Raw genomic sequence first — 57,671 nt, forward strand, 5'->3', positions numbered from 1 at the left:
AGCTCCACCGTGGTGAACTCGGGGTTGTGCTTGGGGTCCATGCCCTCGTTGCGGAAGATGCGGCCGATCTCATACACCCGCTCCATGCCGCCCACCACCAGGCGCTTGAGGGGCAGCTCGGTGGCGATGCGCATGTACATGTCGATGTCCAGGGTGTTGTGATGGGTGATGAAGGGACGGGCCGTGGCGCCGCCGGAGATGGTGTTGAGCACGGGGGTCTCCACTTCCATATAGCCCCGGTTGTCCAGGAAGCTGCGCACATGCTGAATGAACTTGGAGCGGATGACAAAGGCCCGGCGCACCTCGGGATTCATGATGAGGTCCACATAGCGCTGACGGTACCGGGTCTCCCGGTCGGTCAGACCGTGGAACTTCTCCGGCAGGGGCAGCAGGGACTTGGAGAGCAGGGTGACCGAGTGGGCCTTCACGGAGATCTCGCCCCGCTTGGTGCGGAACACTTCGCCCTCCACGCCCACGATGTCGCCGATATCCACCTTCTTGAACTTGGCAAAGGCCTCCTCGCCCAGCTCGTCGATGCGGACATAGATCTGGATGCGGCCCTGTCCGTCCTGCAGGTCGCAGAACACGGCCTTGCCCATGCCGCGCTTGGACATGAGACGTCCGGCGATGGCCTTGATCTGGCCCTCCATCGCCTCAAAATTCTCCCGGATCTCGGTGCTGTGGGCAGTTACCGGAAAGCGGGTCTGCTGGAAGGGATCCTCGCCGGCGTCCTGGAGCTCCTTGAGCTTGGCGCGCCGAATCTGAAGCAGCTCAGACAGAGAGGGCTCCTCCTGCTGGGGATTCTTCTTCTCTTCACTCATGCGTCTGTTCTTCCTCTCTTTTATGCCTTCTGAATGTTCAGGATCTTATAGTACAGGGTGCCGGCGGGGGCCTCCACCTCCACCTCGTCGCCCACGGCCTTGCCCAGCAGCGCCTTGCCGAAGGGGGAGTCCTCGGAGATCAGGCCGTTCATGGGGTCGGCCTCCTGAGAGCCCACCACCTCATACTGGACCTCTTCCTCAAACTCCTTGTCCAGCACCGTGATGCGGCTGCCCAGCCGGACCATGGTGGTGTCGTCGCTGTGCTCGTCCTCAATGACGATGCAGTTGGCCAGGATGTTCTCCACCTCCGCAATGCGGGAGTAGAGCTTGCCCTGCTCGTTTTTCGCCTCGTCGTACTCGCTGTTCTCGGACAGGTCGCCGAAGGAGCGGGCCTCCTTGATCTGATCGGCCACTTCCTTCTCACGCACCGTCTTGAGATAATTGAGCTCCTCTTTCAGCTTTTCAAAGCGCTCGGGGCTCAGCTTATATTCTTTTGCCATTGCCGTGCACACCTTTCTTTTCGCCGGAAATATGAGAAATGAGCCGTCTCCGGCTCGCAATCCTCCAGACTATCATTTTGTGTTTATACATTATATGTAGTTTGTCCGGTCCTGTCAAGTCATTTGCGCCGCCGCACTGGAAGATATTTCTATGTCCTCCAGCGCAAGCCGCCCCTCTTCCCAGAGCAGCGCCGCAAAGGCGTGTACCTCCACTTCATCCGGTACCGGACGCATGGGATGGAGTTCCAGTCCGCCCAGGGAGAGCCCGGGGGCGCACAGCACCAGATCCTCCGGTCCGGTCTCCCCCTCCGGCGGCGTGAACCAGAGGCGCACCTGGGCGCCCCTTCCGTTCTCCAGCACCGGGATGCCGTACTCCCGCTCCAGCCACTGGGCCAGCTCCCGTCCCTCCTCGCCCGCCCGGATCACCAGGCGGCGGACCCGGGGGACCAGGGTGCAGGCCGCGTCAAAGAGGCTCCGGTCCACCCGGCTGCCCAGAAGGGTCACTGTGGCCCCGGTCTCCGGGACCCCGTGCTCCGCCAGGTAGGTCCCCGCCAGCCGGGCGGCCAGGGCCTGGCAGAGCCCGCCGGGGTCCACTGCCTGCAAGCCGCTCTCGTGCAAAAGGTCCCAGAGCGGGAAGCCCGGCGGCGTGAGGCAGCGGCGGCAGCCCGCTTTCCGCAGGAGCTGCGCGCCCCGCTTCACCCGCCGGTTCCGGGCCGCGGGGGAGAGCGCGGCGGGCGCAGGAATACCGGCACGGCATACCCGCAGTCCTTCCAGGCGCACCTCTTCCACCGTGCTTCTCCAGCCCCGCCGCTCTTCCAGGACCATCCAACCGATCATACCCTCACCTCAGAGGGAGGGTATGCAGCAGAATCTCATCTTATGCCGCGATCCCCAACAGCTCCAGAGCCGCCTGGAACTGCTCGTCTTCCGCCAGAGGCAGCACCCCGGCCGTGAACTCGGCCTGATCCTCCTCGGAAAGGGCAATCTCCCGGTCCAGGTGCAGTCCGGTTCCGATGAGGCTCACACCGTTGCCGGTAAAATACTCAGCGGTGGAGATCCCCAGAGCGCCCCCGTTGAGCAGGGGAAAGAGCTGCTGGGAGTATCCCTTTCCGCTGGTGGGGGTCCCAATCACCACGGCCGCCCCCTCCTCCTGGAGCTCGGCGGCAAAGATCTCCGCCGCGCTGTATGTATTCTCATTGACCAGCACCGCCATGGGGAGGTCCACACATGCCGCGTCCGATTCATAGATCTTTTCCGCGCCGGTGTGGCTGCGAGTCTGGAAGATGGGGCCCTCCGGCAGCAGGAAATCCAGCATGGGAATGAGCTCATCCAGATAGCCGCCTCCGTTGTCCCGCATATCAAAGACCAGCGCGGTGGCCCCCTGGCTCTGAAGGTCGGTGACGGCCTCCTTCACCCGGTCGGCGCTTCCCGCAAAGAAGTTGGAGAGCTTGACATAGCCCACGCCGTTCTCCAGGTACTCGTAGGAGACCGGGTCGGTCTGGATGCTCTTGCGCACCAGCTCCACCTCCCGACGGTTCCCATCTAAGCCCTGGACGGTGAGACGGACGGTGCTCCCCTCTTCTCCCGCGATGCGGTCGGGGGCCTCATACCGCGCCTCTCCGGCAATATCCTCGCCGTCCACCGCGGTGATGATCTCGCCCTCGACCAGCCCCGCCTCCTCGGCCGAGCCGCCCGGCACCACGGCGCGGATGGTCAGTCCCGCTTCGCTGGTGTAGTCCACGGTGACGCCGATGCCCACATAGACATTGGCCCGGCGCTCCTGCTCGGCCTGGTATGCCTCCTCGTCCAGATAATAGGACCAGCGGTCTCCCAGGCCCTCGATCATGCCGGACAGGGCCTGATCGGTCACCTCCTCCGTCTTCTCCCCCACGAACTGGGTCTTGACCAGCGTGATCCCCTGGAGCAGGGAGAGTCCATCCCGTCCCAGCACCAGCCATGCCGCGCATCCCAGCACGATCAGCGTCACCACCAGCGTGGCGGCAGCCGTACCGATGAGAGCGCCCACGCCAAAGCGTTTTTTCTGCTTTCTTTTTTCTTCCATAGCGGACCTCCTTGCCGGATGAAACAGAGGGGAGCGCGGATCCCGCGCTCCCCTCCTTCGTGCTCTATTCTATGACAGCTTACCAGTTATATGCGCGTACAAACGAGTTATACAGTCCCGGGAAGCACTTCTCCGGGTCGGTCCGGGTGTAGTTGACCCGGATCTCCAGATGCAGATGGTTTCCGGTGGAGGAACCCGTGGTTCCCACATAGCCGATGACCTGTCCCTGGCTCACCATCTGTCCCTCGGACACCGCCCGGCTGCTCATGTGGGCATAGAGAGTGGAGTTGCCGTTGCCGTGGTCGATGACCACATAGTTTCCGTAGGAACTGTGATAGGCCGACGTGACCACCTGTCCGCCCTTGCAGGCCTTGATGGCCGTGCCGCCGGGCGCCGGGATGTCAATGCCCGTGTGGCTCTGGGGCCGGTTGGTGATGGGATGGATCCGGTAGCCAAAGGCAGAAGTGAGCTTATAGTAGCCGGGCAGGGGCCACAGATAGTCGCCGCCCGGGTCCAGAACGATGTTGTTCTGCTTGCGCTCTTCCTCCAGCTTCTTCTGCTTTTCCACGATCTCCTGCTGGATCTCAGCGGCCGCCGCGCTCTCAGCCTCCAGCTGACGGTTGACCTCAGCGGCGTCGGCGTTGATCTGATCCAGCAGTGCCTGGGCCTCGGCCACCTTCTGCTTCTGCTCGGCCTTTTTGGCCTCCTGCTCCGCTTTCTTGGCCTCCTGCTCGGCGCGTGCCGTCTCCAGATCGGCCTTGAGGGTCTCGATCTGCTTACGGGTGGCCACCAGCTCGTCCATGACGGCCTGGTCATAGCTCATGATCTCATCGACCATGTTGATCCGGTCCAGCAGATCGGTAAAGTCCTCCGCCTGGAAGATGATGGACCAGTAGGAGACATTTCCGCCCTCCTCCATGGCCCGCACCCGCTGGCAGAAGAGCTCGTACTGGGCCTCTTCCCGGGCCACAGCCTCCACCCGCTCGGCTTCCTTCTGGGCGATCTCGCCGTCATAATAGGTGATCTGGTTCTGGATGTTGGTCAGCTCCGTGTTGATGGCCTCCAGCTGCTGCTGAAGGATGTTCCGCTTGGCCTGGGCATCCGCCTGATCGTTCTTAAGGTCGTTCAGCTCCTGCTTGAGCTCCTCCTGGCGGTCTTTGGAGGCCTGCTGCTCCTGCTTGAGCTTGTCGATCTCCGACTGGCTCACTGCGCCGGCCGTGCCGCTGACGATCATGCTGACCATGGGCAGAATCATCAGCGCCGCCATCAGCAGCGCAAGCCCTGCCACCACCACGCGGTGAACGCCCCACTTCTCCTTTTCCGGTTTCTTTCTTGTCTGCTTCGCCATAGACATATTACTCCTTGTATTAAACCTGAAGGAACTTACGGATCGCCATCAAGCTTCCTCCCACACCGATCACAAAACCGGTGCCCAGGAAGACGCCCAGCACCATCATGGCCATCTGCTCAAAGGGCAGAATGGTGATGAGCTGCATGGTGTCCGACGCATTGATGGCCTTTCCGATGAGGGTATACACGCCCCACTGGATGAGGTAGGCCAGCAGCGCGCCCACCAGTCCCAGGATCAATCCCTCAAACACAAAGGGCCAGCGCACAAATCCGTTGGTGGCGCCGCACATCTTCATGATGGCGATCTCCTCCCGGCGGTTGAAGGTGGCCAGCTTGATGGTGTTGGTGATGATGAAGAGAGAGACCAGCAGCAAAATGGCCACCAGGATCACCGCCACGCCGCTTGCCACGTTGCGCACCACGGTGAAGCCCTCCGCAACCTCATAGGCCGCGCTGGTCTCCGCCACGCCGGTAATCCCCTTCACCTGCTCCACCGTCTGTCGAAGCTGGTTGAGATCGTTCACATGGATCCGGAAGCGGTCCCGCAGCACCGTATCGGGCAGGCTCTCAAAGAGTTCGGTCTCCTCCTGCTTGGCGGCAAATTCCTCTTTGGCCTGCCCCCGGCTCATAAATTCTGCCGACGCCACATTGGGTATCGCCAGAATCTGTTCCTCCAGGGCACGGGCCTGTTCCTCGGTGTAGGTCTCGTCGATGTAGGCCAGAAACTCATTCTGTTTCTCGAAGTCCCCCAGCATATTGTCCAGGTTGACCGCCACCAGAGAGAAGGAACCCATGATCAGCAGACAGCAGATGATCATACACACCGCCGCAAAGGACATCAGTCCATGGGTAAAGATGCTCTGAAAGCCCTCTACAAAAAAGTAACCAATATTAAATCGTCTCATTGTCGTAATACCCGCCCATTCCGTCGCTGATGATCCGTCCGTTTTCGATGGCGATCACCCGCTTGGCAAAGCGGTTGACCAGCTCCTTCTCATGGGTGACCACCAGCACGGTGGTGCCAAGCTCATTGATCTTCTCCAGCAGCATCATGATCTCCAGTGAGCGCTGGGGGTCCAGGTTTCCCGTGGGCTCGTCCGCGATGATCATGCTGGGATTGTTGACCAGTGCCCGGGCGATGGCCACGCGCTGCTGTTCGCCGCCCGAGAGCTCATCCGGCCGCCGGTCGGCTTTGGTGTCCAGTCCCACCAGCTCCAGCACGTAGGCGATGCGCTTCTTGATCTCCCGGGGGGAGGCGCCCACGGCCCGCATGGCAAAGACCAGATTGTCGTAGATGCTCTTCTTCTCGATCAGGCGGAAGTCCTGAAAGATGACACCCAGAGTCCGGCGCATATAGGGCACCTGTCTGGGCCGGATGGTGTTCAGGTTATAGCCGTTGACCATGAGACGTCCATCGGTGGGGGCCACCTCCGCCGTGATCAGCTTGATGATGGTGGACTTTCCCGAACCGGAGGGCCCGACCAGAAAGACAAATTCCCCGTCGTCAATGCGCATGGAAATGCCCTTCAATGCCTTGGTCCCATTGTCATAGGCCTTATAGATATCGATAAAACGAATCATAACTACCTCTTTTATGTAAAGGAACTGTATAAGAAGAATGCAGAATACAGAGTGCTCCTGTGTTTCTGTATTCTGCATCGTTCCATATCCGGCTCTGCCGGTATTGCCGCGGATCCCGGGCGCTGTCACGCCGCAGCGGTCCGCAGACTTCTCATGCTCAGTTGTCGATGCCGCGGGAGATGAGGTACTTCTTGACCATCAGGGCCACCTTGAAGGTGATGGCGTCGTCGAACTCCCGCAGGTCCAGACCGGTGAGCTTCTTGATCTTCTCCAGGCGGTAGACCAGGGTATTCCGGTGGACGAAGAGCTTCCGGGCGGTCTCGGACACGTTCAGGTTGTTCTCAAAGAACTTGTTGATGGTAAAGAGGGTCTCCTGATCCAGCGCGTCAATGGGATTCTTCTTAAAGACCTCCTGCAGGAACATCTCACACAGGGTGGTGGGCAGCTGATAAATCAGGCGGCCGATACCCAGGTTCTCGTAGTTGATGATGGACTTCTCAGTGTCAAAGACCTTGCCCACCTCGATGGCCACCTGGGCCTCCTTGTAGGCGCGGGCCAGATCCCGGATGTGCCCCACGATGGTGCCGATACCGATGACCACCTTGATGTTGAGCTCCTCGGTGATGGCCTCTTCCACCTGCTTGGCGATCTTGTAGAGGTCCTTGCCCTCGGTCCCCTCGTTGAGCTGCTTGATGAGGGCCACGTCGGTCTCGCTGATGGAGAGCACAAAGTCGGTCTGCTTGTCGGGGAAGAGATTCTGCACCACGTCGATGGCGGCCACATCATTGCTCTCCACCTGACGGATCAGGAACACGGCCCGGGGCAGCTCGGAGACAAAATGAAGCTCCTTGGCCCGGACATAGATATCGCCCAGAAGAATGTTGTCCGAAATAATATTCTTGATAAAAGTCGCCTTGTCGTGCTTTTCCTCATAATAGGTCTTGGCGCCATTGAGGGCCACCACCGCCATGGAGCACACCAGCTTTGCCTCGGCGTCATCTCCACGGACAAAGGCGGCATAGTCAAACTGGGAGCCCCAGCCGGTCAGGGTCTTGAAGGTGCGGCCCTCATAGGCCACGGCGTTGCCCTCACCACTGTTGACCGCCTCTACCACACCAGGCCAACGCTCGCCAATGCAGGTAAGCTCGTTGCAGGCGACCACCGTTCCCTCGGAGTCGATCACGCCGATGGCCCGGTCCGTGCTGTCCTTCATTTGGAGAACGACGCTTTGAAAAATCCTGCTAGACATTTACAATGCCCCCCTAAACTTTGTACTTGCGTTGGGAACCCTTCTCAAAAATTCACACGCATTTCTACCATTTCACTCATATGGAACTATTATAGCGGCTTTTTTTTCTCTTTTCAATAGGTTGTGTAAAGTTTTTTGTGGAAAATGCCGAACTACAGCGTTTCCTTTCTGCCCGCGCGGGGCCCATGCTCCCGCAGTGCCTGTACTTCCTCCGCTGACAGAGGGCGCCATTGTCCCTTCTCCAGCGACGGGTCCAGCATCAGAGGCCCCATGGTCAGGCGCTTGAGATAGACCACCGGCTTCCCCCGATCCTCCAGCATTCGCTTGATCTGGTGGTACTTTCCCTCCCGCAGGGTGACGATCCCCTCATCCGGGCGCTCCAGGCGCTCCAGACCGGCGGGCAGGCATTCCAGTCCATCCTCCAGCTTCATCCCGGCGGCAAAGGCTGCGCAATCCTCCTGGTTCAGCGCCCCGTCAACCCGCACAAAGTAGGTCTTGTCCACATGCTTGCGCGGGGAGAGCAAATCGTGGGCCAGCGCCCCGTCATTGGTCAGCAGCAGCAGTCCCTCCGTATCCCGGTCCAGCCGCCCGGCCGGAAAGAGCCCGATCCGCTTCAGGTGGGGCGGCAGCAGATCCAGCACGGTCTTCTGCCGTGGGTCCTCGGTGGCAGAGACCACCCCTCCCGGCTTGTGCAGCATGAGATAGGTATACTTCTCCCCGGAGACCGGGAGGCCGTCCACCTCCAGCACCAGCCCCTCCCGGTCGTATTTTTCCTCCGCAGAGCACGCCTTGCTTCCATTCACCGTCACCCGGCCGGCGCGCACCAGCTCTTTGACCTCCCGCCGGGACCAGCGTCCCGTGCCAGAGAGGATCTTATCCAGTCGTTCCATGTTCCTTGCTCCGTTTCTTCCATCGCCTTCCGGCGCGAGATCCAATCGGTGCTATTGTATCATATTTTTTTCCGGGTGCACATATCCATAGAGACAAAGAATGGAAAGGAGCGTTGCGCTGTGTTTATTTGGACGACTCGGCTCAGCCGGGGGCGCATCGTCGCCGGCGTTGCGGCCGCCGTGCTGATCTGCGGCTGTGTGCTGACAGGTGTGGCGGCTTTGCAGACGCAGGATGCGGAGGCCTCCGCCACGGTCAGCGGCAAGGGGATCAAAACCAACGAGGATCGGATCGCCTATCTGGCCTCCTATGGCTGGGAGGTCTCCCCCGAGCCCATCTCGGTGGAGGAACTGCAGATCCCGGACGAATTTGACGACACATACACCCAATATCTGGATCTTCAGGCACAACAGGGCTTTGACCTGACCAAATACCGCGGAAAGCGGGTCAAACGCTATACGTATGCCGTCACCAACTATCCAACGGGAGAGAGCGGTGTTCAGGCCGGTCTGCTCCTCTATCGAAACACCGTGATCGGCGGGGACGTATTGTCCAACGCACTGGGCGGCTTTATCCACGGCCTGACCATGCCTACCTGAAAATTCCATAAAAAATGTTCCAGGAACGAGTTCCTGGAACATTTTTCTATTCCACTGCAAGGGTCTTCATGCTCAAAAAGAGGAATTTGACGTACATTCCCATGGCCGTCAGCAGCAGCACATTGGCCAGGATGGTCACAAAGCGCATGACGCCGGCCGGTGTGGGCAGCAGGCTCAGCACATAGCTGAAGACCGCCACAGCGGTTACGATGATATAGAGCAGCGCCGCCTGCTCTCCCTGCGCCGCCAGGCCGTCCGCTCTCCGCTCCATCAGCTGTCCGCACGTAGCCCGGCAGCAGAAGCGGACCACCAGACAGACCAGGATCTGTGCGATGCAGCTGAGGAGGAGCACCAGTACCGGAAGGATCTCAAGGGTGATCATCACTCCCAGAATAGAGGCCGCGATCGAACCGGCAAAGACCACAACCACATTGGCAATGGAAAAGTGGAAGGCCAGCTGATAGGACCCGTCAACACTGCGCAGGGTGTACAGCCCCGCCAGTGTCATCGCCATGCATCCCAGGCTCAAAAATCCGGAGAAGAACAGCTGGGTCAATCCCACCAGATTGGCCAGGCCCAGCAGGAGCTGAAGCCCTTCCGCCGCCAGCAGCAGCTGCAATCCCTGGTTCAGGGCGCGATTTTTTGTCATGTGATTATGAACTCCTTTCCGATCCGCTCTTCCCCTCCAGCACGTGGAGGTTGAGATGCGGATAGGTCAAATCAATCCCCGCGCGGTCAAAGGCCGCACGTACCTGCTCCAGCAGGTCAAAATAGAGAGACCAGTAATCCTCCGTCCGGCACCAGACCCGCACCGTATATTCCACCGAGCTGTCCCGGAAGGCCGACAGGCGCACAAAGGGCTCCGGATCGGAGAGCGCCATCGGATGGGCATCGATCACACCCCGAATGGCCCCGATCACCGCCTCCGTGGTGTCATCATAGGAGGTATTGAAGGTAAGATCCACCCGGCGGTTCTCCTGGGCGTTATAGTTGACGATCTTGGCCGCCGAGATCTCACTGTTGGGCACAAAAATGATCTTGTTATCCACCGTCACCAGCTTGGTGTGGGACATGCTGATCTCCGCCACCGTTCCGCTGACGCTGTTGGTCTCGATGTAGTCCCCCACTTTAAAGGGCTTGGACAGCAGGACCTGGATCCCTCCCGCCAGATTGGACAAGCTCCCCTGTACGGCCAGGGAAATGGCTAGGCCTACCACGCTCAACACCGCCACCAGAGAGGTCACGTCGATGTTCAGGGCGCTGGCCACAATCAGCGCAAACAGGAACCAGAGCAGGATGTTCACACTGGTCCGCAAAAAGGTATGCAGGCTCTTTTCGATCTTCCCGCGCTCCAAAATCCGATTCAGAAAATGCTGGATCACCTTGATCACGGCAAGACAGCATACGATCAGGAGTGCTAATGAGATCAGTCTTGCAGGGGTCAGTCCGGTAAAATCCTTCAGGATGGGCGCCAGTCCGGTGGAATCAACCACTTCATTGATCACATCGGTTACAGAACTTCCCGCGGTATCCAAAATCTCATCCACCGGTCCAGCGGTTGCACTGGGCGATGGAATGGGTGTAGCAGACATCTGATTCGACTCCTTTCCAAAGACTCATAATCTGATTTCCAGGAAACACAGTGTATCATAATTTGATGGAAAGGGCAAGTTTCTGTCAAAGTCTGTCCACCCAGCCGTTCAGTAAAAAAAAGAGCGGCGGTCCCTAAGGACCGCCGCTCTGAAAGAGCTTAAATTACTCCTCGATGTCGATGACGACGCCGGAACCAACGGTACGGCCGCCCTCGCGGATAGCGAAGCGCAGGCCCTTCTCGATGGCGATGGGGGTGATCAGCTCGACCTTCATGTCGACGTTATCGCCGGGCATGCACATCTCGGTGCCCTCGGGCAGGGTGATGACGCCGGTCACGTCGGTGGTACGGAAGTAGAACTGAGGACGATAGTTGTTGAAGAAGGGGGTGTGACGGCCGCCCTCGTCCTTGCTCAGGACGTACACCTGGCCCACGAACTTGGTGTGGGGGTGAATGGAGCCGGGCTTGCACAGAACCTGACCGCGCTCGACGTCGGTCTTGGCAATGCCGCGCAGCAGGGTGCCGATGTTGTCGCCAGCCTCAGCGTAGTCCAGCAGCTTGCGGAACATCTCGATGCCGGTAACGGTGGTCTTCTTCTTCTCGTCGGACAGACCCACGATCTCGACTTCCTCGCCCATCTTGATCTGGCCACGCTCAACACGGCCAGTGGCCACGGTGCCGCGGCCGGTGATGGTGAAGACGTCCTCGACGGGCATCAGGAAGGGCAGGTCAGCCTTGCGGTCAGGAGTGGGGATGTAGCTGTCGACAGCGTCCATCAGCTCCTTGATGCAGGCGTAGTCGGGATCGTCCACGCCGCCCTCGCAGGTCAGAGCGTTCAGAGCGGAACCCTTGATGACGGGGATGTCATCGCCGGGGAACTCATAGCTGGACAGGGTCTCGCGGACCTCCATCTCAACCAGCTCCAGCAGCTCCTCGTCGTCGACCTGGTCGCACTTGTTCAGGAACACGACCATGGCGGGCACGCCGACCTGACGGGCCAGCAGGATGTGCTCCTTGGTCTGAGCCATGGGGCCGTCGGTAGCAGCGATAACCAGGATAGCGCCGTCCATCTGGGCAGCACCGGTGATCATGTTCTTGATATAGTCGGCGTGGCCCGGGCAGTCAACGTGAGCATAGTGACGCTTGTCGGTCTCGTACTCAACGTGAGCGGTGTTGATGGTGATGCCGCGCTCGCGCTCCTCGGGAGCCTTATCGATGCTGGAGTAGTCCTCGTACTGAGCCTGACCCTTCAGAGCCAGGTACTTGGTGATGGCGGCGGTCAGGGTGGTCTTGCCGTGGTCAACGTGGCCGATGGTGCCGATGTTGACATGGGGCTTAGTGCGCTCAAACTTCTGCTTAGCCATGTTTGATATCCTCCTTAAATTCAAATCAAATACATTGAAAAAGATGGGATGATGATGCTATTTTATCCTAGGAATGGATAAAATGCAACCTCATTTTTAGACCTGCTTACTCAGCGTCCTTGCGGCCGCGCTCAGCAATGATCTTCTCAGCAATGCTCTTGGGAATCTCCACATAGCTGTGAGGCTCCATGGAGTACTGGCCGCGGCCCTGAGTGGAAGAACGCAGGTCCGTAGCATAGCCGAACATGCTGGCCAGAGGCACCAGGGCATCCACCTGGGTGGCGCCGGGACGGCTCTCCTGACCCTGGATCATGCCGCGGCGGCTGGTCAGGTCGCCGATCACGTTGCCCAGATACTCGTCGGGCACGATGACGGAAACCTTCATCACAGGCTCCAGCAGCACGGCGTCAGCCTTGCGGCAGGCCTCCTTGAAGGCCATGGAACCGGCGATCTTAAACGCCATTTCAGAGGAGTCGACCTCGTGGTAGGAGCCGAAGGTCAGGTGGACCTTCACGTCCACGACGGGGTAACCGGCCAGGATACCCGCCTGCATGGCGCCCTGGATACCGGCGTCGACCGCGGGGATATACTCCTTGGGGATGACGCCGCCGGTGATCTCGTTGAGGAACTCGTAACCCTTGCCGGGCTCGTTGGGCTCGATCTTGATGCGGACGTGACCGTACTGGCCCTTACCGCCGGACTGACGGGCATACTTGGTATCCTGCTCGACAGACTTCTTGATGGTCTCCTTGTAGGCAACCTGGGGCGCGCCCACGTTGGCCTCGACCTTGAACTCGCGGAGCAGACGGTCGACGATGATCTCCAGGTGGAGCTCGCCCATGCCGGCGATGATGGTCTGACCGGTCTCCTCATCGGTGTAGGTCTTAAAGGTGGGGTCCTCTTCGGCCAGCTTCACCAGCGCCAGGCCCATCTTCTCCTGACCAGCCTTGGTCTTGGGCTCGATGGCGACGCGGATAACGGGCTCGGGGAACTCCATGGACTCCAGAATGATGGGAGCCTTCTCATCGCAGAGGGTATCACCGGTGGTGGTGTTCTTCAGACCCACGGCGGCGGCAATGTCGCCGGAGTACACGACCTCGATGTCCTCGCGGTGGTTGGCGTGCATCTGCAGGATGCGGCCGATGCGCTCCTTCTGCTTCTTGGTGGAGTTGAGCACGGAAGAACCGGTGCTCAGAGTACCGGAGTACACACGGAAGAAGGACAGACGGCCCACGTAGGGGTCAGTCATGATCTTGAAGGCCAGCGCGGAGAAGGGGGCGGAGTCGTCGGCGGGACGCTCGTCCTCTTCCTCGGTGTCGGGATCCACGCCCTTGATGGCGGGGATGTCCAGGGGGGAGGGCATGAAGTCGACGATGGCGTCGAGCAGCTTCTGCACACCCTTGTTCTTGTAAGAAGTACCACAGGTCACGGGAACCAGCAGGTTCTCGATGGTGCCGTGGCGCAGGGCAGCGCGGATCTTCTCCACGGGGATGGGCTGCTCCTCCAGGGCCAGCTCCATGATCTCGTCGTCGATGTCAGCGACAGCGTCGATGAGCTTGGTGCGGTACTCCTGAGCCAGCTCCATCATGTCAGCGGGGATCTCCTCCACGCGCATATCCTTGCCCAGATCATCGTAGTAGATGTCGGCGTTCATCTCCACCAGGTCGATGATGCCCTTGAAGGTATCCTCGGAGCCAATGGGGAGCTGAATGGGCACGGCGTTGCACTTGAGGCGGTCGTGGATCATGTTCAGCACGTTGTAGAAGTCAGCGCCCATGATGTCCATCTTATTGACGTAGATCATGCGGGGGACCTTGTAGTGGTCGGCCTGACGCCACACAGTCTCAGACTGGGGCTCAACGCCGCCCTTGGCGCACATAACGGTCACAGAGCCGTCCAGCACGCGCAGGGAGCGCTCCACCTCGACGGTGAAGTCCACGTGACCCGGGGTATCAATGATGTTGATACGGGTCTGGGGGAACTGATCCTTGGAACCCTTCCAGTAGCAGGTGGTAGCAGCGGAGGTGATGGTGATGCCGCGCTCCTGCTCCTGAGCCATCCAGTCCATGGTGGCGGTACCATCATGGGTCTCACCGATCTTGTAGTTAACACCGGTGTAGAACAGGATGCGCTCGGTGGTAGTGGTCTTACCGGCATCGATGTGAGCCATGATGCCGATGTTGCGGGTATTTTCCAGGGTAACCTTTCTAGCCATATGCTGTTACCCTCCTTACCAGCGGTAGTGAGCGAAGGCCTTGTTGGACTCGGCCATCTTGTGGGTGTCCTCGCGCTTCTTGACAGCGGAACCCAGGTTGTTGGCGGCGTCCATGATCTCGCCAGCCAGACGCTCCTTCATGGTCTTCTCGCTGCGGGCGCGGGAGTAATTGGTCAGCCAGCGCAGACCAAGGGTCTGACGGCGCTCGGGACGAACCTCGATGGGCACCTGATAGGTGGCGCCGCCGACACGACGGGCCTTGACCTCCAGGGACGGCATGATGTTCTCCAGAGCGGCAGTGAAGACCTCCAGAGGATCCTTCTCGGTCTTCTCCTTGATGATATCGAAAGCGCTGTAGACCACCTTCTGGGCCACGCCCTTCTTGCCATCCAGCATGATGCTGTTGACGAGCTTGGTCACCAGGACGGAGTTATAAAGCGGATCAGGCAGAACCTCCCGCTTGGGTACATTACCTCTTCTGGGCACTTTGCTTCCCTCCTTCATAGTATGATTTCATAGGTACTCGAACCGCTCATGCGGCCCGTGTAAAGACAAGTGCCTGCTTGTCCAGTGCCTGTCCGAGGTCTACCCTATATGGTAAACGCTCGGCAAGGCGATTTGCCTTGCGCATAAGCGCACAATGCAATTCAAATGTGGCGCATTCCGCGCCGGTGTGCATGCATCCCTGCGGAAGATTACTTCTTCGCGCCGCCCTTGCCGGCCTTGGGACGCTTGGCGCCGTACTTGGAACGGGCCTGCATACGACCATTGACGCCCTGGGTATCCAGAGTGCCGCGGATGATGTGGTAACGAACGCCGGGCAGGTCCTTAACACGGCCGCCGCGGATCATGACCACGGAGTGCTCCTGCAGGTTGTGGCCGACACCGGGAATGTAGGCGGTGACCTCGTAGCCGTTGGTCAGACGCACACGAGCGATCTTACGCAGAGCGGAGTTAGGCTTCTTAGGAGTAGCCGTACGGACCGCGGTGCAGACACCTCGCTTCTGGGGAGAGGGCAGATCGGTCTCACGATTCTTCAGGGTGTTCAGGCCGTACTGCATGGCGGGAGAGTTGGACTTGTAGGTCGCAGCCTGACGTCCCTTGCGCACGAGCTGATTAAAAGTAGGCATGAGTAGTTCCTCCTTTCTTAATGGGTTGATTGTATTATTTTAACCGAATCTCCGAAGATGATTCCGTTAAAACCCAGTTAATAGTGCGGCCACGGCGGAACCCACCGCAATGCCGCAGGCCGTGCCCAGTTCCTTCATATGGGGCACGCGCTCCACAGGTACACCGCGCTCCCGGCAGAGGGTCTCTACCGGTTCAATGACACGGGGATCGGCGTCTTCTGCCAGAAAAACTCTGGCCGCTCTGCCGTCGCCCAGCGCGCGCTTGGTCTGCTTCACACCCACGACCTTGGGGCCTGTTTTCAGTTGAGTCAGCACCATGCACGCCTCCTGTCGTTGCACTTGGAAACACCGCATAACGGGGTATTTCCTGTCTGCGGCAGGTACACCTGCGCGATTTTGAATTATAGCATAGGAAACCCCATCCGTCAAGCAAAAAAGCTCTGTTTTTTTCTCCTTTTTCCACGCTTTTCCCCGTCAAATCGCCGGATGGAGTGTTCTTTCTCTCTTTGGGCGACCCATACGTCTTTTCAAGACGGACAAAAGGCCCCGGAGCATGGCTCCGGAGCCTTTTGATAAACGGTCAGATCAATGGACTGTGTGATCAGTCTTCCGCGCCCTCATCCATGGTGATGGAGAGGATCTCCTCCTCCATGGGGGCGATGCCGACGATCTCATCGGCCTGCTCGGGGGCGCTCTCCTCGTGGCTGTGCTCATGCTCGCAGCCGCAGGTGCACTCGTCCTCGATCTTGTCATACTTGCGGTAGACCGACAGACCGGAGCCGGCCGGGATGAGCTTACCGATGATGACGTTCTCCTTCAGGCCCAGCAGGTGGTCCACCTTGCCCTTGATGGCGGCCTCGGTGAGGACCTTGGTGGTCTCCTGGAAGGAGGCGGCGGACAGGAAGGACTCGGTGGCCAGAGAGGCCTTGGTGATACCCATCAGCAGGCGGGTGGCGGTGGGGAGGCGCAGCTCCATGCCGTCGTTGGTCTCGCCGGCGTCGATGCGCTTCTGGACCGCCTCCTTGGCGTCCTCAAACTCGATGAGCTCCACGGTGGAGCCGGAGAGCAGGTTGGAATCGCCGGCGTCCTCGACCCGCACCTTGCGCATCATCTGACGGCAGATGACCTCGATGTGCTTGTCGTTGATGTCAACGCCCTGCTGACGGTAGGGCTTCTGGACCTCGCGGATCAGGTAGTCGTACACCGCGTGGACACCCCGGATGCGGATGACGTCCTGGGGATAGAGGGCGCCCTCGGTAAGTGCGAAGCCCTTCTCCACGGTCTCGCCGTCCTTCACGCGGATGCCCGCGCTGTAGGGCAGCGGATAGGTGACCACCTCGCCGTCGGGGGCGGTGATGCTCAGGTTGCACATGGAATTGCGCTTGGTCTCCTCGATGGACACCCGGCCGCCGATCTCGGCCAGCTGGGCCATCTTCTTGGGCCGACGGGACTCGAAGAGTTCCTCGACGCGGGGAAGACCCTGGGTGATATCGCCGCCGGCGACGCCGCCGGTGTGGAAGGTACGCATGGTCAGCTGGGTACCGGGCTCACCGATGGACTGAGCGGCGATGATGCCGACGGCCTCGCCCTCGCCCACCGGCTCGCCGATGGCCAGGTTGATGCCGTAGCACTTGGAACATACTCCGCTGCGGGCGCGGCAGGTCAGCACGGAGCGGATCTTCACGGCGTGGATACCGTGCTCCTCCAGCATGGCGGCGTCGTCGGGCACCATCATGCGGTCCTTGGAGATGAGGACTTCGCCGGTCTTGGGATCGCAGATGTCCTCCACGGGATAGCGGCCCTTGAGGCGCTCGCCGAAGGTCTCGATGACCTGGCCGTTCTCGCTGATCTCGGAGACCATGATGCCGTCGTCGGTACCACAGTCGTGCTCGCGGATGATCACTTCCTGGGACACGTCCACCAGACGGCGGGTCAGGTAACCCGAGTCGGCGGTACGCAGAGCGGTATCGGCCATACCCTTACGGGCGCCTCGAGCGGAGATGAAGTACTCCAGCACGGACAGACCTTCACGGAAGTTGGACTTGATGGGGATCTCGATGGTACGGCCGGAGGTATCGGCCATCAGGCCGCGCATACCGGCCAGCTGACGGATCTGAGCGGAGCTACCACGGGCGCCGGAGTCGGCCATCATCCAGATGGGGTTGTAGCGGTCCAGGCCCTCCATCAGGGCGTTAGACACGTCGGCAGTAGTCTTCTCCCAGGCGGACACCACCAGGCGGTAGCGCTCCTCGTTGGTCAGGAAGCCGCGCTTGTACTGACGCTCGATCTTGACGATCTCCTTCTCGGTATCGGCGATCATGCCGTACTTCTTCTCGGGGATGGTCATGTCGTAGATGGAGACGGTCAGGGAGCCGCGGGTGGAGAACTTGTAGCCCTTGGCCTTGATGGTATCCAGCACGCCGGCGGAAACGGTGAAGCCGTGCTTGGTGATGCACTTGTCGATGATCTTGCCCAGCTGCTTCTTGCCGGTGATGAAGTTGATCTCGGGCTCGAACATGGTCTCGGGGTTGGTGCGGTCCACAAAGCCCAGATCCTGGGGGATGCCCTCGTTGAAGATCAGGCGGCCCACGGTGGTGCGCACCATCTTGTGCTGCTCCACGCCGTCGACCTCCATGCTGCGGCGGACCATGATGGGCACGTGCAGCTCCAGCTCGCCCTCGTCATAGGCCAGGCGGGCCTCATTGTCGCTGCCGTACACCGGCAGGCACTCCCGGGGGAGCTCCCCGTCGGGGGTATTGGCGGCGATGTCGGCCACGGTGGGGATGTCGTCCAGAGAGCCGGGATTCTTCACCCACACCATGTCGGCCACGGTGATCTTCCCCTCGGCCAGGGCGGCGCGGACAGCCGCGCAGTCCTCATAGACCTCCTCGGGGTCGTGGGCGGGATAGCGCTCAAAGGTCAGGTAGTAGGAACCCAGCACCATGTCCTGGGTGGGCACGGTGACGGGGCCGCCGTCCTGGGGCCGCAGCAGGTTGTTGGCCGAGAGCATGAGCACCCGGGCCTCGGTCTGGGCCTCGGCGGACAGGGGGACGTGAACAGCCATCTGGTCGCCGTCGAAGTCGGCGTTAAAGGCGGTACACACCAGGGGGTGGAGCTTGATGGCGCGGCCCTCGACCAGCACGGGCTCAAAGGCCTGGATGCCCAGTCGGTGCAGCGTGGGGGCGCGGTTGAGCATGACGGGATGCTCCTTGATGACAAACTCCAGGGCGTCCCACACCTCGGCCTTGCCCTTGTCCACCATCTTCTTGGCGGACTTGATGTTGTTGGCCACGCCGTCCTCCACCAGCTTCTTCATGACGAAGGGACGGAAGAGCTCAATGGCCATCTCCTTGGGCAGGCCGCACTGATAGATCTTCATCTCGGGGCCGACCACGATAACGGAACGGCCGGAGTAGTCCACGCGCTTGCCCAGCAGGTTCTGGCGGAAGCGGCCCTGCTTACCCTTGAGCATGTCGCTCAGGGACTTGAGGGCGCGGTTGTTGGCGCCGGTGACGGCACGGCCGCGGCGGCCGTTGTCGATGAGGGCGTCCACCGCCTCCTGGAGCATCCGCTTCTCGTTGCGCACGATGATGTCGGGCGCGTTGAGCTGGATGAGGCGCTTGAGGCGGTTGTTGCGGTTGATGACCCGGCGATACAGGTCGTTCAGGTCAGAGGTGGCGAAGCGGCCGCCGTCCAGCTGCACCATGGGGCGCAGCTCCGGGGGAATGACGGGCAGCACGTCAATGATCATCCACTCAGGCTTGTTGCCGGAGATCCGGAAGGCATCCACCACTTCCAGGCGCTTGACGATGCGCATCTTCTTCTGGCCGGAGGCGTCCTTCAGCTCGGCCCGGAGCTGCTCGGAGAGCTGCTCCAGATCGATGTCCTGCAGGAGCTTCTTCACGGCCTCGGCGCCCATGCCGGCCTCGAAGTCGTCCTCGTACTTCTCCCGCATGTCGCGGTACTCCTTCTCGGAGAGGATCTGGTTCTTGGCCAGAGGAGAGAAGCCGGGATCGGTGACGATATAGCTGGCGAAGTAGAGCACCTTCTCCAGAATACGGGGAGAGATGTCCAGCAGCAGGCCCATCCGGGAGGGGATACCCTTGAAATACCAGATGTGGGACACAGGGGCGGCCAGCTCGATGTGGCCCATGCGCTCACGGCGGACCTTGGCGCGGGTCACCTCGACGCCGCAGCGGTCACAGATCTTGCCCTTATAGCGGATCTTCTTATATTTACCGCAGTGACACTCCCAGTCCTTGGTGGGGCCAAAGATGCGCTCGCAGAACAGGCCGTCGCGCTCGGGCTTGAGGGTGCGGTAGTTGATGGTCTCCGGCTTCTTGACCTCGCCGTAAGACCACTCGCGGATCTTCTCCGGGGAGGCAATGCCGATTTGGATGGCGTCAAACTCAGCGTAACTCATAGAATAGATCGTTCCTCCCTCTCTCTTACATGTCCTGGTCGTCCAGGAACGCGTCGTCGTCAGACGCGACGCTCTCGTCGTCGCTCACAGCCAGGTCGTCGTCGTCACTCTCGGCCTTCAGGGTGAAGCCGGCGGCCGCGAACTCGGACTCGGCGTCGCCCTCGCGGTAGCTGTAGAAGTCGTCGTCGTCCCGGATGCGATCGGGCTGGTAGTTGTCCTCTTCGTCATCCTTGAGCTCGATCTCAGCGCCGTTCTCGTCCAGCACCTTCATATCCAGGCACAGGGACTGCAGCTCCTTAACCAGAACCTTGAAGGACTCGGGCACGCCGGGCTTGGGCACGTTGTGGCCCTTGACAATGGCCTCGTAGGTGCGCACACGGCCGGTGACGTCGTCCGACTTGACGGTGAGGATCTCCTGCAGGGTGTAGGCCGCGCCGTACGCCTCCAGAGCCCACACCTCCATTTCGCCGAAGCGCTGGCCGCCGAACTGGGCCTTGCCGCCCAGAGGCTGCTGGGTGACCAGGGAGTAGGGGCCGGTGGAACGGGCGTGGATCTTATCATCCACCAGGTGGTGGAGCTTGAGGAAGTACACATAGCCAACGGTGACGCGGTTGTCAAACCGCTCGCCGGTACGGCCGTCGTACAGCCAGCTCTTGCCGTCGGGGGACAGGCCGGCCATGGTCAGGACCTCGGCGATGTCCTTCTCGTCGGCGCCGTTGAAGATGGGGGTGGCCACCTTCCAGCCCAGGGTCTTGGCGGCGTAGCCCAGATGGACCTCCAGCACCTGACCGATGTTCATACGGGAAGGCACGCCCAGGGGGTTCAGAACGATGTCCAGCGGGGTGCCGTCGGGCAGGAAGGGCATATCCTCCTGGGGCATGATGCGGGAGACAACACCCTTGTTACCGTGGCGGCCGGCCATCTTGTCGCCCACGCTGATCTTACGCTTCTGGGCGATGTAGACGCGGACCACCTCGTTGACGCCGGGAGAGAGCTCGTCGCCGGCCTCGCGGGTGAAGACCTTCACGTCCACGATGATGCCGCTCTCGCCGTGGGGCACCTTCAGGGAGGTGTCACGGACCTCGCGGGCCTTCTCACCGAAGATGGCGCGCAGCAGGCGCTCCTCGGCGGTGAGGTCGGTCTCGCCCTTGGGGGTGACCTTACCCACCAGGATGTCGCCGGAGCGGACCTCGGCGCCCACGCGGATGATGCCGCGCTCGTCCAGGTCCTTCAGGGCGTCCTCGCCCACGTTGGGGATGTCCCGGGTGATCTCCTCGGGGCCCAGCTTGGTGTCGCGGGACTCGGTCTCATACTCCTCGATATGAATGGAGGTAAAGACGTCCTCCTTGACCATGCGCTCGTTGAGCAGGATGGCGTCCTCGTAGTTGTAACCTTCCCAGGTCATGAAGCCCATGAGGATGTTCTTGCCCAGGCCGATCTCGCCGTTGCAGGTGGAGGGGCCATCCACGATGACCTCGCCCTTGCTGACCTTCTGGCCGGCCTTGACGATGGGACGCTGGTTGATGCAGGTGCCGTGGTTGGAGCGCAGGAACTTGATGAGCTTATACTCCTTGAGGCCCAGGTTCTGATAGCGCACGGAGACATACTGGGCAGAGACCTTCACGACCTCGCCGTCCTCCTCGGCCAGGATGGCGACCTCGGAGTCCACGCAGTTCTTGTGCTCCTGACCGGTGGCCACGATGGGGGCCTGGGTGGTCAGCAGAGGCACAGCCTGACGCTGCATGTTGGCGCCCATCAGAGCACGGTTGGCGTCGTCGTTCTGGAGGAAGGGGATCATGGCGGTTGCCACGGAGAACATCATCTGGGGGGACACGTCCACGTAGTCCACCTGGTTGGCGGCCACCGAGACGATCTCGTTGCGGTGACGGCAGGTGATACGCTCGTTGACGAAGCAGTTGTTCTCGTCCATGGGCTCGGTGGCCTGGGCGATGGTGAACTCGTCCTCCACATCGGCGGTCATATAGTGGATCTCGTCGGTGACCCGGCCGGTCTCCTTGTCCACCTTGCGGTAGGGCGCCTCGATGAAGCCGAAGCGGTTGACCCGGGCATAGGCGGAGAGGTAGGAGATCAGGCCGATGTTGGGACCTTCGGGGGTCTCAACGGGGCACAGGCGGCCATAGTGAGAGTAGTGGATGTCTCGCACATCGAAGGAGGCGCGGTCACGGCTCAGACCGCCGGGGCCCAGGGCGGACAGACGGCGCTTGTGGGTCAGCTCGGCCAGGGGGTTGGTCTGGTCCATGAACTGGCTCAGGGGGGAGGAACCGAAGAACTCCTTGATGGAGGCGGTGACAGGACGGATGTTGATGAGGGACTGGGGGGTGACGATGTCCAGATCCTGGATGGTCATGCGCTCACGGATGACGCGCTCCATGCGGCTGAAGCCGATGCGGAACTGGTTCTGGAGCAGCTCACCCACGCAGCGCAGGCGGCGGTTGCCCAGGTGGTCAATGTCGTCGGGGGTGCCCACGCCGAAGGCCAGGGCGTTGAGGTAGTTGATGGACGCCATGATGTCGTCCACGATGATGTGCTTGGGGATCAGGTCGTCCAGGTGATCCTTGATGGCGTCCTTCAGCTCCTCGCCGGAGAACTGATTCATCAGCTCCATGAGCACAGTGTAGCGCACCCGCTCGGTGACGCCGCACTCCTCGGGGTCAAAGTCCACGAACTTGGACATGTCCACCATGTGGTTGCCGAACACGCGCACCATGGTGCCGTCCACGTCCACCACGGCCTCGTTGACACCCTTGTCCTCCAGCTCATGGGCCCGCTCACGGGTGAGGACCTCGCCGGGCTCGGCGATGATCTCGCCGGTGGTGGGGTCCACCACGGGGAGGGCCAGCTTCTGGTTGGTCAGACGGGGACCCATGGACATCTTCTTGTTGAACTTGTAGCGGCCCACGGCGGACACGTCGTAGCGGCGGGGGTCAAAGAAGAGGGCGTTGAGCAGGCTCTCGGCGGAGTCCACCGTGGGGGGCTCGCCGGGACGGAGCTTGCGGTAAATCTCCAGCAGGGCCTCCTCATAGGTCTTGCAGGTGTCCTTCTCCAGGGTGGCCAGGATACGGGGATCCTCGCCGAACATCTCGATGATCTCGGCGTCGGTCTTGGGACCCACGGCGCGGATCAGGCAGGTGATGGGGAGCTTGCGGTTCTTGTCGATGCGGACATAGAACACGTCGGACAGGTCGGTCTCATACTCCAGCCAGGCGCCCCGGTAGGGGATGACGGTGGTGGCGTAGGTGACGTTGTCGGCCTTGTCGGCGGTGCGGGAGTAGTACATGCCGGGGGAGCGGACGATCTGGGAGACGATGACGCGCTCGGCGCCGTTGATGACGAAGGTGCCCCCCTGGGTCATGATGGGGAAGTCACCCATGAAGATCTCCTGCTCCTTGATCTCCTCGGTCTCCTTGTTGCGCAGGCGCACACGGACCTTGATGGGAGCGGCGTACGTGGCGTCCCGGGCCTTGCACTCCTCCACGTTGTACTTGGGGGGTTCGTCCATGGAGTAGTCGATAAAGGACAGCTCCAGATTACCGGCGTAGTCGGTAATGCAGGAGACATCCTTGAAGACCTCTCGCAGTCCCTTGTCCAGGAACCACTGGTAGGACTTCTTCTGGATCTCCAGCAGATTCGGCATCTCCAGGATTTCCTTGTGGCGGGCAAAGCTCTTGCGGAGGGTCTTGCCATAGTAGACGTCTTTGATCCTGTCTGTGACCATTCTGAATGACCATTCCTTTCCCTTAGCATCTGGCGGTCGTTCGGACAGCCGTCCAAACTTTTCGTACCTGCTCCCCGCCCCAGAGGACCGGAGAGCCCTGTTTCTGCGTCAGGTTCCGATTTTTCTCGTCCTCACTCCGTCATTTCCGCCAAAGCGGAGGTCCCGCCTCCAAAATGACACACACGGAGTTGTTGGCGAATTGTGTTCCACCGCCCCTTGCGGAGCACCGTGGAAACTGTTATACTCACTATAACATGGGATGGTATCGAAATCGGATGCTCTATTTGTAATAGCGCTCTATTATACCACGGATGTACAAAAGAGTCAATTTTTATATCTGTAAAGTTCGGAGAAATTCCGGACTTTTTTCTGTTTTTGAGGTGATATTATGCCGAAAATCCCCTCTCCCGCGCCCCGGGCACAGCTTCTTTTGCCCTGGCTCCTGGGCGCGCTCCTGCTGGCCGGAGTGCTCTGGCGCTGCTCTTCCCTGGCACTGGGCGGACCGGCCGTCGGATGGATCACCGGTCTCTGTCTGCTCCTGTGGACCGGGCTGGCCCTTCTCCCACTCCGCCGGGCGGGGTATGGAGGGAATAAATTGGCTCTGGCCTTTCTGGTCCTGGCGCTGGCGGCGCTGCTGCGGGCAATGTGTCTGGATCATATCACCTACGACTACCGGGACTTCCTCTCCCAGTGGGCCGCCTTTTTCCGGGAGAACGGCGGCTTTGCCGCGATCAAAGAGCCTGTGGGCGACTACAACGCGCCCTATCTCTACTTCATGGCCGCCATCTCCTATCTCCCCTTCCCGGATCTCTATGCCATCAAGCTTTTTTCCATCCTGTTTGACGGGATTCTGGCCTGGGGCGGCCTGCGGCTGGTCGGGGCTCTGTCCGGCCGGAAAGATGGTCCCGCCCCCCTGACGGCCTATCTGCTCCTTTTGCTCCTCCCCACGGTGGTCCTCAACGGCTCCTTCTAGGGACAGTGCGACGCCCTGTACGGCGCGCTGGTCCTCCACGCCATGGCCTCCGCCTGGGAGGACCATCCCAAGACCTCGGTGGCACTGCTGGCCGTGGCCTTCTCCTTCAAGCTCCAGACCATTTTCCTCATCCCCCTCTGGGGCGGACTGTGGCTGGTGCGGAAGCTCCGCTTCTCCCACTTGCTGGTCTTTCCGGCCGCCTATGCGGTGGCCGTCCTCCCGGCCCTGCTGCTGGGCAAGCCGCTGGCTGACATCCTGGGGGTCTATTTCAAGCAGGCGGGACAGTACAGCTATGCTCTGGTGTTCAACGCCCCTTCCCTCTTCGCCCTGATCCCCTACGGGGTGGATGTGGCGCAGCAGCCCCTGGCCCGGGCCGGTATTCTGGCGGCCTTTGCCCTGTGTCTCTTTGTGCTGGGATGGCTCTTTTTCCACCGCAGCCGCTTCTCCGGTGCACAATTTCTGGCGGCTGCCGCCGTTTTGGCCCTGGGGGTCCCCTTTCTTCTCCCCTATATGCACGAGCGCTATTTTTTCCTGGCCGATGTGGTCACCCTGGTCTGGGCGGTGTGGGACCGCCGGCGTATTCCCATCGCCCTGCTGACCCAACTGGCCTCCCTCAGCTCCTACTGCGTGTATCTGCGCCTGCAATACACAATGCCCGTCCACCTCTTCGGACAGACCTGGACCATGGCGCTGGAAGCGCTGTGTATCCTCGCCGCCCTGCTCCTGTCGCTGGGCACTCTGCTCCGCCGGAGGGACGATTTCAGGCGCTGACTTTGCCCTAAAAAGAACGTGGCTCCGCCCAATTGGGAAGAGGCCGCGTTCTTTTTTATTGACATAATATTTCGCCTTTTTTCCCGTTTCTGCTGAGCTTTCAAGTAATGTCTGTTCTCCTACCGGTATGCTTGACATAAAATAAGAATTTGACAACTCGGAAACAATGTGTTACAATTCGGTTACAGTTTTTAATTTTTAATTTATTTTCAGGAGGCACAGAATGGCAGACGAAAAGTTTCCTCTGGTCTACAAGGGCCATCCCCTTCGCCGGAAAGATAATCTGATCTATTACGGAAGCATGGCCGATAAATATATCATCATGATGCAGGTCATGAGCACCAAAAAGGTCAAGGATCTGGATGTGGCCAACAAGGTCGTGGTCCAGCTCCAGCTCACCGATCCCGACCTGAAAAGCCGGGACCGCGTCGTCAAGAAGAGCGAGAAGGACAGCCTCTACGCCGCCATGGATGTGGCCGCCGTCTGGCTGGAGCGTGCCCTCTCCAACAAATAACCCCCACCCACCCAAATGCCAAACGAATGAGAAGATAAACGGACTGCCTTCGGGCAGCATTTGACTGAATGGAGGATTATACCGATGATACAGCCTGTGAAGTTCCTGCGCGTTATGGCCGTCACCGTGGCGGTTTCTTGTGCCTGTCTGGTCAGCGCTGCCGCCGCCAGCATGGGCGTCGGCACCGTTCAGGCCGACGCACTCCGCCTGCGCTCCGCCGCCAGCACCGACTCCGCGATCCTGGCCACCGCCTCCAAGGGCGACGCCGTCATCGTGCTGGAAGACGCCGGGAACAACTGGTACAAGGTCGATTATGAATCTGTGCAGGGCTATATGTCCGGCGAATACCTCACCATTTCCCAGAAGGCGGACGCCGCCATCGGTTACGGCAAGGTGAGCGCCGGCGGCTCCACGCTGAATATGCGCAGCGCCCCCTCCACCTCTGCTTCCAAGGTCGCCTCTCTGGCTGACGGCACCGTCGTCAAGATCATCGGTGTGGATGGCAGCTGGTATAAGGTCGACTATAACGGCAAGACCGGCTATGTCAGCAGTGAGTATATGATCACCACCAAGGAGACCACCTCCCGCGGCAATGAAACCACGGCGACCTCCTCCTCCAGCATGGGAGAGCAGGTGGTGGCCTATGCCAAGCAGTTCCTGGGCACCCCCTATGTGTACGGTGGAAACGGCCCCAACTCCTTTGACTGCTCCGGCTTCACCAAGTATGTCTATGCCCACTTCGGCGTGACCCTCAACCGCACCGCCACCGATCAGCTGGCCAACGGCACTGCCGTTTCCAAGAGCCAGCTTCAGCCCGGTGATCTGGTCTTCTTCAAGGCCAACACCACCAAGCCGGTCTCCCACGTGGGCATCTACATTGGCGGCGGCCAGTTCATCCACGCCTCCACCAATACATACACGGTCAAGATCGACAACCTGAATTCCGGCTATTACAGCCGCGTCTATGTCTACGGCCGCCACATCCTGTAACATCCTCTTCTTCCATTCCGTCTGAATCTGTTTAAAAAGCGCCTGATGGTACTCCATCAGGCGCTTTTTCTATGAATTCTTCTTAGCTGTTGGAAGGGTGCTTACTCCTCTTCCTTCTCGGGCTCTGCCGTCATGACAGGCTCCTCCGCGGGAATCTCAGTCTCCACCACGGCGGCGACCTCGCTGTCCTTGATGCTCCCCTCTTCCTTCAGCTGGGCGATCCGGGCCTTGTTTTCCTCAATGTTGATCTTGGCCGCGGTGATCTTCTCACACAGCGACGTGTAAGCGGCCTCCGGCGCCATTCCCCGCTCTGCATAGTAAAGTTTTCCGATCTCAATATAAGCCTTGCGGATATTGTCCTCCTCGCCGGTGTTGGCCAGGCTCAGCCGGGCGATCTCTGCCAGCTGCTTGGACTTGGCCATGCCAACCTGGGTCAATTCCACCGCTTTTACCTTCAAATCATCCAAAAGCGCCATATATCATGACCTCCTGTTCCCTTAAACTGGCTCCATTTTATACCTTTTGCCCTATCTGCGCAAGTAGCTCCCTCTGGATTTAAGGAATATTTAAGCCTCCTCCCGGACCGGTCATGCCGCCCCCCTTTCCCGGCCGGCACCTCTGTGCACACCGGAGCATAGGATACTGCGGAGGTTATGCCCAATGAATGTATACCAGAACAAAGACTTCCGTTTCGGATGTCCTCCCCCTGTCTGTCCGCCCGCGTGCTGTCCTCCGCCCTGTCCCTGTCCCGGGCCGGAGCCGTGCACGGTGAGCATCGTTCCGGTTCCCGGTCCTACCGGCGCCACGGGCCCCACCGGCCCCATCGGTCCTACCGGTCCCACCGGAACCGCGCCAGCGCCTCAGGCCCTCTACGCCGTCGCTCCGGCGGCTCAGACGCCGGCCTCCGCCGGCTCTTCCCTCACCTTCCCCACCAACCAGATGGTTCTGGGGACCGAGATCACCCATACGGCCGGCTCCGGTGACTTCATCCTCACCCAGCCCGGCAGCTATGAGGTGCACTACACGGTCAACGCAGCTTCTTCGGACGCCCCCACGCTGGCCAGCGTACAGCTCAATGCCAACGGCACACTTGTCCCGGGCTCCCTGGCGACCAACTCCATTGCCACCAGCGGAAAACCGGTACTGCTCGCCAATACCACGGCCCTGACCATCCCCGGCACTACTACGCTGACTCTGGTCACCAACACGGCCAACACCACCTTTACCAACGGCTCCATCCTGATTCACAAGCTGAGCTGAGTCAAGACACAAAAGCGCCTCCCCGTCTGGGGAGGCGCTTCGTTTGTTCCAATGAGAGACGCTTAGTCCAGCAGCTCCTTGGCGGGGATGCCGGGCTCGGTCATGGCATAGGGATCCAGGATCTTGTTCAGGGTCTCCTCGTCCAGCAGGCCCTCCTCAATGGTGATGGTCCGGACGCTGCGGCCGGTCTGGATGGCCTTCTTGGCCACATTGGCGGCCGCCTCATAGCCCACGTGGGGGCAGATGGCGGTGATGATGCCCACCGAGTTCTCCACCATCTCCCGGCACCGATCCCGGTTGGCGGTGATGCCCTGGATGCAGTTGTCCACCAGCGTGCTCACCGCATAGGTCAGGAACTCCACCGCGTGGGTCAGGTTCCAGAAGATGATGGGCTCAAAGGCGTTGAGCTCCAGCTGGCCGGCCTCGGCGGCCATGGTGATGGTCAGGTCGTTGCCCATGATGTTGAAGGCCACCTGATTGACCACCTCGGGGATGACCGGATTGACCTTGCCGGGCATGATGGAGGAGCCGTTCTGGCGGGGCGGCAGGTTGATCTCCCCGAATCCGCAGCGGGGACCGGAGGACATGAGCCGCAGGTCGTTGGACATCTTGGAGAGGTTCACGGCACAGGTCTTGACCGCGCCGGAGACCGCCACAAACTCGTCCAGGTTCTGGGTGGCGTCAATCAGGTTGAAGGCCTGGACCAGCCGCAGACCGGACACCTTGGAGAGGTTGGGCACGATGCGGCGGAGATACTGCTCGTCGGCGTTCAGGCCGGTACCGATGGCGGTGCCGCCCATGTTCAGGCAGCGCATCTCGTCCATGGCCCGCTCGAAGCGGGCGATGTCCCGGCGGATGGCCTCGCTGTACGCCCGGAACTCCTGGCCCAGGCGGATGGGCACGGCGTCCTGCATCTGGGTGCGGCCCATCTTGATCACGTCGTCAAACTCCTCCGCCTTCTGCAGAAGGGCGGTGTACAGACGCTCCAGCTGGATCTGAGCCCGGACCAGCAGCTTGAGCACCGCCAGCTTTCCGGCGGAGGGGAACACGTCGTTGGTGGACTGGCCGCAGTTTACGTGGTCGTTGGGGTTGACCAGGGTGTAGTCACCCTTCTCCCCGCCCAGCAGCTCAATGGCCCGGTTGGCGATGACCTCGTTGGCGTTCATGTTCAGGCTGGTGCCCGCGCCGCCCTGGATGGGGTCCACGATGAACTCCTCATGGAGCTTGCCCTCCACGATCTCCTCACAGGCCCGGACGATGGCGTCGGCCACCTTCTTGTCCAGCAGGCCGATCTCATAGTTGGTGATGGCGGATGCCTTCTTGATCTCGGCAATGGAGTTGATGATCTCCCGGTGCATGGTCAGTCCGGTGATGGGGAAGTTTTCCACTGCCCGCAGGGACTGCACGCCGTAGTACACATCCCGGGGGACCGCACGCTCGCCAATGGAGTCATGCTCCGAACGGTAGGGCCCATGCTCGAACTCCGCACGCTGCTTATCTGTCATGGAATACTCGCTCCTCTTCCTGTTTTCCTGCACTTCAGATGCAGGTTTTCTTTCGTTGCCTCTAATCTAGCACGTTCACTTGCAAAATGCAAGCTATTTTTGCAAGTTTTCCACCATACGCAAGAAAAAAATCGTTTCCCCGGAAAAACTCCAGGGAAACGATGGTATTGTAACCGATTTATCCGCGGGCCATGCGGAAAATCTGGATCATATCGTCCTGACTCAGGGTCTTGAAGCCACCCAGATTGGGGTTGCGGCGGGCGCACTTCTCGGCCAGCAGCTGGATCTCGCTCTCATTGAGGTCGTGTCCCAGCTCCCGCACCGAGGTGGGCATACCGATCTCCCGGTAATACTGCTCCATGGCCTCGATGCCGGCCAGGGCAGTCTTCTCCGGGTCACGGAAGTCATTGGGACAGCCCATTACCTTGACCGCGAACTGGGCGAAGCGCTCGGGCTCCTCCCGGTAGACATACCGGGCCCAGCTCCCCCAGATGGCGGCCAGTCCCGCGCCGTGGGCCACGTCGAACAGGGCGCTGAGCTCGTGCTCCATGCGGTGGCTGGCCCAGTCCCCCACGGTGCCGCAGCCGGTCAGGCCATTGTGGGAGAGGCTGCCCGCCCACATGATCTGGGCCCGGGCATTGTAGTCCTTCGGGTCCCGGAGGGCCTTGCGCCCACAGTCCATCACAGTGCGCATCAGACCCTCGGCCAGCTCGTCGGTAAGGGCAGTATCCTTCTCATGGGTGAAGTAGCGCTCCATGGTGTGCATGAGGATGTCCACCACGCCGCAGGCCGTCTGATAGGGCGGCAGAGTATAGGTGAGCTCCGGGTCCATCACCGCGAAGCGGCAGCGGCAGATGTCGTTGTTGAGCCCCCACTTGAGCCCGTTCTCCTCGTCCGAGATGACGGAGGAATTGCTCATCTCGCTTCCGGCGGCCGAGAGGGTGAGCACCGCGCCCACCGGGCAGACCCGCTCCGGCTGAGCTGTGCCGCTGTAAAAGTCCCACACGTCCCCTTCGTAGGGAATGCCGTAGCCGATGGCCTTGGCCGAGTCGATGACGCTGCCGCCGCCCACAGCCAGGATGAAGTCCACGCCCTCCGCCCGGGCCAGGGTGATGCCCTCCCGCACCTTGGAGAGCCGGGGATTGGGCACCACGCCGCCCAGAGAGACAAAGTCGATCCCCTGATCCTTCACAGCCCGCTCCACGCGCTCCAGCAGACCGGAGCGGCGGGCGCTCTCCCCGCCGTAGTGGATGAGGACCTTGCGGGCCCCTTCGGCGCGCAGCAGCTCCCCAACTCGCTCCACTTCTCCCTTGCCAAAGACCACTCGGGTAGGGGTGTAGTACGTAAAGTTTTGCATGATGGCGTTCCTCCTTTGATCTGGACGGTATGTGTTGACCGGGCAAAAAGGGCGCCATACCCCTGTACGGCGCCCTTTCTGGTCAGTTTTAGTTCATCTGCTTGCGGCGGGACAGGTTGATGGTGCCGTCCTGCATGTCGCCGATGGTCTCCAGGCTCTTGCCGGTGCCGTAGGCCACGCAGGAGATGGCGTCGTCCGCCACATAGGTCTCGATGCCGGTGTGGGACTCGATCAGCTTGTCAAAGCCCCACAGCAGGCTTCCGCCGCCGGTCATGACGATGCCGTTGGTGGCGATGTCGGCCACCAGCTCGGGGGGCGTGCGCTCCAGCACACCGTGGATGGCCTCCAGAATGCGGGTGGCGGGCTCCTCAAAGGCCTCGATCATCTCGCTGGAGGTAACGGTGAACACTCTCGGCAGGCCGGTCATCAGGCAGCGGCCCTTGATCTCGATGGACTGCTCCTCGGGACGGGGGAACACACAGCCGATCTTCATCTTCAGCTCCTCCGCGGTGCGCTCGCCGATGAGGACGTTGTGCTTGCGGCGGATATACTTGATGATGGCCTCGTCAAACTGATCGCCGGCGATCTTGATGGAGGTGGACTCCACGATGCCGCTCAGGGAGATGACGGCGATATCGGAGGTACCGCCGCCGATGTCCACGATCATATGGCCGTCGGGACGGGTGATGTCGATGCCCGCGCCAATGGCAGCAGCCACCGGCTCCTCAATGAGGTAGACCCGGCGGGCGCCGGCCTGGATGCCCGCGTCGATGACGGCGCGCTCCTCCACCTCGGTGATGCCGGAGGGCACGCAGATGACGATACGGGGCTTGAAGAGCCGGAAGGAGGTCACCTTGCGGATAAACTCCTTGAGCATCCGCTCGGTCATATCATAGTCGGAGATGACGCCCTCCCGCAGGGGACGGATGGCAACAATGTTGCCAGGGGTCTTGCCCAGCATCTGCTGAGCCTCGGTGCCCACCTTGAGCAGCTTGCCGGTGTCCTTGTGCAGGGCCACCACAGAGGGCTCGCGGAGCACAACGCCCTTGCCGGCCACATACACCAGAATAGACGCAGTACCCAAATCAATGCCGATATCCTTGCTGAACATACCCACACCTCGAAGTCTCTTGAACTTTTCTTTTAAGTTTGCCCAAAATTCCATTCCTAAATCACCTATTTAAAGTCTGTCTAACATTATAAAGACATTTCTCCCGTATTTCAACAGGATTTTTCATAAGTTTTTCGGATATTTCAACCACTCTTCCGTCAATGGGCACGGGCCACCGTGACGCAGACCACATCGGCCGCACCCGCCTGGCGCAATACCGCCGCGCAGGCGGCCAGTGTGGAGCCGGTGGTAATCACGTCGTCCACCAGCAGAAAACGCCGCCCGGCCACCCGTTCGGGCCGGATGCACCGGTAGGCATCCCGCACATTCGCCCGCCGCTCCTCCCCGTCGGAGAGGCCGGACTGGGCCCGGGTGTGGCGCACCTTGCACAGGACTTCCTCCGGCTCCATGTCCAGGTGTTCCCCCACGGCCCGTGCCAGGAGGAGGGCCTGGTCGTAGCCCCGTTCCTTCCGGCGGCGCTGAGACAGGGGCACCCAGGTCAGAGCATCAAAGCGCCCGTCCAGATGCTCCCGGACGCACGCGGCCATCAGCCCGCCATAGGTCCGGGCATACCATCTGCGTCCCTCGAACTTGTAGCGGCGGATGGACTGGCGCACCTCCCCCTCGTACCGGAGAGGCGAGACCGCCAGGGTGATCCCCTCGCCCCGCTGCTCCGCCCCCGTCCCGTGGGTATAGGGCAACGCCCGGACGCAGTGGGGACAGATGCCCTCCCCTTCTTCCAGCAACCTGCCGCAGAAGACGCAGCGGGGCGGAAAGAGGAGATCCAGAAGGACCTGCCTCCACCGGCTCAATCCAGGTCCTCCGGCCGGATGGGGCCGTGCTCCTTTTCAAACTCGCGAATACATTTCTGAATTAGGTAGTGAGCCTGTCCATTGATGGTACGGCCCTCATAATTGGCGATATAGCGCAGCTTCTGATGTGTCTCCAGACCAACTCGCAGACCAATGTGCTTGATTTCTTTTTCCTGCATACTCAAATAAAGACTCCATTCCGTGCATACTGCACGCATTCTATCTTTATAGTATGCAAATGAACGCAAATTATTTTATAATGCGTGCAATTGCACGCACAAAATAGTTTTGGGTATCCGTTTCCTATCCATTATTCTGGGCCAGACGCCAGCGCAGGCCGGAATAGCGCCGCTGCTGACGGTTGTTGGCGGTCATCTGGGCCACCGCCTCCTCGTCCCCCACCAGCACCAGCAGCTCTCTGGCCCTGGTAATGGCGGTGTAAAGCACCCCCCGGGTGAGCAGGAGCGGCGTGGCCTTACTCACCGCCAGGATCACCGCCCGGTACTCGCTGCCCTGGGCCTTGTGGACGGTGACGGCATAGGCGGGCTCCAGCTCCCCCAGCATATCGGGGGAATACTCCACGATGCGGCCTTCAAAATCCACCGTGATGAGCTCGTTGCGGTTGTCCACCTCCAGAATCTGTCCGATGTCCCCGTTGAACACCCCCATGCCAGAGGTGAGGGAATCCCGGTCTTTCCACATCAGGTCGTAATTGTTGCGCACCTGCATGACCCGGTCTCCCTCCCGGAAGATATACTCCCCGAAGCGCCGCTCGCCCTTGCCGGGGACCGCCGGGTTGATGGCCTCCTGAATAGCCCGGTTGAGGGAGGCCGTCCCCGCCACCGTCTTGCGGGTGGGACAGAGCACCTGAATCTGCTCGGGCGGGATACCCATGTTCTCGGGCAGACGGTGGGAGATCAGCTCCACCACCGTGTCGGCCAGCCGGGCGGGCTCCTTCCGGCGCAGAAAGAAGAAGTCGGAGCTCCGGTTGCGCAGGTCGGGGAGCTCCCCCCGGTTGACCCCGTGGGCGTTCATGACGATGCCGCTCTGGGCGGCCTGCCGGAAGATCTCGGTGAGGCGCACCGTGGGGATGGCCCCGCTGCGGATGAGGTCAGAGAAGAGGTTCCCCGGCCCCACACTGGGCAGCTGGTCCGGGTCTCCCACCAGCACCAGGCGGCAGTCGCTCCGCAGGGCGGAGAGCAGCGCCCGCATGAGGGCAATGTCCACCATTGAGGTCTCATCCACGATGACGGCGTCGGCCCGCAGGGGTTCGCTCTCGTCGTGGGCAAAGACCAGCCGCCCGGTACCGGGATCGAACTGGGTCTCCAGCAGGCGGTGGATGGTGGCCGCCTCCACCCCGCACAGGTCCCCCAGGCGCTTGGCCGCCCGGCCGGTGGGGGCGGCCAGGGCGGTCTCCAGCCCCAGGGCGTCAAAGAGGGCCAGCACTCCCCGCAGGGAGGTGGTCTTTCCGGTGCCCGGGCCGCCGGTGAGGAGCATCACCTGCCGCCGGGCCGCCAGAAGCACCGCCTCCCGCTGCTGGGGGGCATATGTAATGCCCTGTTCCCGCTGGATCTGCTCCAAAATCTCCTCCAGGCCGTCGGGGGGCAGCAGCTCCTGCCAGGCCATCTCGGTCATCCGGGCCGAGACATACTCCTCCGCCTCCTGGAGCTCGGCGAGGTAGCAGGCGGTCTCCCCGGCCACCTCCTCCTGCACCACCTCGCCCCGCTCGAGGAGGGCCTCCAGCCCGTCCTCCAGGCTCTCGGCCTCCACCCCGATGAGCTGGGCGGTGGCCAGGAGCAGCTTTTTCCGGGGCAGAAAGGTGTGCCCGTTCATCAGATTGTGGGAGAGCTCGAAGAGGAGCCCGGCCTCGATGCGCTGGGGGTCCTCTCCGTCCATGCCCATCTCCAGGGCCAGCTGGTCGGCCACGGCGAACTCCACCCCCAGCTCCTCGTCCACCAGCAGGTAGGGGTTGCCCCGGATGACCTCCAGAGCCCGGTCCCCGTACCGCCGGTAGAGGGGCATGGCCAGCTGGAGGGCCACGCCGTGCTCCCCCAGGAAGTCCAGCAGGCGGCGCATCCCCATCTGGAGCCGAAAGGCCTCCCCCATGGCGAGCGCCCGCTTGCGGGTGATCCCCTTGATCTGGGTCAGGCGCTCGGGCTGCTCCTCCAGGACCGTGAGGGCGTCCTCTCCGAACTCCTCCACCATGCGCCGGGCGGTGGCTGCGCCGATGCCCTTGACCGAGCCGGAGGCCAGATACTCGAAGATGGCCTTCTCCCCGGCGGGCATCCGGCGCTGGATGACCTCGGCCTTGAACTGCTCGCCGTAGGAGGCATGGCGCATCCACCGGCCCTGGACCGAGAGACTCTCTCCCGGGGCGATGGCGGGCATGCAGCCCACTACGGTGATGCCGCCCTGCTCTCCGGCGTCGACCCGGAGGACCGTATATCCATTTTCTTCATTCTGGTAGATGACCGCATCCACCGTCCCCTCGATCAGGAGCTGTTCTTCCACCTGTTCCACCGGAATCACCCTTTTGTCTCAATCTCATCGGCCGCTCACGGCTGGCGGAGGTATTCCCCCAGCCGCTCCAGCGGACAGAGCACCATTCCTCCCTGCTCTCCCATCAGAGCAAGGGCCACCGCGCGGCCCCGGGGCGTGAGTCCCGCGTCGGCGATGATGATGGTAAACCAGGCGGCCTGCCCGCCCCGGAGCCAGCACAGGCCCCGCACATCGTGCTCCAGCGTCTCGGCCTCTCCCTGGACGGGCAGCACCGCGTAGACTGCCCCGCCCCCTGCTCCGCCGCTCACCGGCAGGAGCAGCTTGCCGAAGCACAGCCATGCCAGAGCCAAAAGTCCCGTGGCGGCCAGAAGGGCCACCATCGCCTGCAGAAAAGATTCCATTCCCGCTCACCTCCAGAGCATCCTATGCGGAAATGGAAAAATGGTTCAGATCATGGTCATCTTCACCACATACGTGAGGAAGGTCACCAGAAATCCCGCGATGAACACTCCGGCGGTCATGGCGGGCATGGCCTTGCGCAGGGGCATGTTCAGGAAAGCGGCGGCCAGCGCGCCGGTCCACCCGCCGGTCCCCGGCAGGGGAATGGCCACAAAGATCATCAGACCCAGATATTTGTACCGGGTCACCTTCCGGCCCTTCAGGTGGGCCTTTTTCTCCATTTTGTCCACCAGGGCGTTGAGCCGCGGCATATGACGGCGCATCCACTGAAAGATCCGCCGGATATAGACCACGATAAAGGGGAGCGGGAGCAGATTGCCCACCACACTGGCCACGAAGGCCACCCAGGGATTCAGTCCCAGGGCCACGCCGAAGGGGATGCCGCCCCGCAGTTCGATGATGGGCAGCATGGACACCAGCATGGTAAAGACCACCTCACCCGCCTGGTTCCCGGTAAGCCACGACATAAGATCCAATCTTAAAATCCTCCGATTCATTCGTTTGAAACCGGATCTGTCCGGTTTCTATCTCTATGATTGTAACATATTCGGTCAAAAGAAAACAGAACTGTTTTCCCACCGCATGTGCAAAAGGCCCCCCGCCGAAGCGGGGGGCCGCAGCGTATTGAAACAGGTCAGAGTCGCTCAAATCCCGTTAGGGCATGACCGTCATTCCCATATCCAGGGGCGTGGCGGTGACGCCGGCGGGCAGACCGGTCTCAGGCTCCTTGTCGGTGGGCTTATAGCCCAGGTCCATCTGGAGGGTCAGGTTCATCATGCCAGGCAGATCCATCTTCATGTCGATGGTGCTCTTGGTGCTGTCGGCATAGATCTTAGCGGTGGTGGACAGATTCACGCCCTCGGCGCTGGCCGCGACCGCCATGTCCACCTGCATGGAGACGATCTCCCCATCCCGCTCGGTAAGCACGGTGGTGTAGGTGATGTTTTCCACGCCGCCCTCATTCAGGGTGTAGGTGGCCTTGTAGGTATCGCCGTCCTTTTTGAGGGCGCCGTCGCTGAAGAGCTTCACATAGCTGTCCGCGCTCATGGTCAGCATGGAATAGGCGGTATCACGGTCGCTGAGAGGCATGGAGGCCAGGGTGGAGCGCAAGGTGTCCTCCAGGCTGAAGTCCTTGTACAGGCCCATCAGCTGGGACAGGTCCATGCCGCTCATCTGGAAGAGGTTGTTCAGATCCATGGAGTACCAGCCGCTGCCGCCGTTCTGCTGCGCCAGGATGGGGGCGTAGATGTAGTACATGCCGGTCTCCAGATCCATGCGCAGCTCCAGCTCGGTCTTGGCCAGGGAATTTTTCAGCTCGGCCAGCTGCTCCGCAGTCATGGCGGCGGGGTCAGAGGCGACCAGGGTGGCCAGGTCGGAGAGGTCCATCTCCATGGCCAGCTGGGCGGCGGTCATGCTGCTCACGCCGGTGACGGTGCCGTCCACTTTCATTTCCACGTCCTTCTCGGTCCCGGTGAGGCTGGAATCCATGGTCAGCCCCATGGAGAAGGTGCCGTCGGTAGCCTGGTTCTGCTCCGCCTGCTTCTCATAGAGATTGGAGATATACTGGTCCATCTTGGTAAAGGTGGCATCCCCCAGGAGCTTATCCACATCCACGATCAGGATGGTCTGGTCGTCCTGATCCCAGCCCACGTTGCAGCCGAAGGCCTCGGCGGCAAAGCGGACGGGCACATAAGTCCGCCAGGTGGCGCTGTCCACATAGGGCGCCACATCCATGGAAATGGTGGAGGTCTTATCCCCCTGCGTGAGGGTGGCGGTGGAAGAACCGATGGTCATATGCAGGGTGGTGTCCCCCCGGACGGCGGTGATCTCCTTTCCCTCACTGGTCACCTGAACGCCCATGGCCTCAAAGACGGCCCGGAAGGGCAGGAAGGTGCGTCCGCTCTTGGCCACAGGGGCGGCGTCGGTGAAGGCCACATTCTGGCCGTCCAGCTGGACGGCGATGCCGGCGGTGTTCTCCGCGGCGAGGGCGGGGACGGCCAGGGTGGCCGCAAGAGCCGCAGCGCTGCCCACCGCGCCCAGACGTTTACAGATTCGATTCATACAGAAACCTCCTTTTCCAGCGCCGGTGGGAATCCCGGCACTTTTCCATAGCACCATGTTACACCATCCACCCGGTGAAATGTCAATGCAAAAGATATCTATTTAAGGAAAGTTTAAGAACTTTCTCCCATTTACCCGGCTGAGATCAGCCCTCCAGCATCCGTTTCAGGTACCGCCCCGTGTAGGAGGCCGGGCAGGCCGCCACCTCCTCCGGGGTGCCGGTCACAACGACAGTTCCGCCGCCGTCGCCGCCCTCGGGCCCCAGGTCGATCACATGGTCGGCCGTCTTGATCACGTCCAGGTTGTGCTCGATGACCACCACCGTGTTGCCCACATCCACCAGCTTCTGGAGCACCTCGATGAGCTTGTGCACGTCGGCGGTGTGGAGGCCCGTGGTGGGCTCGTCCAGGATATAGATGGTCTTCCCGGTGGAACGTTTGGCAAGCTCGGTGGCCAGCTTCACCCGCTGGGCCTCGCCGCCCGAGAGGGTGGTGGAGGGTTGGCCCAGCTTCACGTAGCCCAGTCCCACCTCGTAGAGGGTCTGGATCTTGTTGTAGAGGCGGGGCAGGTTCTCAAAGAAGCCCAGCGCCTCCTCCACCGTCATCTCCAGCACCTCATGGATGTTCTTGCCCTTGTACTTCACTTCCAGGGTCTCCCGGTTGTACCGCTTGCCCTTACAGACCTCGCAGGGCACATAGATGTCGGGGAGGAAGTGCATCTCGATCTTGATGAGGCCGTCTCCGGAGCAGGCCTCGCACCGGCCGCCCCGCACGTTGAAGGAAAACCGCCCCGGGCCATAGCCCCGGGCCTTGGCGTCCTGGGTGGAGGCGAAGAGCTCCCGGATATCGTTGAAGAGTCCGGTATAGGTGGCCGGGTTGGAGCGGGGCGTGCGCCCGATGGGGGACTGGTCGATGTCGATGACCTTGTCCAGAAACTCCTCCCCCTCGATGCCCGCGTGTTTGCCCGGCCGGGTCTTGGCCCGGTTCAGGTCGGCCGCCAGGCGCTTGTAGAGGATCTCGTTGACCAGGGAGGATTTGCCCGAGCCGGACACACCGGTGACACAGGTAAAGGTGCCCAGGGGGATGGAGACATCCACATTTTGCAGGTTGTTCTCGGCCGCCCCCCGGACGGTGAGGAACTGTCCGCTGCCCGCTCGCCGCTGGGCGGGGACCGGGATCTTCTTCCGGCCCGAGAGGTAGTCTCCGGTGATGGAGCCGGGGGTGTTCATGACCTCTTCCGCGGTGCCCGCCGCCACCACCTGTCCGCCGTGGACCCCGGCCCCGGGGCCGATGTCCACGATGTAGTCGGCCGCGCGCATGGTGTCCTCGTCGTGCTCCACCACCAACAGGGTGTTGCCCAGGTCCCGCAGGCGCTTCATGGTGGCCAGCAGCATGTCGTTGTCCCGCTGGTGCAATCCGATGGAGGGCTCGTCCAGAATGTAGAGCACCCCCATCAGGGAGGAGCCGATCTGGGTGGCCAGGCGGATGCGCTGGCTCTCACCGCCCGAGAGGGTAGCCGCCGAGCGGGAGAGGGTCAGGTACTGGAGGCCCACACTCTGGAGGAAGCCCAGGCGGGACTTGATCTCCTTCAGAATCCGCGCGGCAATGCGCATTTTCTGCTCGCTCAGCTCCAGGTGCTCCACAAAGTCCAGGGCGTCGGTCACCGACTTGCGGCAGAAGGTGTCGATGTCGATGCCCCCCACCGTGACAGCCAGTGCCTCCTTCCGCAGGCGGCGTCCGCCGCAGTCGGGACAGGGCCGGTCGCTCATGCACTCCTCCAGATCCCGCCGGGCCGCGTCCGACTGGGTCTCCTGATAGCGCCGCTCCAGATTGTTGCAGATGCCCTCAAAGGCCTGCATGAGGGTTCCCTTACCGTTCTCCCGCTCATAGGTGAGCTTGAGCTTCTCCCCCTTTGTGCCGTAGAGGATGACGTCCATCACCTCGGGGGGCAAATCCTTCACCGGGGTGGAGAGTTTGAATTTGTACTGCTTGGCCAGGGCGTCAAAGTACATCCGGGAGATGCCGTCCCCCTTGATGTTGTTCCAGCCGCTGGCCGTGATGGCCTCCTCCAGGATAGAGAGGTCCTTGTTGGGGATGATGAGGTCGGGGTCCACCTTCCGCTGAGAGCCCAGGCCCGTACAGGTGGGACAGGCCCCGTAGGGGTTGTTGAAGGAGAACATCCGGGGCGAGAGCTCCTCGATGGAGATGCCGCAGTCCTCACAGGCGTAGTTCTGGGAGAAGAGGATATCCCGGTCCTCCCCCACCACGTTGATGACCACCAGTCCCCCCGCCAGGTTGGAGGCCACCTCCACACTGTCGGTGAGGCGGCGGGTGATGTCGCTCTTGATGACCAGGCGGTCCACCACGATCTCGATGGAGTGCTTCTTGTTCTTGTCCAGCTCGATGGTCTCGCTCAGATCGTAGAGGGAGCCGTCCACCCGGCAGCGGACATAGCCCGACTTGCGGGCGTCCTCCAGCAGCTTCTGGTGGGTGCCCTTCTTCCCCCGCACCACAGGGGCCATGACCTGGATGCGGGTGGCCTCGGGCAGCGTGAGGACCTGGTCGATGATCTGGTCGATGGTCTGCTGCATGATCTCCTTGCCGCACTTGGGACAGTGGGGGGTACCCACTCGGGCCCAGAGGAGGCGCAGGTAGTCGTAGATCTCGGTCACCGTACCCACCGTGGAGCGGGGGTTTTTCGAGGTGGTCTTCTGGTCGATGGAGATGGCGGGAGAGAGTCCGTCGATGTAGTCCACATCGGGCTTCTCCATCTGCCCCAAAAACATCCGGGCATAGGAGGAGAGGGACTCCACATACCGCCGCTGTCCCTCGGCGTAGATGGTGTCAAAGGCCAGGGAGGACTTGCCGCTGCCCGAGAGGCCGGTGAGCACCACCAGCTTGTCCCGGGGGATGTCCACGTCGATGTTTTTCAGGTTGTTTTCCCGTGCGCCTTTGACAAAAATATGGTCGAGCATAGTGTTTGCTTCTCCTTTGTTCGTTGCGAAAAAATCGTGCTACGCGGAGCTGGACAGTCCCATCATATATCCAATCAGAGCTACAATGGTCAGCACCACCCAGCTGAAGCCCCGGCTGAACAGCTCCCACTCGGAGGGTTCCGCCCGTTCCGGGTGGCGGATGGACCACCGCAGATTCCAGCGGAAGAGCTCATCGGCAAAGAGGATGGCGACGGCATTGATGACCACCACCAGGGTCCCCAGGAAATATCCCTCTCCATGCACCCGGCTGCGGACCGAGGGCCCCTCCAGCAGCAGGCTGATGGCCCGGGTGATAGATAGGCCATCTTCATAGGTCTGCTGGCTTCCAACTAAGCCGTAGGCCGTCCCATTAGCAATTATTTCCAGTCTATTCGGCTTGGTGCCGTCCTCATTCACCAGATAGAATCCGTCCAAGCCGTAGCCGCCTCGGAAGAGGATCTCCCCATCCAGGCGGAGCTCCACACCGGTTACTTTGCCCATCTTTTCTGTTGCATTCGGAGGAAGCGCAGTGGGGTCCTCGGTCAGGGTATAGGGGCCGTATTCCGCATCCCCCCAGCGGTAGAAGAGAGCGCCCGAGGGGGTGAAGGTAAGCTCCACCGTTTTTCCGTCCAGTGTGCCGGTATAAACGGTGTCCTCTCCCCGCTCCGTCTGGCGGAGGAACTGCTCCTGGAATTCAATCCCCCGCTGTATTCCCAGGGTCAGATAGAGGGCGGTAAAAAGTAGCAGCAGCCCGGCCTGGATGCACAGCATGATCCGCGGGAAGGGGGTAAGGGCTCTCCAATGGTTCATCCCCGCCCCCCCTCTCAGGAGCGCCCGGTTCCCCGGGGGCGGCGGCGCTGCCGGGGCTGGCGGCCCATCCACAGCCGCAGGCCCAGCCCCACGGCAAAGAGAATCGCTCCCACCACGGCATTGACCTGTCCGGCCCGCATCCAGCCCAGTGCGGCGGCCTGTTCTTCCACCGAGGCGCCCGCGCCCGGGTCCCCTGAGAGCACCGCCGCAAACAGGATGCCCAACAGCAGGAGAAGAATACCAGAGAAGATCGCGGTGGTACAGAGGAATTCCATTCTCTTTTTCATACAAACACGCCCTTTCTCGTTCGGTCGGTGTGATCGGTGTCAGGACTGCCCCCGCAGTTCGATGATCCGGTCCCGCAGGACGGCAGCGTACTCGAATTCCAGCCGCTGAGAGGCCTCCTTCATCTCCTTTTCCAGCTTCTTGATGGCGGCCTCCCGCTCGCTTCGGGTCATCTTGCCCGCGTGCTTGGCCTCCCGGTCCTTCTTCTCCTCCTCCGAGAGGCGGATGAGCTCCCGCACCGACTTGATGACGGTCTTGGGCACGATGCCGTGTGCCTGATTGAAGGCGTCCTGCTTGGCCCGTCTCCGCTCGGTCTCGTCGATGGCCCGGCGCATGGAGGGGGTGATCGTGTCGGCATACATGACCACCAGGCCGTCGGCGTTGCGGGCCGCCCGGCCAATGGTCTGGATGAGGGAGGTCTCGGAGCGTAGGAAGCCCTCCTTGTCCGCGTCCAGGATGGCCACCAGACTCACCTCGGGCAGGTCCAGCCCCTCCCGCAGCAGGTTGATGCCCACCAGCACGTCGAAGGTCCCCAGGCGCAGGTCCCGGATGATCTCCATGCGCTCCATGGTGTCGATGTCGTGGTGCATATAGCGCACCTTGATGCCCGCTCCCTGGAGATAGGTGGTCAGATCCTCCGCCATCTTCTTGGTGAGGGTGGTGACCAGCACCCGCTCCTTTCGCTCGGTGCGCTCGTTGATCTCGCCGATGAGGTCGTCGATCTGTCCCTCCACCGGCCGGACCTCGATCCGGGGATCCAGAAGTCCCGTGGGCCGGATGACCTGCTCCACGATCTGGCCGGAGCGGGTGCGCTCATACTCCCCGGGCGTGGCCGAGACATAGATGACTTGGTTTACTCTCTGTTCAAATTCCTCAAATTTCAACGGGCGGTTATCAAATGCACAGGGCAGGCGGAAGCCGTAGTCCACCAGCGTGGTCTTACGGGCCCGGTCTCCGTTGTACATGGCCCGCACCTGGGGGAGGGTCACATGGCTCTCGTCGATGAAGAGGACAAAGTCCTTGGGAAAATAGTCCAGCAGGGTATGGGGCGGGGACCCCACCGGCCGCCCCTCGATGACCCGGGAGTAGTTCTCGATACCGGAGCAGTATCCCAGCTCCTGCATCATCTCGATGTCATAGAGCACCCGCTGCTTGAGGCGCTGGGCCTCCACCAGCTGCTCGTTGTCTTGGAAGAACTTGAGCCGCTCCTCCAGCTCTCGGTAGATCTCTCCGATGGCGGCGTCCATCTTCTCCTTCGGGGTGACATAGTGGGTGGCGGGCCAGATGGGGATGTGATTCAGGTTCCGGATGACGGCCCCGGTGACCACATTGATCTCGCTGATGCGGTCGATCTCGTCCCCAAAGAACTCCACCCGGATGGCGGTGTCCTTCCAGTAGGCCGGGAAGATCTCCACGGTATCCCCCCGCACCCGGAACATATTGCGCTCAAAGGCAATGTCGTTGCGCTCATATCGGATCTCCACCAGACGCCGGAGGAGCTCGTCCCGCTCCAGAGTGCTGCCCACCCGGAGGGAGACCATCATCTTGGCGAAATCCTCCGGCTCGCCCAGGCCGTAGATGCAGGAAACCGAGGAGACCACGATCACGTCCCGCCGCTCCAGCAGGGCGCAGGTGGCCGAGAGGCGCAGGCGGTCAATCTCATCGTTGGTGGCGGCATCCTTCTCAATATAGGTGTCGGTATGGGGGATATAGGCCTCCGGCTGGTAGTAGTCGTAGTAGGAGACAAAATACTCCACCGCGTTGTGGGGAAAAAACTCCCGGAACTCGGCGCAGAGCTGGGCGGCCAGGGTCTTATTGTGGGCCAGGACCAGGGTGGGGCGCTGGATGCGCTCAATGGTCTTGGCCATGGTGAAGGTCTTGCCCGAGCCTGTGACTCCCAGCAGGGTCTGCTCCTGCAAGCCCATCTCCACGCCCCGGGCCAGGGCCTCGATGGCCTCCGGCTGATCGCCCGCGGGCCGGTATTCCGATACCACCTGAAAATCAGGCATGTCTCCTCCTCCTTGCTCTTGTGATCTGCCGGGTGTTCTCCCCCGGAAAAAGGGCGCGGGGCGACGTGCATCCACATCCCCCCGCGGTCGCCGCACGTCCATTGTATCAGAACGCACGTTCTAATTCAAGTGTCAGATGACGGCAAAAAAGCCGCTGTCCCGCAGGGATACTGCGTCATCATCGGTAAAGATGATGTGGTCCACCAGCTCCACCCCCAGCCGGGCCAGCAGTTCCGCCAGCTGCCGGGTGGTGAGCTTGTCCTCCGTCGAGGGAAAGGCCAGGCCGGAGACATGGTTGTGGGCCAGAATCAGCCCCGTGGCATTGAGGGCCAGCGCGGCCTCTGCAATGCGGCGGCTGGTGACCTCCACAGCGTTCACATTGCCCTCCCCCACCGGCCGCACACCCAGCGCCTTGCGCTTGCCGTCCATGCACAGCACGCACACGCGCTCATTCCTGGCCCCGAAGAAGTAGGGCCGCAGCAGAGCGCAGGCCGTCCGCGTGTCCTCCACGATCCCGTCCAGACTGGCCCGGGAGGTGAGATAGCGGCCGGAAAGCTCCTTGACGCATTTGAGGAGCACAGCGGCGTGCTCTCCCACTCCTTTGACCTTCTCCAACTCCTCCGGCGCGGCGTCCAGTACCCCCGAGAGGGAACCGAAACGCTCGATCAGGTCGTGGGCCAGCGGATTGGTGTCGCTCCGGGGATTGGCATAGAAGAGGAGCAGTTCCAGCGCCTTGTGGTCGGGGAAGGACTCCGGCCGGGCCAGAAATTCGCGTTTCAGCCGCTGCCGGTGTCCGTCGTGGATCCCCATGGATTACGCCCGGGGGCCGTACTCCGCCAGATAGGCCTCCATGCGGGCCTTCATGGCGTCGTCAATGTAGATCTTGCCGTCGATCTCCCGGTTGTGCAGGAAGGCAATGATCTCCCGCACGGTGACGATGGGATAGACCGCGATGCCGTGGTCCTGGCGCAGCTCATCCAGAGTAGAGCAGTCCTTGGTGCCCCGCTCCATGCGGTCCACCGAGACGATGAGGGCCTTCATGTTGACCTTGGCCACGTGCTTGAAGAGCTCGATGGACTCCCGCACGGCGGTACCGGCGGTGACCACGTCCTCCACGATGACTACGTCGTCCCCGTCCTGGGGCTTGTAGCCCACCATGGAGCCGCCCTCGCCGTGGTCCTTGACCTCCTTGCGGTTGAAGCAGTAGGGCAGATCCCGGTCATAATTGCGGTACAGAGAGGAAGCGGCGGCTACGGCCAGCGGGATACCCTTGTAGGCAGGCCCGAAGAGGCAGGTCACGCCCTCGGGCAGGTTCTCCTGGATGCAGGCGGCGTAGTAGTCGCCCAGCTTGGCGGCCTGAGCGCCGGTCTTGTAGTTGCCGGTGTTGATGAAATAGGGGGTCTTGCGGCCGGACTTGGTGGTGAAGTCGCCGAAGGTCAGCACGCCGGAGCGCACCATGAAGGTGATAAATTCTTCCTTGTAAGTCATAACTCTCTTCTCTCCTTCAATCGGTTGCTGTAAAGTCGTATTATTATACCATTTTCGGGCCATTCTTACAAGTCCGGGCCCCCTCTTTCCCGCTCCAAGGGTAGACAATTCCCTGTTTCCGGCATTATAATATCTCCAATCCAGTTTTTATGTGAAAAGGAGTGTCTCCATGCTGCCCTTTGTCCTGGGTTTTGTCCTGCTGGCGGCCTGCTTTGCCGCCCTGTGTGCCCTTCAAAGCGTCCTGTCCGCGCTCCCCAGCCGGTGGCCGGGGCTCATCCTGCCCGTCCTCTCCCTCCTCTTTTCTCTGGGCGTGGCCGGGGTTCTGATCGCCCAGTCCTCCGCCGGCGGTGAGGCAGGGGCCCAGCTTCTCCTCATGGGCCTGCTGGGCTTCTGCTCGGTCAACATCATCACCGTGATCTTCCTGGCCGTCTACTTCGGAAAGCGGCAGGAGCGCAAAGACTCCCGCCGTTCCTGAGTTCTCTTTCCGGAATGGGAAAAGCCGCCCTCCGTCCTCTGCCGGTGCAGCAGGGGCGGAGGGCGGCTTTTGCTCACCACACCACGGTGGCGAAATAGTCCTCCGGCGTCTCAGCCCGGCGGATCAGCTCCGTAGAGCCGTCCTCCCGCAGGAGGATCTCCGCCGAGCGCAGGCGGCCGTTGTAGTTGTAGCCCATCGCGTGTCCGTGGGCGCCGGTGTCGTGGATGACCAGCAGGTCCCCCATGTCGATCCGGGGCAGAGCGCGGTCCACAGCAAACTTGTCGTTGTTCTCACACAGGCAGCCGGTCACATCATAGATATGGTCGCAGGGGGCGTCCTCCTTCCCCATGACGGTGATGTGGTGATAGGCCCCGTACATGGCCGGGCGCATCAGATCGGCGGCGCAGGCGTCCACCCCGATGTACTCCTTGTAGGTGTGCTTTTCGTGGATGGCCCGGGTCACCAGGCAGCCGTAGGGGGCCAGCATGAATCGGCCCAGCTCGGTGAAGATGGCCACATCCCCCATCCCGGCCGGCACCAGAATGGACTCATACTGTCTGCGCACCCCCTCGCCGATGGCAAAGATGTCGTTGGCGGTCTGCTCCGGGCGGTAGGGCACGCCCACGCCGCCCGAGAGGTTGATGAAGCGGATGTGGCATCCGGTCTCCCGCTTCAGGTCGGCGGCCAGCTGGAAGAGGATGCCCGCCAGGGTGGGATAGTACTCGTTGGACAGGGTGTTGGAGGCCAGGAAGGAGTGGAGGCCGAAGTACTTCACCCCCAGCTCCTTCAGCCGGCGGAAGCCCTCAAAGAGCTGCTCCCGGGTAAAGCCGTACTTGGCGTCGCCCGGGTTATCCATGACCTGGAACCCCTCCTTGGAGGCCCCGATGGAGAACACGCCCCCCGGATTGAACCGGCAGCTGACCGTCTCGGGCAGGGTGCCCAGGGTCTCCTTCAGGCAGTCGATATGGGTAATATCGTCCAGATTGATAGTGGCTCCCAGGCGGTGGGCCATGGAAAACTCCTCCGGCGGAGTGTCGTTGGAGGAGAACATGATCTCCTCTCCCCCAAAGCCGCAGCGCTCCGACATCATCAGCTCGGTCAGAGAGGAGCAATCCACACCGCACCCCTCCTCCCGCAGGAGCTTGAGAATGGCGGGCGTCGGCGTGGCCTTGACGGCAAAATACTCCCGGAATCCGGGATTCCAGGAAAAAGCCGCCTTCAGCCGGCGGGCATTTTCCCGGATGCCCCGCTCATCATAGAGATGAAAGGGCGTGGGATACTGCGCGGCAATGTTCTGGAGCTGCTCCTGGGTGACAAAGGGCTTCTTCATTGTGGACTCACCTGATTTCTTTGGAATAAAAAATTCTGTCGCTTTATCTTACTAAATCGACAGGCCTGTGTCAATGGAGTCCGCCTGTTTCAGCATTTTTTCTTTTCATCCTTCCCTCGTCAAGCATCGCCGAAGAACCTCTCCACGACTCTGGGCCGCTTGCATCCCGGAGCCCGGCGCGCTATAATGAGGGACATGTCTGTTATCTTGATTGGAGTGTCTGCTTATGAAGATCTCTACCCGCTCCCGCTTTACCACCCATAAAATCGTGCTGATCGGCCTCATGTCCGCCCTGGTGCTCATCTTCTCCGGCTTCCGCATCCTGATCCCCATCTCGGTGGACAACGCCGCCATCCAGCTGGGCAACATCATGTGCGTCCTCTCCGGCCTGCTGCTGGGCCCCGTGGGCGGCCTCTCCTGTGCCATCGGTTCCGCCCTCTACGACCTGACCAACCCGATGTACGCCCCCGAGGCCTGGATCACCTTTATCAACAAATTTTTCATCGGCTTTTTCACCGGTCTGATCGCCCATTGGCATGGGCGCAAAAGCCTCTCCTTCCGCTGGAACCTGTCCGGCGCCATTGTGGGCTCCCTGGTCTATGTGGTCCTCTATTTCTGCAAGAGCTGGCTCATGGGCGCCTTTGTGTTCAGCCTCTCCCCCGGCTCGCCCATGCTGATCTTCCTGGCCACCAAGTGCCTGACCTCTACCATCAACGCCATTCTGGCCGTGGCGGTAGCCGTCCCCCTGTGGGAGATGATCCGCCCTCCGCTTCTTCGCGCCGGCGTGATGATGCCCTGAACGTGCAGCAGCCCGGAGCGTCTTTGAAAGACGCTCCGGGCTGTTTGATTTACACTACACGCCGCTCCCCGCCATGGGTGCACTCCAGGAGCACCTGGGGGAAGCCCCGCACAAAGAGGATCGTGGTCACAGTGGCCGCCACCAGATCGGCAATGGGCTCCGAGAAGAAGGTGGCCTCCGCCCCGAAGAAATAGGGCAGCAGCAGGAGGCCCGCCAAAAAGACGCTCTTGCGGAACAGGGAGCAGAACAGCGCCCGCCGCACCCGGCCCAGGGCCGTGGTCTCGTCCACCAGCGGATACTGTACCGCCAGAGGGATGATCATACAGGTGAACATCTTGATGTAGCGCACCGACCGGGCGGCGATCTCTCCGTCTGAGGTAAAGAGGCGCACAAAGAGCGGAGAGACCGTATAGGTGACCACCATCATCACACCACAGAAGATCAGGCACAGGATCACGATGGTCTGAATAGCCTTTTTGATCCGCTCGGGGGCACCCGCCCCGAAGTTGAAGCTGACCACCGGCTGGGTCCCCAGGGTCATTCCGCCCATGGGCATGGTGATGAGGAGCAGATAGCTCTGCACAATGGTGGCGCAGGTCACCAGCGTATCGCCTAGCCCCGGCCCGCCATAGCGCTGGAGCACCGTGTTGAGGATGATGAGCAGCACACTGTCGGTGGCGATGATCAGGAAGGGGGACAGTCCAAAGACCAGCACCCGCCGCATGATGGCCCCGTCAAAGCCGCCCCACCCCAGGCGCACCGGCATGCGCTTACGCAGCAGAGCCCCCAGCACAAAGGCACAGGAGGCCATCTGGGAGATCACGGTGGCCAGTGCCGCACCGGCCACATCCATTTTCAGGCCAAAGATAAAGATGGGGTCCAGAATGATGTTGAGCACCGCGCCCAGCATAACAGTGGCCATGCCCAGCCCGGAAAATCCCTGGCAGATCAGGAAGTTGTTCATGCCGTTGGCCATCAGGGCAAAAAAGGTTCCCGCCGTATAGATGGTCATATAGGTGTTGGCATAGGGGAAGGTGATCTCACTGGCGCCAAACCACATGAGCAGATGGTCCTTGGCCAGTAGGAAGCTCACCGTCAGCACTAGGGACAGAACCAGCAGCATGAGAAAGCAGTTGTTCAGGATGCGCCGGGCCTCTTCTTTCCGGCCCTCTCCCATGCGCATGGCCATGATGGGGCTACCTCCCAGTCCTACCAGACTGGCAAACGAACTGAGCAGGGTCACGATGGGTCCGCATACACCCACCCCTGCCAGTGCCAGTCCCCCGATGTCGGGGATATTTCCGATATACATCCGGTCCACGATGCTGTAAAGCACGTTGACCAGCTGGGCCAGCATCGTGGGAATGGCCAGGCGAAGCACCAGCTTCCCTACCGGGTCACGTCCCAAGTCGTTGGTCCGTCTCATACTCTCCTTCTCCTTTCTCTAAATGTGGTACATATGGGGAATAGTATAGTCTTTTTTCCGGAGAGCGTAAAGAGTCAAACCCAACGCAAATACCACAAAAAAGTCTTGACGTTTGGGATTCCATCTGGTATCTTGGACAGCGTCAAGTCAATCCTCGCTCCAGCGCATCACCGGATGTCTGGAGACCGAGTGCCTGTACATATCCCGTAGGTCTTTGAAGGGATATGCCGCAGGCGCTTTTTTTGTGTCCGGGATACTCCCTCCCGGTCCGATTTCTCTGAACAAAGGATGTGCCGCCATGAGACAATCTGCTCTGTACCGAGAATTCACCACCTATGTGACCCTCAATATTCTGGGTTCCCTGGGCCTCTCATGTTATATTCTGGCCGACACCTTTTTTGTGGCCAGCCGTCTGGGGGCCGATGGACTCACCGCCCTCAATCTGGCCATCTCTGTCTTCGGGCTTCTCAACGGTCTGGGCATGATGCTGGGGATCGGCGGCGGCGCGCGCTACTCCATCTTTCAGGCCCAGGGCATGGAGCGTGAGGCCAACCGCACCTTTACCATCGCCTTTCTGACCGGCGCGGGTCTTGGACTGTTCTTTGCCCTGTGCGGACTGTTCTTTGCCCGCCCGCTGGCCGCGCTGCTGGGGGCCGAGGGACATATCCTGCCCATGTGCGCCACCTATCTGCGCACCGCGCTCTCCTTTGCGCCCTTCTTCATCCTCAACCAGGTCATGACCGCCTTTGTCCGCAACGACGGCAACCCCAAGCTGGCCATGGCGGCCATGCTCACCGGCAGCCTGACCAACATCGTGCTGGACTATGTGTTCCTCTATCCCCTGGATATGGGGATCTTCGGTGCGGCCTTTGCCACCGGCGTGGCCCCGGTGGTGGGTCTGCTCCTCTCCTCCCTCCACATTCTCACCGGGCGCAGCCGCTTCCGCCTGGTCCGTGAGCCCATGCGCCCCCGCCATCTTTTCTCCCTCTCCGCGCTGGGTGGTGCGGCTTTCCTCAACGAGTGCTCCACCAGTGTGGTGCTCGTGGTCTTTAACCTCCTGATCCTCCACCTGGCCGGAAACCTGGGGGTGGCCGCATACAGCATCGTGGCCAATCTGGCCTTCGTCATGTTGGGTATCTTCAACGGTATCTCCAACGGAACCCAGCCCCTGGTCAGCCAGGCCTGCGGTCGGGGGGACCTGCCCCGGCAGCGCACCCTCTACCGCATGGCCCTGATCCTGGCCACCGTGTTCGGCGTGGGAATCACCGCGCTGGGTCTCTTTGCCGCCCCGCCCCTGGTGGCCCTCTTCAACTCCGCCGGAGACCCAGCCCTCCAGTCCCTGGCCGAGGGCGGGATGCACCTGTACTTCCTCGGATTCCTCTTTGTGGGCTTCAACCTTATCACCGCATCCTATCTGGGCGCCACGGAGCGGCCCCTCCCCTCCTCCCTTCTCTCCTTTTTCCGGGGCTTTGTGGGGATCGTGGTGCTGGCCCTCTGCTTCGGCCTGCTCTTCGGACTGACCGGCGTATGGCTGGCCTTCCCCGCCGCCGAGCTGCTGACCGCCCTGGCCGGTGCGGCCGTCCAGCGCCGGGAATTCCTTCGAATCCAGAATTAGCACTCTTAATGCCAGAGTGCTAAGTTTACAATTTAGACATAATTTGTTGTATATTTGTTCATAAACTCGCTCTATACTAGAGGCAACAAAACGAGGTGAGAAGGCAAACCGGTGTTCTCCGGACCTCCTCACAGCGGCTCAGACCAGAGAGAAAACCGCTGAAATAGCAGTCCTTTTCTTTCATTGCTAATCTCTGTTCTCCGCCGTAAATCTGAAAGGAGACCTTCATTATGTTTGGTATGCTTCCGTTTGAGCGCACAAATGACAACTTTTTCGACACCTTTGATAATTTCCAGCGCAAATTCTTCGGGGAGAGCGGCGCCAATATGCCCGCCTTCCGCACCGACATTCGGGACGCCGGCGAGCACTTTATTTTAGAATGCGAGCTGCCCGGCTTCCGCAAAGAGGACATCCGACTGGATCTGAAGGATGGCATCCTCACCATCGCCGCCCAGCGCAGTGAGAGTGAGGAGGACAAGGCGCAGAAGGGCCAGTACATCCGGCGGGAGCGCCGCTACGGCACCTTCTCCCGCAGCTTTGACGTGACCGGCATCGACGAGAGCGGCATCACCGCCGCCTATAAGGACGGCATCCTGGAGCTCCGGCTCCCCAAGGCCCGCCCCGTTGTGCCCGAGGCCAAGCGCATCGCCATCGACTAAACCTCGCAGACGGGGAGCCGGTCAGTCCACACTGGCCGGCTCCTCTTTGATTGTCACCCACAGCGCTCACTCTCTCCCCTATCTCATATAAACCTTTCCATTTTCTTTCCGAAAGGATGTGAACTGCGTTATGAACGCTCAGAAATATACCCAGAAATCCCTGGAGGCCATCCAGAACGCCCAGGCTATCTGCACCGAATACGCCAATCAGCAGATCGAGCAGCCCCATATCCTGCTCGCCCTTCTGCTGGCCGAAAACGGTCTGATCCCCCAGCTGCTCACCCACATGGGCCTGACTGTCCCCTCCCTCACCGCCGCGGTCAAGGCCGAGGTGGAAAAGCTGCCCCGTGTCACCGGCTCCGGCCGGGAGCAGGGCAAGGTCTATGTGGCCCAGGACGTGGACCAGGCTCTCAATAGCGCCGAGTCCATCGCCGCCTCCATGAAAGATGAATATGTCTCGGTGGAGCATCTGCTCCTGGCGCTGGCGGAGCACCCCAACGCCGCTCTGAAGGAGCTTTTCCGCATTTACAACGTGACCAAGGAGGGGATCCTGCAGGCCCTCTCGGCCGTCCGCGGCAACCAGCGCGTCACCTCGGACAACCCGGAGGAGACCTACGACGCCCTGAAGAAATACGGCTCCGACCTGGTGGAGCGGGCCCGGCAGAACAAGCTGGACCCGGTCATCGGCCGGGATGACGAGATCCGCAACGTGATCCGCATCCTCTCCCGCAAGAGCAAGAACAACCCCGTCCTCATCGGCGAGCCCGGCGTAGGCAAAACTGCCATCGCCGAGGGGCTGGCCCAGCGGATCGTAAAGGGCGATGTGCCCACCTCTCTGAAGGATAAGACCATCTTCGCTCTGGACATGGGCTCCCTCATTGCCGGCGCCAAGTACCGCGGCGAGTTTGAGGAGCGGCTCAAGGCCGTCCTCAACGAGGTCAAGAAGAGCGAGGGGCGCATCATCCTCTTCATCGATGAGCTCCACACCATCGTGGGCGCCGGCAAGACCGAGGGCGCCATGGACGCAGGCAACCTGCTCAAGCCCCTGCTGGCCCGGGGTGAGCTCCACTGCATCGGCGCCACCACCCTCAACGAGTACCGCCAGTATATCGAGAAGGACGCCGCTCTGGAGCGCCGCTTCCAGCCCGTGCTGGTCAACGAGCCCACGGTGGAGGACACCATCGCCATCCTCCGCGGCCTGAAGGAGCGCTACGAGGTCTTCCACGGCGTGAAGATCCAGGACGGCGCCATCATCGCCGCCGCCACCCTCTCCAACCGCTATATCACCGACCGCTTCCTCCCCGACAAGGCCATCGACCTCATCGACGAGGCCTGCGCCATGATCCGCACCGAGATCGACTCTATGCCCACCGAGCTGGATGTGATCCAGCGCAAGATCATCCAGCACGAGATCGAGGAGGCCGCCCTCAAGAAGGAGGATGACGCTCTCTCCCGGGAACATCTGGAGGAGATCCAGAAGGAACTGGCCGAGATGCGGGACGAGTTCAATGCGAAAAAGGCCCAGTGGGAGAACGAAAAGAACGCCATCGGCAAGGTCCAGCAGCTCCGGGCCGAGCTGGAGGAGGCCAACGCCCAGCTGGAGAAGGCCCAGCGGGAGTATGATCTGGAGAAGGCCGCTCAGCTCCAGTACGGCCGCATCCCCGAGCTCCGCCGTGCCCTCGAGGCCGAGGAGGCCGTGGCCCAGCAGGGCCGGGAGGCCTCCCTTCTGCGGGACAAGGTCACAGAGGAAGAGATCGCCCGCATCATCGAGCGCTGGACCGGTATCCCGGTCAGCAAGCTCATGGAGGGCGAGCGGGAGAAGCTCCTCCACCTGGAGGACATCCTCCACCAGCGGGTGGTGGGACAGGACGAGGCCGTGCGTCTGGTCTCCGAGTCCATCCTGAGAAGCCGGGCCGGCATCGCCGATCCCAACCGTCCCATTGGCTCCTTTCTCTTCCTGGGTCCCACTGGCGTGGGTAAAACCGAGCTGGCCAAGACCCTGGCCGAGGCCCTCTTTGACAGCGAGAAGAACATGGTGCGCATCGACATGAGCGAGTATATGGAGAAGTTCTCGGTCTCCCGCCTCATCGGTGCCCCTCCGGGATATGTCGGCTATGAGGAAGGCGGTCAGCTCACCGAGGCGGTGCGGCGTAAGCCCTACTCCGTCATCCTCTTCGATGAGGTGGAGAAGGCCCACCCCGACGTCTTCAACGTCCTGCTCCAGGTCCTGGACGACGGCCGTATTACGGACAGCCAGGGCCGCACCGTGGATTTCAAAAATACCATCATCATCCTCACCTCGAACCTGGGCTCCCAGTACCTGCTGGACGGCATCGGCTCCGACGGCGAGATCAATGAGACCGCCAAAGAGCAGGTCAACGAGCTGCTCAAGCGCTCCTTCCGGCCGGAGTTCCTCAACCGTCTGGACGAGATCGTGTTCTATAAGCCCCTCACCAAGGACAACATCACCCACATCATCGACCTGATGGTCCACGAGCTCAACGACCGTCTGCACGAGAAGCAGCTCTCCTGCACCCTCACCGACGCGGCCAAGCAGTTCATCATTGACGCCGCCTACGATCCCATCTACGGCGCCCGTCCCCTGCGTCGCTATCTCCAGCATACGGTGGAGACCCTCATCAGCCGCAAGATCATCGCCGACCAGGTCCTGCCCGGCGACACCCTCACGGTGGATGTCCGGGACGGCGCGCTGGAAGTGGACAGCAAAACCGTCCTCACTGGCGAGATCGTATCCTAATATTTTCCTATTTGAAGCAAATACCCTCTCCTGGGAGACCGCCCTGTGCGGTCTCCCGTTTTTTTTGCACTTGTCCACATTGTCCACCGTGTTTTCCACATGATATAGTATTGTAAATTTTTGCAATCTCAAAATACGGTATTTTTCACTTTGTTTTTACTTTTTTTACCATTTCAAGACAGAAATCCGTGCACCGCGGAACTCAGCAGATCCTCCACAAACACTATCCAGTCAGGATATTGTATTGACCACAGAAAACATCGGAGACTGTATCACATTCAGCGGCGAATATACCCATTCTTATAGCATCGAGTGCGACCGTAATACCAACCGTTTAACAGGAAGCTGTGATTTTACCGTCGTCTCTGTGAGCGGCACATACATTTCAGATTAACAACCTGATGCAAGCTGGTAATTGCACCTGTGAAAGTCAAAAAAGTGTGAAGAGAGGAAACGTTGCACATCGAGTTGCACACTTCGGCGTCGCAAGTGTAAAAAGAGAGGGAACCGGTTTCCCGATTCCCTCTCAAAATGTGCTTGATTATCCGGTTTGGATTAGCCGAAGTAACGCTTCAGCAGGCCCTCGAAAGCCTTGCCGTGACGGGCCTCGTCGCGAGCCATCTCGTGCACGGTGTCGTGGATGGCGTCCAGGTTGTGCTGCTTGGCCAGCTTAGCCAGGTCGGTCTTGCCCTGGGTAGCGCCGTTCTCGGCGTCCACACGCATCTCCAGGTTCTTCTTGGTGGAAGCGGTCACGACCTCGCCCAGCAGCTCAGCAAACTTAGCGGCGTGCTCGGCCTCCTCATAGGCGGCCTTCTCCCAGTACAGGCCGATCTCGGGGTAACCCTCGCGATGAGCCACGCGGGCCATAGCCAGGTACATACCGACCTCGGTGCACTCGCCCTGGAAGTTCTCACGCAGGCCCTGCATGATCTCCTCGGGAGCGCCCTGAGCCACGCCCACCACGTGCTCGGAAGCCCAGCTCTTCTCGCCGGCCTGCTCAACGAACTTCTCCTTGGGGGCCTTGCAGATGGGGCAGATGTCGGGAGCGGACTCACCCTCGTGGACGTAACCGCAGACAGAGCAAACAAACTTCTTCATAAAATGTTCCTCCTAAATAAAATTCTATTTCTCCAAAACAGTTGTGGTTTATAATCAGTAATGATTATCATTTACAGTTATTAAGATACCACGCAATTGTCCATTCGTCAAGTGTTTTTTTCTTTTTTGCCAAAATATTTTTTATGCCCGTCTGTCCTTTGGCAGCCCGTCTCTTTACATCCTTCTTTTTCCTATGATAAAATGAATCATCTTCGCGGACAGAAAGCAGGTAAGCGCATGAAACAATGTATGGACTCCGCCAATTTACACCGCAGGCTGAAAAAAATCATAGGTCAGCTCCAGGCCATTGATAAAATGGTGGACGAGGATGTCCCCTGTGAGGATGTCCTGGTCCAGATCAATGCCGCCAAAAGTGCTCTGCACAAAGTCGGGCAGGTTGTATTGGAGGGACATCTGAACCACTGTGTGCGTGACGGCATCGAACATGGAGATGCCGATAAGACCATTGCGGAATTTGCCAAAGCCATCGAGCATTTCTCCCGTATGAGCTGATGCTCCCTTCTATTATACCCATTTTCAAGAGAGACTGCCAGTCCAAACGGACTGGCTCTCTTCTTTTTTCTTGACTACCCATACCCCTATGGGTATAATAAGGGCATCTCGGGTCATTTCTTTTCAGAAAGGACGATTTTATATGCGTTCCTCTCCCCTTTCGATCCTCTTGGATGAGAGCAAGCGTGCCCTTCTCTTTCTCCTCCTGTCCGGCGCTGCTCTGTTGGTCAGCTTTCTGTTTCCCGGCGCACTCCCCATCGATCCCGCCTGGCTTTCCATCCTTCTGTGCGGCATTCCCATCCTCAAAGAGGCCGCCGAGGGGCTCTTTACCCGCTTTGACATTAAAGCTGACCTGCTGGTCTCCCTGGCTCTGATCGCCTCCGTCCTGATCGGCGAGATCTTTGCCGCAGGAGAAGTGGCCTTTATCATGCAGATCGGCTCTCTTTTGGAGGAGCGCACCGTAGCCAAAGCCCGGGCCGGAATCGAGAAGCTGGTCCATCTCACCCCCCGCACCGCCCGCCGAATTCTGGACGGTTCCGAGGAGATCCTCCCTGCGGAGGAGGTGCGCATCGGTGACCACCTCCGGGTCCTGCCCGGGGAAACTATCCCCGTAGACGGCACCATTCTCTCCGGTGTGTCGGCGGTCAATCAGGCGGTCATGACCGGAGAATCGCTCCCGGTAGACAAGGGACCGGGCGATCCGGTCTCCAGCGGCACCGTCAATCAATTCGGCTCTTTTGACATGGTTGCCACCCGGGTGGGCGAGGACAGCTCCATCCAGCGTATGGTCCGCCTGGTCCAGTCTGCCGACGCTGGAAAGGCCAAGATCGTTGGGCTGGCCGACCGCTGGGCCACCTGGATCGTGGTGATTGCCCTGACCGCAGCCGCCCTCACCTGGGCACTGACCGGTCAGGCCATCCGCGCCGTCACCATTCTGGTGGTCTTCTGCCCCTGCGCCCTGGTGCTGGCCACCCCCACTGCCATTATGGCTGCCATTGGCAACGCCACCCGGCACGGCTTTCTTGTGCGGGAGGGCGACGCGCTGGAACGCCTCTCCACCGTCACCCGGGTCGCCTTTGACAAGACGGGCACCCTGACCCGCGGCACCCTCTCTGTGGCGGCGGTCCGCCCGCTGGACGATGCCTGCTCCGAAGAGGCCCTCTATGCCCTTTGTGCCCGGGCGGAGTGCCGCTCCGAACACCCCCTTGGCAAGGCCGTCGTACAGGGGTGGATGGCCCGCGGCAATCCCCTCCCCACGCCTCCTGCCGCCTTTGAGATGGTCCTGGGTCAGGGAGTCCGCGCCACAGTAGACGGTCAGGAAATCCTGGCCGGTAACCAGCTCCTTCTGGAACGGGCCGGATGTGTCCTTCCGCCTCACCTTCTCTCCGAAGCCCATGCGATGCAGCAGACCGGCTGTACCGTCATCTATGTGGCCTCCGGACAGACGGTCCTGGGTTTCCTGGCCCTGTCCGACACCCTCCGCCCGGATGCGGCGGATACCATCTCCCGGCTCCGCCAAGCGGGCAGTACTCCTGTGCTCCTCACCGGCGACCACGCGGAGGCCGCCCACGCAATTGCAGCCCAGCTCGGCATCACGGAGGTCCACGCCGG

The 57,671-nt window shown here is 61.0% G+C and carries 50 protein-coding genes (2 of these 50 only partly in view); 13 read left to right on the forward strand and 37 right to left on the reverse strand.

Features of this window, described 5'->3' with window-relative positions; all coding sequences use genetic code 11:
* The 9 genes from lysS to GPK94_RS11570 form a co-directional block, all read right to left on the reverse strand.
* Positions 1 to 821, reverse strand: the start of a protein-coding gene (gene lysS / locus GPK94_RS11530; protein ID WP_186962916.1) for a lysine--tRNA ligase. Its footprint begins 1,120 nt before the window's first position; 821 of the gene's 1,941 nt are visible here — the first part of the coding sequence; its start codon is at positions 819 to 821; its stop codon lies beyond the left edge, outside the window.
* 20 nt (positions 822 to 841) lie between these two features.
* The gene (greA, locus tag GPK94_RS11535) at positions 842 to 1,321 is read right to left on the reverse strand and encodes a transcription elongation factor GreA (RefSeq protein ID WP_101693853.1); all 480 of its coding nucleotides are present in this window, start codon (positions 1,319 to 1,321) and stop codon (positions 842 to 844) included.
* 114 nt (positions 1,322 to 1,435) lie between these two features.
* The gene (locus GPK94_RS11540) at positions 1,436 to 2,158 is read right to left on the reverse strand and encodes a hypothetical protein (RefSeq protein WP_215655866.1); all 723 of its coding nucleotides are present in this window, start codon (positions 2,156 to 2,158) and stop codon (positions 1,436 to 1,438) included.
* A 40-nt stretch (positions 2,159 to 2,198) separates the two neighbouring features.
* Positions 2,199 to 3,383 (reverse strand): S41 family peptidase, encoded by a 1,185-nt coding sequence (locus GPK94_RS11545; RefSeq protein ID WP_215655867.1) that lies wholly within the window; start codon positions 3,381 to 3,383, stop codon positions 2,199 to 2,201.
* 79 nt (positions 3,384 to 3,462) lie between these two features.
* Positions 3,463 to 4,731, reverse strand: coding sequence for a peptidoglycan DD-metalloendopeptidase family protein (locus GPK94_RS11550; protein ID WP_252192604.1), 1,269 nt, complete (start codon positions 4,729 to 4,731; stop codon positions 3,463 to 3,465).
* 19 nt (positions 4,732 to 4,750) lie between these two features.
* Entirely contained in the window at positions 4,751 to 5,638 is an 888-nt protein-coding gene (gene ftsX / locus GPK94_RS11555) for a permease-like cell division protein FtsX (protein ID WP_101693858.1), read from the reverse strand.
* Positions 5,625 to 6,314 carry a cell division ATP-binding protein FtsE gene (gene ftsE / locus GPK94_RS11560; protein ID WP_101693859.1) on the reverse strand — a complete coding sequence of 230 codons (690 nt, stop codon included), beginning with the start codon at positions 6,312 to 6,314 and terminating at the stop codon, positions 5,625 to 5,627. The genes ftsX and ftsE overlap by 14 nt, the downstream gene beginning before the upstream one ends.
* A gap of 157 nt (positions 6,315 to 6,471) precedes the next feature.
* Positions 6,472 to 7,563 (reverse strand): helix-turn-helix domain-containing protein, encoded by a 1,092-nt coding sequence (locus GPK94_RS11565; RefSeq protein ID WP_101693860.1) that lies wholly within the window; start codon positions 7,561 to 7,563, stop codon positions 6,472 to 6,474.
* A 152-nt stretch (positions 7,564 to 7,715) separates the two neighbouring features.
* Positions 7,716 to 8,453 carry a pseudouridine synthase gene (locus tag GPK94_RS11570; protein WP_215655869.1) on the reverse strand — a complete coding sequence of 246 codons (738 nt, stop codon included), beginning with the start codon at positions 8,451 to 8,453 and terminating at the stop codon, positions 7,716 to 7,718.
* A 120-nt stretch (positions 8,454 to 8,573) separates the two neighbouring features.
* Between GPK94_RS11570 and GPK94_RS11575 the strand changes: the two genes are divergently transcribed.
* Positions 8,574 to 9,050, forward strand: a complete 477-nt coding sequence (locus tag GPK94_RS11575; protein ID WP_215655870.1) for a DUF4830 domain-containing protein — start codon at positions 8,574 to 8,576, stop codon at positions 9,048 to 9,050.
* A gap of 46 nt (positions 9,051 to 9,096) precedes the next feature.
* On the opposite strand, the gene GPK94_RS11580 is transcribed toward GPK94_RS11575, so the two are convergent.
* The 9 genes from GPK94_RS11580 to rpoB form a co-directional block, all read right to left on the reverse strand.
* Positions 9,097 to 9,699, reverse strand: coding sequence for a hypothetical protein (locus GPK94_RS11580; RefSeq protein ID WP_215655871.1), 603 nt, complete (start codon positions 9,697 to 9,699; stop codon positions 9,097 to 9,099).
* Between the two features lie 4 nt (positions 9,700 to 9,703).
* Positions 9,704 to 10,642, reverse strand: a complete 939-nt coding sequence (locus tag GPK94_RS11585) for a mechanosensitive ion channel family protein (protein ID WP_195278464.1) — start codon at positions 10,640 to 10,642, stop codon at positions 9,704 to 9,706.
* A 163-nt stretch (positions 10,643 to 10,805) separates the two neighbouring features.
* Positions 10,806 to 12,005 (reverse strand): elongation factor Tu, encoded by a 1,200-nt coding sequence (gene tuf / locus GPK94_RS11590; RefSeq protein WP_215655872.1) that lies wholly within the window; start codon positions 12,003 to 12,005, stop codon positions 10,806 to 10,808.
* A 106-nt stretch (positions 12,006 to 12,111) separates the two neighbouring features.
* The gene (fusA, locus tag GPK94_RS11595; RefSeq protein ID WP_215655873.1) at positions 12,112 to 14,220 is read right to left on the reverse strand and encodes an elongation factor G; all 2,109 of its coding nucleotides are present in this window, start codon (positions 14,218 to 14,220) and stop codon (positions 12,112 to 12,114) included.
* Between the two features lie 15 nt (positions 14,221 to 14,235).
* A complete protein-coding gene (gene rpsG, locus GPK94_RS11600) occupies positions 14,236 to 14,706 on the reverse strand; it encodes a 30S ribosomal protein S7 (RefSeq protein WP_180956904.1) in 471 nt (156 codons plus the stop codon).
* Positions 14,707 to 14,915: 209 nt separating this feature from the next.
* On the reverse strand, positions 14,916 to 15,350 hold the full coding sequence (gene rpsL / locus GPK94_RS11605) for a 30S ribosomal protein S12 (RefSeq protein WP_101693868.1): 435 nt from the start codon (positions 15,348 to 15,350) through the stop codon (positions 14,916 to 14,918).
* Between the two features lie 66 nt (positions 15,351 to 15,416).
* Complete coding sequence (locus GPK94_RS11610) at positions 15,417 to 15,665, reverse strand: ribosomal L7Ae/L30e/S12e/Gadd45 family protein (protein ID WP_101694023.1); 249 nt, start codon at positions 15,663 to 15,665, stop codon at positions 15,417 to 15,419.
* Between the two features lie 286 nt (positions 15,666 to 15,951).
* Positions 15,952 to 19,773 carry a DNA-directed RNA polymerase subunit beta' gene (gene rpoC, locus GPK94_RS11615; protein ID WP_252192606.1) on the reverse strand — a complete coding sequence of 1,274 codons (3,822 nt, stop codon included), beginning with the start codon at positions 19,771 to 19,773 and terminating at the stop codon, positions 15,952 to 15,954.
* A gap of 25 nt (positions 19,774 to 19,798) precedes the next feature.
* Complete coding sequence (gene rpoB, locus GPK94_RS11620; RefSeq protein ID WP_101693869.1) at positions 19,799 to 23,509, reverse strand: DNA-directed RNA polymerase subunit beta; 3,711 nt, start codon at positions 23,507 to 23,509, stop codon at positions 19,799 to 19,801.
* Positions 23,510 to 23,897: 388 nt separating this feature from the next.
* Here rpoB and GPK94_RS16125 point away from each other — a divergent pair, with 388 nt between their 5' ends.
* The 4 genes from GPK94_RS16125 (at position 23,898) to GPK94_RS11635 (ending at position 26,757) form a co-directional block, all read left to right on the forward strand.
* Positions 23,898 to 24,482 (forward strand): hypothetical protein, encoded by a 585-nt coding sequence (locus GPK94_RS16125; RefSeq protein ID WP_252192607.1) that lies wholly within the window; start codon positions 23,898 to 23,900, stop codon positions 24,480 to 24,482.
* A gap of 42 nt (positions 24,483 to 24,524) precedes the next feature.
* Positions 24,525 to 25,253, forward strand: a complete 729-nt coding sequence (locus tag GPK94_RS16130) for a hypothetical protein (RefSeq protein ID WP_252192608.1) — start codon at positions 24,525 to 24,527, stop codon at positions 25,251 to 25,253.
* Between the two features lie 223 nt (positions 25,254 to 25,476).
* Positions 25,477 to 25,767, forward strand: coding sequence for a hypothetical protein (locus tag GPK94_RS11630; protein WP_101693870.1), 291 nt, complete (start codon positions 25,477 to 25,479; stop codon positions 25,765 to 25,767).
* Between the two features lie 84 nt (positions 25,768 to 25,851).
* Positions 25,852 to 26,757, forward strand: coding sequence for a C40 family peptidase (locus tag GPK94_RS11635; protein ID WP_186962924.1), 906 nt, complete (start codon positions 25,852 to 25,854; stop codon positions 26,755 to 26,757).
* A 101-nt stretch (positions 26,758 to 26,858) separates the two neighbouring features.
* Here GPK94_RS11635 and GPK94_RS11640 read toward each other — a convergent pair whose 3' ends face one another.
* Positions 26,859 to 27,233: a serine proteinase gene (locus GPK94_RS11640; RefSeq protein ID WP_101693872.1), complete on the reverse strand. Its 375-nt coding sequence runs from the start codon at positions 27,231 to 27,233 to the stop codon at positions 26,859 to 26,861.
* A gap of 292 nt (positions 27,234 to 27,525) precedes the next feature.
* Here GPK94_RS11640 and GPK94_RS16305 point away from each other — a divergent pair, with 292 nt between their 5' ends.
* Positions 27,526 to 28,017, forward strand: coding sequence for a hypothetical protein (locus tag GPK94_RS16305; RefSeq protein ID WP_193536204.1), 492 nt, complete (start codon positions 27,526 to 27,528; stop codon positions 28,015 to 28,017).
* A 62-nt stretch (positions 28,018 to 28,079) separates the two neighbouring features.
* On the opposite strand, the gene GPK94_RS11650 is transcribed toward GPK94_RS16305, so the two are convergent.
* From GPK94_RS11650 to pyrE, 15 genes are all read right to left on the reverse strand, one after another.
* Entirely contained in the window at positions 28,080 to 29,522 is a 1,443-nt protein-coding gene (locus GPK94_RS11650; protein WP_101693874.1) for an aspartate ammonia-lyase, read from the reverse strand.
* Between the two features lie 178 nt (positions 29,523 to 29,700).
* Positions 29,701 to 30,879 carry an iron-containing alcohol dehydrogenase gene (locus GPK94_RS11655; RefSeq protein WP_193536202.1) on the reverse strand — a complete coding sequence of 393 codons (1,179 nt, stop codon included), beginning with the start codon at positions 30,877 to 30,879 and terminating at the stop codon, positions 29,701 to 29,703.
* A gap of 88 nt (positions 30,880 to 30,967) precedes the next feature.
* Positions 30,968 to 31,990 (reverse strand): rod shape-determining protein MreB, encoded by a 1,023-nt coding sequence (gene mreB, locus GPK94_RS11660; RefSeq protein WP_101693875.1) that lies wholly within the window; start codon positions 31,988 to 31,990, stop codon positions 30,968 to 30,970.
* A gap of 158 nt (positions 31,991 to 32,148) precedes the next feature.
* The gene (locus tag GPK94_RS11665) at positions 32,149 to 32,802 is read right to left on the reverse strand and encodes a ComF family protein (RefSeq protein ID WP_215655874.1); all 654 of its coding nucleotides are present in this window, start codon (positions 32,800 to 32,802) and stop codon (positions 32,149 to 32,151) included.
* Positions 32,799 to 32,981, reverse strand: coding sequence for a hypothetical protein (locus tag GPK94_RS11670; protein ID WP_193536198.1), 183 nt, complete (start codon positions 32,979 to 32,981; stop codon positions 32,799 to 32,801). The genes GPK94_RS11665 and GPK94_RS11670 overlap by 4 nt, the downstream gene beginning before the upstream one ends.
* 124 nt (positions 32,982 to 33,105) lie before the next feature.
* Complete coding sequence (locus tag GPK94_RS11675; protein WP_215655875.1) at positions 33,106 to 35,322, reverse strand: ATP-dependent RecD-like DNA helicase; 2,217 nt, start codon at positions 35,320 to 35,322, stop codon at positions 33,106 to 33,108.
* Between the two features lie 35 nt (positions 35,323 to 35,357).
* On the reverse strand, positions 35,358 to 35,702 hold the full coding sequence (locus tag GPK94_RS11680) for a hypothetical protein (protein ID WP_215655876.1): 345 nt from the start codon (positions 35,700 to 35,702) through the stop codon (positions 35,358 to 35,360).
* Positions 35,703 to 35,747: 45 nt separating this feature from the next.
* Complete coding sequence (locus tag GPK94_RS11685) at positions 35,748 to 36,227, reverse strand: small multi-drug export protein (RefSeq protein WP_101694026.1); 480 nt, start codon at positions 36,225 to 36,227, stop codon at positions 35,748 to 35,750.
* 187 nt (positions 36,228 to 36,414) lie between these two features.
* Positions 36,415 to 37,821: a copper amine oxidase N-terminal domain-containing protein gene (locus GPK94_RS11690; protein ID WP_193536194.1), complete on the reverse strand. Its 1,407-nt coding sequence runs from the start codon at positions 37,819 to 37,821 to the stop codon at positions 36,415 to 36,417.
* Between the two features lie 145 nt (positions 37,822 to 37,966).
* Positions 37,967 to 40,795 carry an excinuclease ABC subunit UvrA gene (uvrA, locus tag GPK94_RS11695; RefSeq protein ID WP_215655877.1) on the reverse strand — a complete coding sequence of 943 codons (2,829 nt, stop codon included), beginning with the start codon at positions 40,793 to 40,795 and terminating at the stop codon, positions 37,967 to 37,969.
* 39 nt (positions 40,796 to 40,834) lie between these two features.
* On the reverse strand, positions 40,835 to 41,605 hold the full coding sequence (locus GPK94_RS11700; RefSeq protein WP_215655878.1) for a hypothetical protein: 771 nt from the start codon (positions 41,603 to 41,605) through the stop codon (positions 40,835 to 40,837).
* Positions 41,606 to 41,619: 14 nt separating this feature from the next.
* A complete protein-coding gene (locus GPK94_RS11705) occupies positions 41,620 to 41,892 on the reverse strand; it encodes a hypothetical protein (RefSeq protein ID WP_101693884.1) in 273 nt (90 codons plus the stop codon).
* Positions 41,893 to 41,931: 39 nt separating this feature from the next.
* Complete coding sequence (gene uvrB / locus GPK94_RS11710; protein ID WP_193536186.1) at positions 41,932 to 43,899, reverse strand: excinuclease ABC subunit UvrB; 1,968 nt, start codon at positions 43,897 to 43,899, stop codon at positions 41,932 to 41,934.
* A 132-nt stretch (positions 43,900 to 44,031) separates the two neighbouring features.
* The gene (radC, locus tag GPK94_RS11715; protein ID WP_101693886.1) at positions 44,032 to 44,709 is read right to left on the reverse strand and encodes a DNA repair protein RadC; all 678 of its coding nucleotides are present in this window, start codon (positions 44,707 to 44,709) and stop codon (positions 44,032 to 44,034) included.
* Positions 44,710 to 44,712: 3 nt separating this feature from the next.
* The gene (gene pyrE, locus GPK94_RS11720) at positions 44,713 to 45,387 is read right to left on the reverse strand and encodes an orotate phosphoribosyltransferase (RefSeq protein WP_215655879.1); all 675 of its coding nucleotides are present in this window, start codon (positions 45,385 to 45,387) and stop codon (positions 44,713 to 44,715) included.
* 169 nt (positions 45,388 to 45,556) lie between these two features.
* Between pyrE and GPK94_RS11725 the strand changes: the two genes are divergently transcribed.
* Positions 45,557 to 45,862 (forward strand): hypothetical protein, encoded by a 306-nt coding sequence (locus GPK94_RS11725; protein ID WP_193536180.1) that lies wholly within the window; start codon positions 45,557 to 45,559, stop codon positions 45,860 to 45,862.
* A gap of 73 nt (positions 45,863 to 45,935) precedes the next feature.
* On the opposite strand, the gene GPK94_RS11730 is transcribed toward GPK94_RS11725, so the two are convergent.
* Positions 45,936 to 47,192: a diaminopimelate decarboxylase gene (locus GPK94_RS11730; protein ID WP_215655880.1), complete on the reverse strand. Its 1,257-nt coding sequence runs from the start codon at positions 47,190 to 47,192 to the stop codon at positions 45,936 to 45,938.
* A gap of 226 nt (positions 47,193 to 47,418) precedes the next feature.
* Between GPK94_RS11730 and GPK94_RS11735 the strand changes: the two genes are divergently transcribed.
* Positions 47,419 to 47,991, forward strand: coding sequence for an ECF transporter S component (locus GPK94_RS11735; protein ID WP_101693890.1), 573 nt, complete (start codon positions 47,419 to 47,421; stop codon positions 47,989 to 47,991).
* A 49-nt stretch (positions 47,992 to 48,040) separates the two neighbouring features.
* On the opposite strand, the gene GPK94_RS11740 is transcribed toward GPK94_RS11735, so the two are convergent.
* Positions 48,041 to 49,417 (reverse strand): MATE family efflux transporter, encoded by a 1,377-nt coding sequence (locus GPK94_RS11740; protein WP_215655881.1) that lies wholly within the window; start codon positions 49,415 to 49,417, stop codon positions 48,041 to 48,043.
* A gap of 298 nt (positions 49,418 to 49,715) precedes the next feature.
* Between GPK94_RS11740 and GPK94_RS11745 the strand changes: the two genes are divergently transcribed.
* The 3 genes from GPK94_RS11745 to clpB all read left to right on the forward strand — a co-directional run bounded on the left by GPK94_RS11745 (position 49,716) and on the right by clpB (position 54,449).
* Complete coding sequence (locus GPK94_RS11745) at positions 49,716 to 51,032, forward strand: MATE family efflux transporter (RefSeq protein WP_215655882.1); 1,317 nt, start codon at positions 49,716 to 49,718, stop codon at positions 51,030 to 51,032.
* 230 nt (positions 51,033 to 51,262) lie between these two features.
* The gene (locus GPK94_RS11750) at positions 51,263 to 51,691 is read left to right on the forward strand and encodes an Hsp20/alpha crystallin family protein (protein ID WP_101693893.1); all 429 of its coding nucleotides are present in this window, start codon (positions 51,263 to 51,265) and stop codon (positions 51,689 to 51,691) included.
* Positions 51,692 to 51,821: 130 nt separating this feature from the next.
* A complete protein-coding gene (gene clpB / locus GPK94_RS11755) occupies positions 51,822 to 54,449 on the forward strand; it encodes an ATP-dependent chaperone ClpB (RefSeq protein WP_215655883.1) in 2,628 nt (875 codons plus the stop codon).
* Positions 54,450 to 55,004: 555 nt separating this feature from the next.
* On the opposite strand, the gene GPK94_RS11760 is transcribed toward clpB, so the two are convergent.
* A complete protein-coding gene (locus tag GPK94_RS11760) occupies positions 55,005 to 55,547 on the reverse strand; it encodes an NADH peroxidase (RefSeq protein WP_101693913.1) in 543 nt (180 codons plus the stop codon).
* A gap of 237 nt (positions 55,548 to 55,784) precedes the next feature.
* On the opposite strand from GPK94_RS11760, the gene GPK94_RS11765 reads away from it, so the two are divergent.
* Positions 55,785 to 56,060, forward strand: a complete 276-nt coding sequence (locus tag GPK94_RS11765; RefSeq protein WP_101693914.1) for a metal-sensing transcriptional repressor — start codon at positions 55,785 to 55,787, stop codon at positions 56,058 to 56,060.
* Positions 56,061 to 56,202: 142 nt separating this feature from the next.
* On the forward strand, positions 56,203 to 57,671 hold the 5' portion of the coding sequence (locus GPK94_RS11770) for a cation-translocating P-type ATPase (protein WP_215655884.1). The gene runs 406 nt beyond the window's last position; only the first 1,469 of its 1,875 coding nucleotides appear in the window; it begins with the start codon at positions 56,203 to 56,205; the stop codon falls past the right edge of the window.

The sequence above is a fragment of the Pseudoflavonifractor sp. MCC625 genome (genome assembly GCF_018784545.1).
GTDB classification, from domain to species: domain Bacteria; phylum Bacillota; class Clostridia; order Oscillospirales; family Oscillospiraceae; genus Pseudoflavonifractor_A; species Pseudoflavonifractor_A gallinarum.

Excerpts from the sequence above, each read along its gene's own strand:
- greA (WP_101693853.1), bottom strand. The coding sequence starts at position 1,321 with ATGGCAAAAGAATATAAGCTGAGCCCCGAGCGCTTTGAAAAGCTGAAA.
- GPK94_RS11540 (WP_215655866.1), bottom strand. The coding sequence starts at position 2,158 with ATGATCGGTTGGATGGTCCTGGAAGAGCGGCGGGGCTGGAGAAGCACG.
- GPK94_RS11545 (WP_215655867.1), bottom strand. The coding sequence starts at position 3,383 with ATGGAAGAAAAAAGAAAGCAGAAAAAACGCTTTGGCGTGGGCGCTCTC.
- GPK94_RS11550 (WP_252192604.1), bottom strand. The coding sequence starts at position 4,731 with ATGGCGAAGCAGACAAGAAAGAAACCGGAAAAGGAGAAGTGGGGCGTT.
- ftsX (WP_101693858.1), bottom strand. The coding sequence starts at position 5,638 with ATGAGACGATTTAATATTGGTTACTTTTTTGTAGAGGGCTTTCAGAGC.
- ftsE (WP_101693859.1), bottom strand. The coding sequence starts at position 6,314 with ATGATTCGTTTTATCGATATCTATAAGGCCTATGACAATGGGACCAAG.
- GPK94_RS11565 (WP_101693860.1), bottom strand. The coding sequence starts at position 7,563 with ATGTCTAGCAGGATTTTTCAAAGCGTCGTTCTCCAAATGAAGGACAGC.
- GPK94_RS11570 (WP_215655869.1), bottom strand. The coding sequence starts at position 8,453 with ATGGAACGACTGGATAAGATCCTCTCTGGCACGGGACGCTGGTCCCGG.
- GPK94_RS11580 (WP_215655871.1), bottom strand. The coding sequence starts at position 9,699 with ATGACAAAAAATCGCGCCCTGAACCAGGGATTGCAGCTGCTGCTGGCG.
- GPK94_RS11585 (WP_195278464.1), bottom strand. The coding sequence starts at position 10,642 with ATGTCTGCTACACCCATTCCATCGCCCAGTGCAACCGCTGGACCGGTG.
- tuf (WP_215655872.1), bottom strand. The coding sequence starts at position 12,005 with ATGGCTAAGCAGAAGTTTGAGCGCACTAAGCCCCATGTCAACATCGGC.
- fusA (WP_215655873.1), bottom strand. The coding sequence starts at position 14,220 with ATGGCTAGAAAGGTTACCCTGGAAAATACCCGCAACATCGGCATCATG.
- rpsL (WP_101693868.1), bottom strand. The coding sequence starts at position 15,350 with ATGCCTACTTTTAATCAGCTCGTGCGCAAGGGACGTCAGGCTGCGACC.
- rpoC (WP_252192606.1), bottom strand. The coding sequence starts at position 19,773 with ATGAGTTACGCTGAGTTTGACGCCATCCAAATCGGCATTGCCTCCCCG.
- rpoB (WP_101693869.1), bottom strand. The coding sequence starts at position 23,509 with ATGGTCACAGACAGGATCAAAGACGTCTACTATGGCAAGACCCTCCGC.
- GPK94_RS16125 (WP_252192607.1), top strand. The coding sequence starts at position 23,898 with ATGCCGAAAATCCCCTCTCCCGCGCCCCGGGCACAGCTTCTTTTGCCC.
- GPK94_RS16130 (WP_252192608.1), top strand. The coding sequence starts at position 24,525 with ATGGCCTCCGCCTGGGAGGACCATCCCAAGACCTCGGTGGCACTGCTG.
- GPK94_RS11630 (WP_101693870.1), top strand. The coding sequence starts at position 25,477 with ATGGCAGACGAAAAGTTTCCTCTGGTCTACAAGGGCCATCCCCTTCGC.
- GPK94_RS11635 (WP_186962924.1), top strand. The coding sequence starts at position 25,852 with ATGATACAGCCTGTGAAGTTCCTGCGCGTTATGGCCGTCACCGTGGCG.
- GPK94_RS11640 (WP_101693872.1), bottom strand. The coding sequence starts at position 27,233 with ATGGCGCTTTTGGATGATTTGAAGGTAAAAGCGGTGGAATTGACCCAG.
- GPK94_RS11650 (WP_101693874.1), bottom strand. The coding sequence starts at position 29,522 with ATGACAGATAAGCAGCGTGCGGAGTTCGAGCATGGGCCCTACCGTTCG.
- GPK94_RS11655 (WP_193536202.1), bottom strand. The coding sequence starts at position 30,879 with ATGCAAAACTTTACGTACTACACCCCTACCCGAGTGGTCTTTGGCAAG.
- mreB (WP_101693875.1), bottom strand. The coding sequence starts at position 31,990 with ATGTTCAGCAAGGATATCGGCATTGATTTGGGTACTGCGTCTATTCTG.
- GPK94_RS11670 (WP_193536198.1), bottom strand. The coding sequence starts at position 32,981 with ATGCAGGAAAAAGAAATCAAGCACATTGGTCTGCGAGTTGGTCTGGAG.
- GPK94_RS11680 (WP_215655876.1), bottom strand. The coding sequence starts at position 35,702 with ATGGAATCTTTTCTGCAGGCGATGGTGGCCCTTCTGGCCGCCACGGGA.
- GPK94_RS11685 (WP_101694026.1), bottom strand. The coding sequence starts at position 36,227 with ATGTCGTGGCTTACCGGGAACCAGGCGGGTGAGGTGGTCTTTACCATG.
- GPK94_RS11690 (WP_193536194.1), bottom strand. The coding sequence starts at position 37,821 with ATGAATCGAATCTGTAAACGTCTGGGCGCGGTGGGCAGCGCTGCGGCT.
- uvrA (WP_215655877.1), bottom strand. The coding sequence starts at position 40,795 with ATGCTCGACCATATTTTTGTCAAAGGCGCACGGGAAAACAACCTGAAA.
- GPK94_RS11700 (WP_215655878.1), bottom strand. The coding sequence starts at position 41,605 with ATGAACCATTGGAGAGCCCTTACCCCCTTCCCGCGGATCATGCTGTGC.
- GPK94_RS11705 (WP_101693884.1), bottom strand. The coding sequence starts at position 41,892 with ATGAAAAAGAGAATGGAATTCCTCTGTACCACCGCGATCTTCTCTGGT.
- uvrB (WP_193536186.1), bottom strand. The coding sequence starts at position 43,899 with ATGCCTGATTTTCAGGTGGTATCGGAATACCGGCCCGCGGGCGATCAG.
- radC (WP_101693886.1), bottom strand. The coding sequence starts at position 44,709 with ATGGGGATCCACGACGGACACCGGCAGCGGCTGAAACGCGAATTTCTG.
- pyrE (WP_215655879.1), bottom strand. The coding sequence starts at position 45,387 with ATGACTTACAAGGAAGAATTTATCACCTTCATGGTGCGCTCCGGCGTG.
- GPK94_RS11725 (WP_193536180.1), top strand. The coding sequence starts at position 45,557 with ATGCTGCCCTTTGTCCTGGGTTTTGTCCTGCTGGCGGCCTGCTTTGCC.
- GPK94_RS11730 (WP_215655880.1), bottom strand. The coding sequence starts at position 47,192 with ATGAAGAAGCCCTTTGTCACCCAGGAGCAGCTCCAGAACATTGCCGCG.
- GPK94_RS11735 (WP_101693890.1), top strand. The coding sequence starts at position 47,419 with ATGAAGATCTCTACCCGCTCCCGCTTTACCACCCATAAAATCGTGCTG.
- GPK94_RS11740 (WP_215655881.1), bottom strand. The coding sequence starts at position 49,417 with ATGAGACGGACCAACGACTTGGGACGTGACCCGGTAGGGAAGCTGGTG.
- GPK94_RS11745 (WP_215655882.1), top strand. The coding sequence starts at position 49,716 with ATGAGACAATCTGCTCTGTACCGAGAATTCACCACCTATGTGACCCTC.
- GPK94_RS11750 (WP_101693893.1), top strand. The coding sequence starts at position 51,263 with ATGTTTGGTATGCTTCCGTTTGAGCGCACAAATGACAACTTTTTCGAC.
- clpB (WP_215655883.1), top strand. The coding sequence starts at position 51,822 with ATGAACGCTCAGAAATATACCCAGAAATCCCTGGAGGCCATCCAGAAC.
- GPK94_RS11760 (WP_101693913.1), bottom strand. The coding sequence starts at position 55,547 with ATGAAGAAGTTTGTTTGCTCTGTCTGCGGTTACGTCCACGAGGGTGAG.
- GPK94_RS11765 (WP_101693914.1), top strand. The coding sequence starts at position 55,785 with ATGAAACAATGTATGGACTCCGCCAATTTACACCGCAGGCTGAAAAAA.